Below are 57,671 nucleotides of genomic sequence, written 5' to 3' on the forward strand. Positions count from 1 at the left end.
ATTCATAAATTCCATCTTTATATTTCTTTTTGTTTCCGCTTCCTTTTCTCATTGCAAAACAAAAATGGATTTAGGAAACGAAACCGCTCTTCCTGTTCTATCTACGCTTTTTAATAATCGAATGTTATTATTATTGAAAGGAACCTATTCCACTGACTCCCCTCTGGATTGGAGCGAACTGAATAACGGAACCGGTCAACTTTACGTAGATGCCCAAGGCGACGGGGGAGATCCCACGATGAATCTTGTGAGCGTCCCCGAGGCGAAAGATCTTCCTATCTTTCTTGATATAGGAGAGGTTCGAATCTCAAGTAAGTATACAAAAGGTATCAATGATTTAACACAGATTAGAGATACAATGGATTCGAACAAGTTTTGGGATTTCATCGCTCCCACAAGACAGGTGTTCTGTACCATTCCTTACTCTTTTGACAACGACACTTGTCGTTCCACAAACGGAGTGCTGAAGGCTTATGATTTTTTCAACGGAATAGGCGCACAGTATCCTTCCAATGATCCTTCCGCAAAGACGGAAGGCGACAGCGCATGGACCATCAGCGCAGGAAAATCCTTTCTGGGACGCCAATACTACTACACTGGAATTTATTTCCGTTCTTTAGTGACCGGTTATGCTAATAATGCAGGAGTTCCGATCACTACGACTCGTTTCGACAACAGACCTGTTTACGGACTCAATATCGTTCCTAGAAACAATTACGTTCCAGGCACTACGACCGTTTCCAAAAGTGAAATCGTTCCCAAAATGTTCCCTTCTCTTTATTCCCAAAAACCGACTCAGGCGGATATGGAAATCAGGGAAGGAATCGATCCTTACATTTTGGAAGTAAGAGTGAATCTGAAAGAAAACCTGATGTTGCATTCGTATCTAACCACGAACCTCACTACGATCACTTATGTAGGAGTGAGCGACATCATCTACGACCATAAAGGGGAAGGAGATGCCGGTGGAAATTTAATGACAAGAGCCAGGATCATCTACCCGGAAACTGCCTCCTCTCTCGAAATTACGGGAGGGAAAAATTCACTACGTCATCATTATGGAATATTCAGGATTGATGAAACGGAATATACAACAAGCCTTCCTTTGGCGGCTACACCAGCTAAGGCGGGAGCTAAAATTCGTTATCTCAACCCGGGACTTTATAAAGTGGTGTGTATGGGCGACGTTTCTAAAATAGATGGCTTTCCTGACACAGTTGTAGGAGAAACGACATTTTCTATTCCTGAATATCCCTTCCGGCAGACTTACTCCGTAGATCTAAGTTGTCCATAAAACCGGTACAATTTTTAAGCAGTTTATAATAAATTATTTTCTAACTTTTTTTTATCTTTTTTTGTGCTCATTGAATTTCTAAATTTGGTCATAAGACCAAAACCTATATGAAATCATTGATCCAAACCCTAGAAAGACTCTTTCTAAAAAAAGAAACGGATACTCTCACCTCCCAATTTCCTATCCGATTCAAACTGCTTCTTATCATATCCTTCGTACTCCTGTTATCGATGGCGGGAGTTATCTTTCTTGCTTCCTACTTTTTCAGAAAAGACAGTGAGGTTCGAGTTAAAGAAAACAACATTAAGATCAACGAAATCCTTTCTTTAAAAGTAAAATCGGATCTTCACTCCATCAGACAAGACGTTCATATCACTGCATCGGGAATTCTTAAAAACCCGAAACAATCCTCTTCTTTCGCCAAAGAACTGTTTACCGGTGACCCGAGTTTCATCCTTATAGGGGCCTACGGCCCGGGAATGAAACCCCAATTCGAAGCCTATAACGAAGAGTTTTTACAAAATTACGATTATCAGAAATCCGAAATTCACAATCTAATGGCGACGATCAAAGAGAAGGTGAAAAAAGCATACACAGGTTCTACGGTCATCTGGAATGCAAGCCCCTACTTCCGCCATCCGATTTTATGTTTGGCATTTCCTCTTTCTGAATCGAAAGATACGAATACGATTCTTCTCACCTTAGTAAAGTTAGATCGTCTTTTGGATGCCTTCCAAACATCAGGAACTGTAGAAACTTTCCTAGTAGGAGAAGACGGAAGTGTTTTGGCCCATCCGGATGCGAAAATCGTTTTATCCGGTTCCAAACTCAATGATCTTCCCATTGTGGAGAAAATGAAAAAATCCACTGTGGACAACGGGCAGTATCGTTATGAAAACAAAGATTCCATCTTTTATCTAGGTTCTTTCAAAAAACTGGGAATCGGAGGCGTAGGAGTTATCTCTCAGGTTCAGGAAGACAAAATTTTCGAAGAAGTAAACAATATCCAAAAAAGAAACGTATATCTTCTTATCATTTCACTCGCACTCGCCTTTATCGTAGTTTATATTTTTGCGAAGTCCCTTTCCACTCCCATCTTACAACTGGTAAGTGCCGCCAGGGAAATCGAAGCGGGCCAATACCATTTGGAACTGACTGCAACAACAAGAGATGAAATCGGAGTTCTTACTAGTTCTTTCGTTTCCATGAGCAAAGGTTTGGAAGAAAGAGAAAAACTGAAAGATTCCTTCGGAAGATTCGTAAACAAAGACATCGCCGAAATGGCAGCAAGAGGAAACCTCTCCATCGGTGGAGAAAGAAAAAATTGCGCAGTGTTCTTTTCGGATATCAGAAGTTTCACCGCCATCTCCGAAAAATTAGAACCGGAAGATGTAGTCGAATTTTTAAACCAATATATGAGCGAGATGGTTTCCTGTGTGAAAGAAACGGGAGGCACCGTAGATAAATTCATCGGAGACGCCATTATGGCGACTTGGGGTGCACTTCGTTCCACCGGGAACGATTCAGAAAGCGCAGTGGAAGCTTCCATCCGAATGAGAGAACGACTGTTAATCTTCAACAAAGGAAGAGGAAGCGTCAAAAAACCGATCATACGCATCGGATGCGGAATCAATACGGGAAACGTAATTGCAGGGCAAATCGGATCTTCCGACAAAATGGAATACACTGTGATCGGAGATACGGTAAACCTTGCTTCCAGAGTGGAATCCTTAAATAAGGATTCCGGTACGGACATTCTAATATCCGAAAATACTTATGAAGACGTGAAAAATAAGTTCAATACTGTCAGCATGGGTGAAATCAAGGTCAAAGGGAAAATCAAACCGCAAAAGGTTTATGCTGTATTAGGAAGAAAAGGAGATCCTAAATGCCCTAAGAATCTCCAAGAATTACGAAAGTTAGTGGGAATTCCCACTCCCGAAACTAAAAAAACGAAGTAACAAATATGAAATTAGATAAACGGGATTTTCGCATTCTTATTCTTCTGACTCTGATTGCGGTGGGATTCACCGCTCTCTTTTACTACGATCTAAATAAAAAAATCGATATCGGAGACAGGGAAGTCATAGGAACGATTCATTTCAAAAACAATATCGTACAAAGAAAACTGGAAGACCAAGTGATTTGGGAAAGGCTGGAAAACAACAGTCCTCTTACCAACAAAGACACAATTCGTTCGGAAGCTTTTTCCGATGCGATCATACGTCTTAAGGACGGAACAGAAATCAATATCGATGAAAACAGTATGTTCCATTTGGATCTAACGGGAGAAAAACCTAGTTTGGAATTTTCCCAAGGATCCTTGCAGGTGAAAAAAGGAAGTTCAAAGGAAGCGAATATAGTCATTAAGTCCCAAGGAAGTGAAATCGACGTCACTTCCGGCGATGTCAAAATCGAAAAAGAAGGACAAAAAGATCTTAGCCTTTTCGTAGAAAAAGGAACTTCCAAACTCAAACATAATGGCCAAGAAATCGATGTAGAGAGCGGCCGTAAGGCGGAACTTTTAGAGGGAAGCGAAGTAACCGTAAAAAAGATTCCCGTAAAACTATTGTCTCCCGGTTCTCAAAAACTTTTTTTGATTTCGAATCAGGATGCAAATGTGAATTTCGAGTGGGCTCTGGATCCGGGTTTTTCGGAATCTTTGATCGAAGTCTCCCGCTCTCCTCAATTCAAACTGCAACTCATTCATACGAATCTAAGCGCCACCAAATTCAAATCACCTTTGAAAGAAGGGACCTATTACTGGCGGGTCAAAACAAAAGATCCTAAAACCGCAAAATGGGAATCGAGTGATACCGGTAAATTTTTCGTAGCAAAAGACGAACCTCTTCGTTTGGATTCGCCTGCAAACAATGCGGACTTCCGTTACGTAACTTCCCCTCCTTTGGTAGGATTCAGCTGGAGCAAGATCAACACGGCTCGTTCTTATAAATTCGAACTCTCCGAATCTTCTCAATTTTCTAATATTCTAAAATCTTTTGATACGGAAGCGAATACTGTTTCTTTGGATGATCTAAAAGAAGGAACTTATTATTGGAGAGTGACAGCACAGTCCTCCTTTTCCGGAACTCCCGATAAAAGAGTGGGACCGAACCAATTTACGATCAAAAAAGACGATTCGTATCCTGCTCCGAACATCCTTCGCCCTGCAAACGGAACGGAAATCACCACCGATGAGGTCGAAAAAGGCCAAGCCATTATGATTTGGGAAGGAAATCCCGAATTGGCAAAATACAAAGTAGAAATTTCCAAAGATTCAAAATTCGGTTCGATTGCGGTATCGAAAGAACTGGCAACTAACTTCTATCAACCGAACTGGAAAGATTTAGGAACAGGGAGTTTGTATGCCAGAGTCAAAGGAATCGCAACCGACGGAAAAGAAGGAGAATTTTCTCCCGTTTCCAAGTTCAGCATCGTAGAGAAAAAAACTCAGGAAGAAGAACCGAAGAAAGAAGAGCTCAAAAAAGAGGAAAAACCGAAACCTCCCGCTATAGAACTCATCTCTCCGGTGAATTCCGTCGTGGAAATGAAAGGTAAATCCAGTTTGGACTTTCAATGGAAAGGAGGACCTGGTTTCGACAAATACGAATTCGTCCTTTATCAAATCCAGTCCGGCCGCAGAACAGCAATTTATCGAACACAAACGAAATCGAATTCCTTATCGATTAAGGATCTTACGATTTTAGACGAAGGAACTTTCTCCTGGGAACTTTTGGAACACAGAGACGGAAATCCGTCACAGTCCAGAAAAGGAAATTTTATAATCGCATTGAACCAACTCAAAACACTGAAGCCGAACGATATAGAATTCATATCTCCGAAACGTCTTTACAAAGAAGGAAAACATAAATGATCAAATCTTCCCAAGCGAAATTTTTACTCTTTCCCTTATTCATTTTCATCTCTTACTCTCTCTTTGCGAGCGAGTTATATAAATTCGTAGCTTGGAAACCGATCGAAGATGCCAGCGGATACCAAATCCAAATCAAAGACAAACAAGGCAAAATCATAATCGATAAAAAAATAGAAAAAAATTATTTCTCAGTACAGGATCTCGCCGTAGGCGATTACTTCGTAAGATCCGCCCCTTTGAATCTTTTCAAAAAACCTGTTGTTTGGTCCGAGTGGAAAGAGATGGAAATTCTAATCTCAGAAATCCCTACCGTGGAAAAAAAGGAAAATGACAAACCTGCTATCTCTCTTAAAAAACCGGAACCATCCGTAGAAAATAAATCCACAGTTTCCGAATTGGAAATCGAAGGAGATAATTTCCTGGATGTTACCGAAGTGGAAATCAAACAACAGGAAACCAAACTCCCCATTCTTGAAAAACAATTCAAAAACGAAAGACGAATCGATGTTAAAGTAGATACTGCGAAGGCGAGTCCGGGAGATTATGATTTAACAATAGTTAATCCGTTTCAAAAACCGCAAGTCGTTTCGAAGTTTCTGAAAATCGAAGAGACGCCTCCGGCAAAAACGGTAGTAGAAGTACCGAAAGGAAAACAGCTTCATCAGTTTACTTACGAAGAATATATGTCGTATCTGGAAGAGAATAAAGTGAAAGATTGCGATATGACTAAAATCCCCGGCCCTACCTTGGGAGGTTGTTACAAATCGTACGTTACCATCAACCAAAGCACGAAAGAAACTAGGGATATGTACGCATTTTTTAGATTGATCAGCGAAAATCAAAACGATCGCTTTTTCGGTTATTCTTATTTTGAAACGAAATGCAAACCCGTCTTTCTCCCTGCAAAACAAAGAATGACGGATTTACTAAATAAAAAACGCAGTTCACTGGATTCGGAAGAAACTGCAAAATTAGAGAAAGCTGTAAAAAAATTAGCTACTTGCTCAGAATAAATTGCCAATCTGATCGTCATCTGAAAGAGTTCTTGTAAGTCCAATGGTAGTAATGAAGAAAAACTCTTTCGCTGTTCTCATTTTATTCCTTTTAATGATTTCCCTTGCCTTAAGCGCAGAACCTTCCGTGCTCAGCGCTAACGTGAAAGAAATTACCGCCAGACTTCAGGATCTCGCTCTTTATCCCAATCTTTCGAAAAAAAGAATGTATGGAGCCCTTCATAAAGGAGGAGCGATTCGGTTTGATTTGAAAGCTACCGAACCGGCACCTCAGTCTTTGGGCATAGGGATCGCAGGAGACGGAACCTTAAAAGAATGGCAGCTAACTGTCTATAGTGGAACAGGTTCAGAAGAGACGGCTCCCATTTTGAGAAAAGAAAAGGTAGTGGGAGAAAACCAATGGGTTTTCGAAATTTTGGCTCCTCCTGACGACGTCATCATAGAAATTAGAAATATATCTTCCAGTGGCGCTGTGGCAGTTGTGGAAGTGGTGCACGGTTTTTATTTCGGATACTCCGTAGATAAAGAGAACAACACCAAACCTACAATCAACAATCCCGGACAAAAAGTGAATCCGACGGAGCCTGAAAAATTATCTCCTACGGATGTTCAAAACAGAGTGGAATTCATCAGAGTTCCTTTGTCGAACGACTGACCCTGTCCATAATATAATTCGTATAATCGTTGTAACAAGAAGGGGACATGTGCCCCGCATCGCTGAACTCATCACAATGATAGTCCGCATCGTCGTTCATGTTCCATAAAGGAACAGACTTACTCTTATTATATTCCGAAATTTTAGGCAGCCATTCCGCATAAACGGTATTCATCCTTCCTTCTTCCACACTTACCTGTTTGTTTCGGATATGATCCATATACGGCAGAGAAAGTCTCACCCAAATCACTGCGGAAGGAACACCCAAACGTTTCGAAAGATCAATCGACTGATCTAAAAAACTAAGTGCATTTTCTGAAAATCGAAAAGGAACAAGATAAGAATGAAAATCACCTAACGCGGATTTTTTGAGAAGTTCCAAAGGCAAAACCGCCTGATGAGTACCTGGAGTGATCGCAGAACCCTTCCCCTTGTCCAAACGTTCCATTAAATTATTTCTCAGCTCTCGATAGGGATATAGAAAACTTTCTTTCTTTTTGGAACGGGCAAGAATCGTCTCCAACTTAGGGCGGTATTGATATGTGCGGAACATTCTTTTCGCAATCAAAGTGGAGATTTCGTCCGTGGAAAAAAGGTTGAAGTGCTTCAGTACGAACAATACATCCAGACCGTTGGTCAATGTTTCATCCACCTTCAAAGTGGCAGAGGAATTATAAAGTTCCACGGAATGATCGAATAGGATAAAATCGGGCTTCACTCCGTCTTTTGCGAATTTTTCCATCCACTGCAGAGTGTAGTCCGACTTTCCTCCTGGAACGGAAAAATTAAACATCACCCAACCAGGATATTTTTTTTGGATATATTCATTATCAAAAAGCAAGGCCCTGGAGTTTCCGAAATAAACAAGCACCTTATCTCGATTAGGTTGAGACAGATATTCTTTCAAATCGGAGAAAAGTTTGTTCTTTTGAATATAATTGATATCGGAAAGGGATTTGGAAAAATAGGTGTGGACATTCTCCAATAAAATCAATTTGTCCAAACAGAAACTGATCAAAATCACAAAAAGAGGAAGAAGCAAAAACTTATGTTTGATTAAATCCATATTCGATCGTCCTTCAAAAACGGTAGTAAATGAAATCGCCGCCGTCTTGCGACAATGTAGCCAAAAGAAAGATCGTAAGCATTCCGCAAATAGGTGCTAAATACGGATCGTATTTTCTGAATTTCATCCAATACTCGGGAAAGTATTGAAAATGATGGAAGAGAAAAAGAACTACCGCCATATAAGAAACTCTTTCCAAGTTTTCTATATGAGCGAAAGAGAAGGACGAACCTGATCCGAAAAGTGAAGTCGCCCCGATCAGCCAGGAATTGGAATCTCCGGAAAGAAAAGATTCCAAACGAGAAGGAAAATGAGTGAAAATTCCGTGAAAAAGATCGACCATTAAACTTGCGTTATTGGAACGAAACATAAGTCCTGAAACGGAAAATAAAAAGAAAACGATAAAGGCTTTGATTACGATCAAAAACTTATTTTTTGTGGGAGTGAGTTTCCATCCCAAACCGTCCTCCAAATACCTTTCCGCAGCCAAAATCACTCCCCAATAGAAACCCCAACAGATGAAGGTATAATCAGCTCCGTGCCAAAAGCCTCCTAGAGTCATGATGATGATTAAATTGAGATAGGTGCGTATTTCTCCCAAACGAGAACCGCCTAACGGAAAGTAAATATAATCTCTCAGCCAAAGAGATAGAGTGATGTGCCAGCGTTTCCATAGTTCTCTTCCCGAAGTAGAGAAAAACGGACCTGTAAAGTTTTCGGGAATTTCAAACCCCAAATACAAGGCGACGGATCTTGCCATGTCGGTCAGACCAGAAAAATCGCAATACACTTGAATGGAATAACAGATACCTGCCATCACCAAAGAAAAAGAATCGTAAGAAGAGGGATTGGAAAAGATAGGAGAGATGGTAGTCGACATAGGATCGGCAACTAACACCTTTTTTACAAGACCGGACATCAATAGATAGGATGCTCGGTACATCTTTTCCTTATCCGGATTTAACTTGTCCAAATTGGGAAGAAAATCTCCCAAACGCATGATCGGTCCCGCAATCAAAACCGGAAAAAAGGCAACGAATAGAAAATAATCGAAAACGCTCACCAAAGGTTTGGAATTATCTCTGTAGGTGTCAATCGCAGCGGCAATCACTTGAAAGGAATAAAAACTGATCGCAAGAGGGAGTACAATGTGTACTAAACCGGGAACCTTTTCGAAAAAAGGGTAATGAGTCAAGTCGGCAAGTACCTTATTGAAAAAATAGAAATATTTAAAAAACCCTAGATTGATTAAATTAAAACTTACCGTAAAACGAATCCAGAATTTACCCTTTGTTTCGTGTAACTTACGATAAAGTAAGTAGTTGATTGCGATGATTGCCAAAAAATGAAAGGTGAAGGCTAAGGAAAAATAGGCGTAAAAAGAAAGCCCGGAAAACAGAAGGAACGGCTTTCTATACGATCGGGGTAGCCCCCAGTAAAAGAGATAAACGACGGAAAGGAAAATGAGGAAAGGAATGGAGTTAAACAACATATAATTTTATGTTAGAAATTGTTTCTCCCAGTAATCTTGTTCATTTACGTCTGTCAACCCTTCTTTCATTTCGTCGAACTCGGACTCTTCTTTCTTCTCCGTAAAACTCAGCCAATCCTTATAAAATTCTTCGGAGGTCTTTCGTTTGGCACGGATCCTTCTTGCAAAATTTACGATTTCTTTATCGGATGTGATCACCAAACAATGAGAAGGTATGGGAGTTTGTTTCAGATAACCGATGATTAAATCGTCCGCCTTTTGCTCATGGCTGTAATGAACGGACATTCCCTCGTAATCTTCCGAATAACAATCGGAAAGCGGGTCTTTTTTTCCGTCGAAAAAAACAAGTACCTCTGCCTTTTTCCAGCCTTGAAAAAACTGCCAAAGGTAGGCTAAAAGCCCTTCTCTTGCGTCTTTTAAGCGGTAATCGACCAGATAAAAGGCCAAATCGGGAAATTTATAGATTAAATTCATCCCGTCGACCAAGATTCGCTGCACCGAGGACACTTCCCCTATTGAATCGACTTGCCATATTCCATTAAACCAAAAAATGGGAAGCATGGGGAAAAAAATAATCGTCGTCGGAGCCTCTAGCGGGATCGGAAAAGCCATCGCAGAGTTGGAATTGAAAAACGGATCGGAAGTGGTTCTGATCGCAAGAAGGGAAAAAGAACTGAAAGCCATCGTTTCGCAATGGAACGCAAAAGGAAAATCGAAACCGGCATTTGCCGTTCCGTTCGATGTGACCAATTTTTCTCAAGCGGAGAAAACCTTTGAAAAAGCCGTGAAAGAATTGGGCGGATTGGATGAAATTTATTTCGCATCCGGACTCATGCCGGAAGTTTCACCAAACGAGTACAATACGGCTAAAGATATTTCCATGCTGAACGTCAATACTTTGGGCGCAGTCGCTATTTTGAATCCTGCCGCAACATTCTTCACCAAACAAAAATCGGGAAAAATCATCGGAATCTCTTCCATCGCGGGAGAAAGAGGCAGAAAAGGAAACCCTGTCTACAACACTTCGAAAGCTGCACTGAATACCTATTTGGAAGCTTTGAGAAACAGACTTTCGGAAAGCAACATCCAAGTAACAACAATTAAACCTGGTTTCGTAAAAACGGAAATGACGAAGGGGCTCCCTCTTCCCGAAAAAGGTCTTTTGAAAGCGATCTCTGCGGAAGAAGCCGCGGAAAAAATCGTAAAAGCGGTGGCGCAAGGAAAACAGGAAACCTTCGTTCCCGGAATTTGGGCTCTTGTAGGACTGATCATCAGAAACATTCCTAGTTTTATATTTAAGAAATTGAGCATCTAACAATGGTTTCTAAAAAAGCAAAAAATACTCCATCCATCAAATTGGGAAAACCGGAAAAAGTAGAAGCATGGGGAATGAATACTTTCTCCCTAAGCCCGGTATTAAGACCTGAATCGGAAGAAGAGATCAAAGAGATCTTCGAATGGGCCAACGCAACAGGAACCAAGATCGCCTTACGCGGTGGAGGTTGCAGTTACGGAGACGCAGCCACAAACAAGGAAGGAATCGTTTTAGATCTGACCGAGTTCAATCAAATTCTCGACTTCAATGAAAAAACGGGAGTTATGACGGTGCAGTCGGGCGCCAGAATCAAAGATCTCTGGGAATTGGGAATTGAAAACGGTTTTTGGCCGCCTGTAGTTTCCGGGACCATGATGCCTACATTAGGCGGTGCTCTTTCCATGAACATCCACGGGAAAAATAATTTCCAAGTGGGAACGATCGGAGAGCACATCAAAGAATTCACATTCCTTACCGCTGCGGGAAAAATCCTTACATGTTCTCCGAAAACGAATTCGGATCTTTTTTATTCCGCTATTTCCGGCTTTGGAATGTTAGGTTGCTTTCTAACGGTTCAAATCAAAATGAAAAAGATTTATTCCGGAAAAATGAAAGTGGATCCGGTCTACGTCCGTAACTTCGACGAGTTATTCGACTACTTCGAAGCGAATTACAAAACCTCAGACTATCTGGTAGGATGGATCGATGCATTCGCTTCCGGTAAATCCTTAGGACGAGGACAAATCCACAAAGCGACCAACCTAAAAGAAGGGGAAGATCCTGAATTTCCTGGCAACTGCCTTTTGGAAAGACAACATCTTCCTTCCCATCTGTTCTGGGTGATTCCCAAAAAATGGATGTGGATTTTGATGAGACCTTTCAGTTTTTCTTTGGGAATGAGACTTGTCAATTTTGCCAAATGCATCGCCAGCATCTTGGTCAATCATAAATCGTATTACCAAGGTCATGCGGAGTATGCGTTTCTTTTGGACTATGTTCCGAACTGGAAATACATTTACAAACCCGGCTCTATGATTCAATATCAGGTTTTTATTCCGAAAGAAACCGCGAAAGAGGCGATGAAGGAATTGTTCACGATCTGCCAAGAGAAAGGAATCGTAAATTATCTTTCCGTTTTCAAAAAGCACAAACCGGATCCTTTTTTACTCACACATGCTGTGGACGGTTTTTCTATGGCGATGGACTTTCCCGTAACGAAATCGAACAAAGAAAAACTTTGGGAGCTATGTTATGCGATGGATGAAATCGTTCTGAAAGCAAAAGGAAGATTCTACTTCGCAAAAGATTCCACTCTTCGCAAAAGAGTGATGGAATCTTATTTTCCTAAGGCGAATTTGAAAAAATTCCTCAGCTTAAAAAAGAAATACGATCCGAAAGGAATTTTGCAAACAGACCTTTACAATCGAGTGTTTTTGCAAGACTGATCACAAGCCCGGATGTATCTGCCTTTATCTAGGGCAGATACTTTCCTTCTTCCCAAGTCCTAAGAAAGGCAACCATATATTCCCTGAGTTCCACTTTCAATTGAAATGTTTCCGAAGGGGTTTTTCCCGATGCTGTGATTTGTACTGTGATATGATCGGGGCTTGTCTCGGTTACCTGAACACCGAAACTTGTTTTACTGAATAACGGATGTTTGAGCACGAAACCGGACGCTTCCTCTTTCAGTCGTTCCAAGGGAGTTTGATAACTTACGTAGAGAAGAACAACTCCTATGGTTTCAGGATCGATTTTAGACCAGTTCTCGAAAGGTTTTTCCAAAAAATAAGAGATAGGAATGATCAAACGGCGAAGATCCCAAGTGCGGATCACTATATAAGTAAAACGGATCTCTTCGACTAACCCGTATTCTTTTTCGATCACAACACTGTCTCCGATACGGACTGGCTGGGTGAGAATGAGTTGGATTCCCGCAAAGATAGTTCCCAAGGTTTTCTGTGCTGCAAGTCCCAAGGCAAGTCCCGCCAAACCGGCAGAGGCGAGAAGAGACATTCCTATTTTTTTGGCAGCATCGAATTGCATAAACAAAACGGACATTCCGATCAAGATAAGAATGATCTTTAACGTTCTTCTTAAAACGATGGAACTGGTTTTGAATTCCTGACTGAAGATAATATCTCCATCTTCCGAATGTCCTCCGCTTAACTTTCTTTCGATGAAAGAAGAGAACAAATCCAAGGATTTGTAAAAAAACCAAAGAAAACTGAAGATCAAAACTCCATTGAGCAGGGATTGCAAAAATTGACCGGGAGAATACGCAAGATCCAATCCTTGTTTGAGAACCATAGCAATGACGGCGAACCAGAACAATCTTGCAGGCTTTCGAATCAAAAGAAGGAATTCCTTTCCTCCGAAAGAACTTCTCATCAATAAATTCTTTCCGAAAAAATAAAACACCGCTTCGAAGACTAAAGAGAATAAGGAAGCGATCAAAAACACCGCCGCTAACCCGATCCACTGCCAGGACTGTAATCCCAAAAACCCTAACTCGGAAATGGATTCGGGAATCCATCGTTTCCAAGTAGGAGGATGGTATTCCTGGTATAAAATCTCAATCGCATTGACGCTTGCTTTGGAGATCTTCCAAACTCTTTCCTCACCTTTTACTTGCGAATGTAAGGTGATCGGAACGGATCTTTCTCCCAAAGGAATGGCACCCAATCGAACGGGGACATTCGTCCCTTCCGTTGATTTGGGCAAGGAATCCCAATCGATCCAAAGGAAACGATCCAAAAGATATTTTAATTTTTCCGCATCGGACTCTTGTTCTTCCTCGGATACGGAAGAGGGAAATTCCATCGCTTCTTTAGCTTTGGAATAATTTCTAAGTTTTGTTTGCTGATAGAAAAAATCGAGAGAATGATAAGGGGAACGAAGAGGCCCTTCCGTCTCGAGAGCCTCTGAAAAAAGAAAGGAGTGCGAAAGAAAAAGCAGAACCCAAAAGGAAAAAAATTTCACAAGTCATCTACTCCGTTATATATTCATTTTTTTATATAAAACGTAAGCTGCGGTGATAAAAAGAAAAGGAGTGATCCAAATTCCCAGCCAAATAGGAAGCCCTCCGTTTTCCGCCAAAGTTTTCGCAGTCGAATAAAGAATATAATAAAGAAGAACCACGGCGATAGTCAGACCCAAAGAGGCAACACCGGCGGATCGTTTGGTGATCGCTCCTGCAAGTGCTCCTAACGCCACAACGATAAAAGACATGAGTGGCATGGCAAACGTCACATGTCTCTGCACAAGCACATCTCTATAAGGAATTCCTTTTCCGATTCTGGACTCTATCTCTTCAGCTAACTCGAAGAAGTTCATCTGCTCCGGGTTTCTGGTGGGTCTGGAAAAATACTTTATGTCCTCAGGAAAAGGATAGTTTTTTTCTGGAATTTTTTCCCTGGAAACCACTTCCAGATCGGAATTGAAACGAATCTCTTCCACATCATACAGAATCCAATGATGAGGATTTTCTACGAACTTAGCTTTTTGAGAAGAAACCGTATAATTCGGCAGACCGTCCTCTCCGATATCGACGTAATTGAATCCCCCTTTGACGGTGTTTTCTTTTTCATCGATCCAATATACGTAATAAAAACCGTTTTTACCTTTTACGTGGAATTGATAGACAAAGTCGATGAGTCGGTTGGCACCTTTGGCCATGTAACTGTATTCGATTTGCGCCTGTTTGTTGGCAGGAATCACAACAAATTGACTGAAAAAAGTCATAAACATCCAAACGAAAAAACCGAAAAACAAAATAGGAGTGATGATGCGAAGGAAGGAAACTCCCGCCACCATAATGGCAACCAATTCCTTGTTCACACTGTACTGCCCTACCACGAAACAAACGGAAAACATCAGCGCGGGAGAAGCCACTTGTACGATCATTCCCGGAACGGAGTAGAGAATATAAAAATAAACATGAGATTGCTGGACTTTGGAAGAGACAAGATACTTCATATTATTCGTAAATTCGTAAATTACGATCATGGAAGTAAGAAGGATCAAGGTTCCTGCAAAGTTCTTCAAAAAGTCAAAGAACAAATAACGATCCAGAATGCGGAAAGGGATAAATTCTCTTTTGAACCAGCGAAAGGGTGTTAATAAAATACTAAGTGTCATTCAAACTCGATTAAAAGCATACTCATATCATCGGAAAATTTCTGATCGGAAAAACGAATCACATCTTCGAAGAGGGAATTCAAAAAATCAATTCCCGTTCGGGAACGGTATTTGGTGACCGTATCGATTAGATTTTCATCTCCGAACAATTCCCCTTCCGCATCATTCACTTCGACAATCCCATCGGAATAAAACAATAGTTTATCGCCTGACTCCAATACTTTGGAATTATTTTTCAATCGGGGTTCCAGCATGGAAACGATCAAAGTCCCGCTTCCTTCTAAAAACTGATTGGTCTGGTTCGACTTCATCAAAAGCAAAAGAGGATGTCCCGCATAGGAATAAGCGATGGTTTTTGTCGTAGGAGAATAATAAACGATTACCGCGCTGATATGATTGTTGGGGACTAAATTTTTTAAATCCTCGTGCATCGCAAGAAGACAAGAAGCAGGTTCATTCTCCGCCACCGCATGGATATTGAAAGCTAACACAGCCATTGCGGAAACCATTGCGGACGCAATCCCATGACCGGAAACATCCGCAAAAAAAATGGCAACCGTCCCGTCCGGTCTGATCTTATAACTGATCGCATCTCCTCCTACTTGATCGAAGGAACGAAAGAAACTAGTGAATTTGCAACCTTCGATTTTAGGCCAATCCGTTGTGACTAAATTGTTCTGAGTGTCCCTCGCCATGTCCAAGTCGCTGGAGATGCGGTCATGAAAATGTTTCAGCTGCGATTCGGACTCTCTGAGTTTTTCGACAGAACCCAAACGAACATTCAACGTAAGATAAGAAATAATAGCAGGCGTTAGTATGGCAGATAAATACAAGGAAAGATCCATCATAGGTTCTTTCGTATAGATCCCGATCAGAATTCCTACGGAAGTGACGGAACCTAAATAATGCACGAGCCATTTTCTTTCCACAAAACTGACTCCGATACAAGAAAGAACCAAAATCATACCGATCAGATAACCGACATAAAGTGAATTCCAATAGAGAAGAATTAGAGAATGGGCGCTCATCGTATAAAAAAAGACAAGCATGATCGGCTGGATGCGATGGCGAACCCAGGAAGAAAAAAAGGTAAGCAGGAAAAATAGAAAGGTGATCCCTGAATGAACGGCTCTCATCCATTTGGGATCATACATCCCCAGTTCGTTCACCGGTGCGAAGATTCCGAAGCCGATGAACGTCGTGAATACCGCCAGGCAGATACGAGAAATTTTGAGGACTTCTTCGTCTAGTTTGAACTGATCCGATTTTCTGCGGTTGAAATCCATAAACTATTCCAATTTCTACCGGTTAATTTGTTTTTGAACCAAATTTTTCCCTGAAAACATCGGGAATTTGAGACGGTTTTTGCAATTCGAAATCGAACCAAATGAAGCTGGCATGTCCCGTAAGAACACATTCCTCGTCTTGGTTCCACATGGAGCAGACGACAGTAAACGCCCTGGAAGAAATGGAATCGACTTCCAAAGAAACTTCCAAGGTGGCAGGAAACACCACTTGTTTTCTATAGTCCATATCCAAATGAGTGAGCACAGGGCCGAACCTAACCGGCTTTAAAGGGGAATCCCAAAGACCTTCCACGGTGAAATAGTCGGCTCTTGCCGTCTCAAAATACCTAACATAGGTTACGTTGTTTACGTGCCCGAAAGCATCCATTTCTCCCCAGGCGACTTTTTGGAAGTAACTATGTTTGTATTTTACCGGTTTTCCCATAAACGCTCCCTAACGAACTTCGAACGATACTTCATCGAATACCTTTCCCGTTTGATCCGCAATCTGCAATTGAAAAATGCCTTTCTGCAGATCCCAGAAAAAGGGAGAATTTGCTTCCGAAATTTTTTTTCCGTTCAAATACCAGAAATACCCCGGCTGATAACGATTCAATAAGAAGAAGACTTTCTGTTTTCCTACAGGAATGTCCGGATCGACTGCAAATATCGTCTGATGGGAAGGGGAAGTGATTTTAGGAAGAGTTTTTTGTTTGGAAACAATTTCTCCTGCATCGGAAACATCTTCGGTTCCTCTCTCGAAATAGGCTCGTTTGGCGGGAACATACACTACGGATTCGGGAACGGAAGGTTCTTTGGAAGGAGTTTCTTCGTGCAGAAGATCCATCACTTCCCTCCAAACAGGACCGGCACCGGAAACTCCGCTCACATCCTTCATAGGAGTACCTGTAGGATTTCCCACCCAAACACCTACGGTATATTCTTCCGAATAACCCAAACACCAGTTATCTCGCATATCCTGACTGGTTCCTGTTTTAACTGCAGAGAAATATCTGGTGGATAAATTATTTTCCCAACCGAAACTGAGAGATCTGGCTTCTCTGTCAGAAAGAATGCGGGTGATCAGATAAGAAACGGATTCCCGAAAAATACGTTTGTTTGTTTTATCCGCAGATACGTCCCCCTTTCCTGAGGAAGGAGAAACGAGAAAGGAAGGTTCCGTATAAACACCTCCGTTCGCCAAAACTCGATAAGCGTTTGTTAGATCCCATAAACTTACGTCCGCTGTCCCGAGCGCCAAAGAAGGCCCGTAAAATTCAGGATAACTCAGATTTTTTAACCCTAAAGAAGATAGAGTGTGTATGAATTTTCCCATATCCAAATAAGACAAAGTTCTGACTGCAGGAATATTCAAGGAGGAACCCAAACTCTGAGTCACAGTCACTTTTCCTTGGAACGATTTATCATAATTTAACGGTCTGTAGATTCCCCGAAACACCGGAATATCGACAGGGGAATCGTTCAGGACGGAAACAGAAGTTAACTTTCGTTCTTCGAAGCTCTGCGCATATACGAACGGCTTTAAAGTGGAACCCGCCTGTCTTCTGGCTTGGATCAGATCCAAAGAAGAAACTTCGCTTCGATTCCCCGCATTGGCCACATAAACCAATACTTCTCCCGTAGAATTATGAAGTACTAATACGGCTCCGTCTTTTACGTTTTGAGAAGCCAAAGGGATCAGATTCGATTTCAGAATGGATTCCACTTTCTCCTGCAAGGAACGAGAAAGAGAAGATTTGGATTCGGAAGAAATCCCTTCCGCAAATGCTTTGGAGGCAAACTGAGGAGCAAAATTAGGTTTTGCAGGATAATCGAAACTTCTCAGTAATGATTGTTTCACGATCGTATCCAATCCGTCGCAAGTTTCCCTGTTTTCCATTTGTTGTTTGAGAACACAAGCTCTCTCTACGATCTTTTCCACACGGGATTCAGGAGAGCGAATGAGAACGGCAAGCAGATAAGATTCGTTTGGTGTAAGCGTAGAAGGAGGTTTTCGAAACAAACCCCAGCTTGCGGAACGAATCCCTCTCAGTTCTCCCCTAAAATAAACCAAGTTTAAATAAGCAGTGAGGATTTGTTCCTTGGTCCATACATCCTCCCAATCGGAAGCCCTTTGTATCTGTTTGAGTTTTTGTGTGAAACTCCGTCTTCCCCCTTCGGGCTTTAGATCTTTTTCCCATAAGGAAACCAATTGCATAGTGATTGTGGAACCGCCTCTCAAAGGAAGCCCCCATAACTTTCCCCAAACGGATCCTAAAAAAGCGAGAGAATCGATTCCCTTATGTTCGAAGAATTTTTTATCTTCACTGAAAAGAATTGCGTTTAATGTATGTTCGGGGATTTCATTTGTTTCCGTCCATCTCTCCGAACGATAACGAGGATGAATGCGGACTGATTGAAGTTCCTCTCCCTGTCTGTCGTACAACAAAAGGTCGGATGGAAGATAATTGTTTTTTACTTCTTCAAAAAGAGGGACAGATTGTATCGGAAAAGCGAAAAATAGAAAAACAAACAGAATCCCTTTTGTACATCGTTTTCCCATCTTACCTTTCTCAAGATCACTCTACATTTTCTGCCGGAGAAGGAAGAGTGTTTGCGAACGAAGCAGGTACCACAATGGTTTCGATCAGTGAATGACTGCCGTATTCCCTCTCTTTAAAAGGAACCTCCGCCCAAATCGAATCCGCTTTCTGATGTTCCGGAATTTGGCAAAGAATGACGGAAGGAACGGAAAGAGTTTGGCAGTGGGCGTAAAGTTCTTCCAACATCTTTCTCATCCTAACAGGCGTTACCGACCAATACGTATAAGGCGGATCCAAATAGAACACTTGTGCTTGTTCCGTGCCTGGTTCCCATTTTAAAAAATGTTTGGTGGCGTCCTTGCGAAACAATTTGATGTTTTCCAATCCTTTGAACAGTTTCAAAAGACGGGAAAAACGCTCCTGATCCAATTCGTAAATTAGAATTCTCTTATAACCTAAGCTGTACGCCTCGGCGGCGATCTGTCCGCTTCCTGAAAAATAATCGCAGAACAAAGCAGATTCTAAATTTAGATTCCATCCAGCAAGTTTGGAGTCGATGAGTGAAAAAATCGCTTTTTTGATGAGACTGTTCGTAAAATTTTGATGCCCCGAAATTTCTTCCGGCGCGGGAATTTCTTTCCCTTTCCATTTACCGCTTGCTACACGAAGAGACTTCATAACTTATTCGTTCTTCATTTCGGCACGCAAGGCCGATACCTGAGTCGTCAGTTTGGGAGAAAGTTCACCTGTTTCCAATTCATCCAAAATCTTCATAGCTTCTTTAGTATTTTTCAACTCCGCCATTCCGAAAGCCAATAAAAAAAGGGAATCCGCATAACGTGCGTTTCCTTTCCCTTCTTTCTGAAACACCCTGCCCCATTTTACGAGCAAATCGTTTTCTCCCAGAACCAAGGCTCTCTCCATAAATAGATAAATTCCATTCCAATAATGGCTACTTGTTTTCCAGGGAGAGGGAGGAGCCACGGCAACGACTGATTTCAACTTCTCCCAATCTTTTTCCGTAGAAACATAGAGAAAGAAAAATCGAGGATCCAAGTTGGGATCCGGCTTCGTTAAAAATTTGGAGGAGAGTCGGGAAACAGTATCATAGTTTCCCTTTTTGTATTCGTCATACAGAAATTTGAAAGAGACATCCTCGGAAAAGAGGGGGAGGGAAATGCTAAGAAAAAAGCAGAAATAAAAGTAACGTATCAATCTATAATTCGGTAATGTTTGCAGATCCGCACATAGGGCAGATCAATTCCCAAGAATCGAGGTATTCATCCTCTCCTTCCGCTTCCCACCTGTGGTCGCAATCTTCACAAGCATACGTGACTCCGTCCTCATTCAGGCTCTCGGCGTCAAATTCATCGTCGTCAAAAAATTCGTCTTCCATACACCTGACACTAAATCACAAAGAAAAAGCCGTGTCAAGAGGGGCCATAAAAAAAAAATGGGAACAGTCTATGGCGATTTATTCCCGTTACGAACCTCATAGAAAAAAGAAGGCCAAAACTCCATGGCTTCTTTTAGTGATTTTGATAGGAATTTCTGGGCTCGGTTATGTGTACCGAAAAGAAATTTTTTTCCTTTTTGCCCGTGACCAGAGTGTGCGTGCGGAAAAATCCAAAGAAAAAACGATCGAACTTTGGAAATCAGGAAACCTGAAAGAACAGGATGTGGAAGACTTCCAAAATCTTGCGGTCACTTATTCCGAAAAGGATCCGATGGAACCGCAAGCGTTCCACCTAATCGCTCGTAGTTTATATTGGAATCTTCCCAGACTGGGAATTCATTTCGACTCATCCAGTTTGGTATTGAATTTAGGTTCTAATTTTTCCGAATTCATCGGCAAAACGCAATTGGCCCAGTCCACCTTGGATCAAATTTTTTGGAATGCCAGAACTGCGGAATCTTTGTCCTCTTCTTCCTTTCAGGATTGGGAAAACAACAGGCTGCTTTTGTTTCTTACGGAAACGAACCGCCAGGTGAAAAAACCGGGCACTCTCACTAAAGAATACGGAAGTATTGACAGTTCTAAATTGTCTCCTGAATTTCAAGCCCCATTCATCTGGCTACTTACATTTAACACAATGCAGGCGGGAGATGCTGCAGGATTAGAAAAAATCATTGAAACAACGAAACTTCCCGATTACAAAGGGGGAATTCGTTTTTCTCCCAGAGAAGAAAACTTCCTAAAAGGAATGGGGAAATATTATAAAAAAGATTATGTAGGTGCCCTGGCTCTTTTAAGAAGCACCAAAACCGACAATCCAGATAAAATCACGGAAACTTCCGTGATCACGGAAGCCACTATCTTTCACATGCAGAACTTAACCCAAAAAGGGATCGATCTTCTGGAAGATTATTACGGTCGTTCCGGAAAAAACAATCCTGAGATCATTCAAATCGTAAGAAAGATGGTTTTGGAAAGACCGACTGCAAAAACAAAACTGGAGATAGGTTCCTTAAAATGAAAACCAAATCCGCAAAACAAACGTTATTTCTTATTTCGACTACAGCCGCTCTGTTTTTTTCCCAATGCGGGCTGTTCGAAAAGAAATTTCCCCCAAAAGGAGAGTTTTGCGACGTTTTGGTAAAACCTCCCGTTTGTTTGGAAGCGGATTTTGAAAAAGGAAAATTAAAATGGAAAGATGAAGAATTCGATCTGAATTCTCAAACCAGGGTGGAATACCATTTTCTATACCAAGGAGAAAGAGCGGAACTTCTGGTCACTACTGAGAACCGTTTGGATATGAAAATCCCTGGAGAAACCACTCCTTCTAAATTTTACATGAGAAAAAAAGAAAAAGGTTCTCTTGGAAAAAAAATCAAACAGTTGTTCAACGAAAAATGAAGAAGTCCATCGAAGAAATCCAAAAAGAAATCATTTCCGAATTTTCGGATCTAACGGATTGGGAAGAAAAATTTCAATATCTCATTGAACTGGGAGAAGAGCTCCCCGCATATCCTGAGGAAAAAAGGACGGAAAGTTATTTGGTTCCCGGTTGTCAGTCCAGAGTTTGGGTCTGCCCTAGTTTGGAAAACGGAGAACTTCAATTTTATGCGGACAGCGATACTGCATTGACCAAAGGTCTCATCGCCATTCTTATTCGTGTTTTTTCCGGCCACAGCCCTAAGGAGATCGCAAACGCTTCCTTAGAATTTATCGATGCGATCGGACTTTCTAAATTCCTTTCCATCTCCAGAAGGAACGGCCTTTCCTCTATGGTAAATATGCTACAAAATTTTGCTAAAAATTCAGGATCGGAAATTTAGCTTAGAGAAACGAAAGTTTTTCCTTTATTTCTTTCTTTTTTGGTATATCATGACTTTACTCTGAAACTTAGGTCATGCATATGCGCAAGTTAGTAGTCGGTTTGTTTTGTCTTCTTTTCCTTCAATGCGGAAAAGATTTGTCCCCGTTCGGCGGCCCTCCTGAAATCTCACCTCTTCCTCCCAGAATCAAACCCGAATGGCCTACTGCCGAATGGAAAGTAGCCAAACCGGAGTCAGTCGGGATCTCTGGTGAAAAACTAAAATTGGTCTCCGATTATGCATTTCTCAGAACGGGAGATGAAACGGATCGAAAAGGAAGAAGAACGGACGCACTCGTCGTCATCCGCAACGGAAAAATCATCTTAGAACAATATGCACGCAATTTCGACCAAAACAGTCTGCATCTGACTTGGTCCGTTTCCAAGAGCATCATCCAAGCTCTTTACGGTATCACAGTAAAAAACGGATTAGTCAAGTTAGACGATCCGGGTTATTACCATTTCGAACCTCTCGCAAAAGATGAGGCTCATAAAAAAATCACAATCCGACATCTTCTGAACATGTCTTCCGGATTGGATGCGGAAGAAGGTTATGAAAGCGGGCCTTTAAAATCCTCGGTCATCGCAATGCTTTATACGAGAGGAAGAAAAGATATGGGTCAGTTCTGCAGCGAACTTCCCCTAAGAGCAGAACCTGGAACCAGAGTCTATTACTCCAGCTGCGATACGAACATTCTGTCCGCCATTCTCAAGAAGGTTTACGGCAAAGAAGCTTACGAAGAACTCCCTTATACGAAGTTATTCGCTCCTCTTGGAATCAAAGAAGCTACTTTCGAACAAGACGGCTCCGGAACTTTCGTAGGTTCTTCTTATCTTTATCTTACTGCGAGAGATTTGGCAAAAATCGGTTATCTATATCTGAACGACGGAGTTTGGGAAGGAAACAGACTTCTTCCTGAGGGTTGGGTCGATTTCACAAGAACCCCCGCTCCCGGATACAAAACCACTCCTTACAGCGAAGACCTTCCTCAAGACAATTACACTTCTCATTGGTATGCAAACACGGGAGTTCCCGAAAGAGGAGTTCCTGAGCCTTGGCCGGATGCGCCTAAGGATACTTTTGCGGGACTAGGGCACTGGGGGCAGATGCTTTATGTAATCCCCAGTTTGGATATAATCATCGTTCGTTACGGAGATGATCGGGAAAAAACGTTTATTAAAAACGATTTTCTCAAACTTGTTAAGGAATCTGTAGTTAGGTAGTTCTATGAAAAAAAATATACTCGGAACATTACTCGCTGTCTTAATTTTGATCTTATTTTGGGTACAATGGAATTGGAAACATCTGGCGGCGTTTCCTTCCATCATCTCCAGTTTTTATTCCAAGGAATATTGTTCCTGTTTTTATGTGATGAAACAGTCGGAGGAACAATGTCATCATTTCGCCAGACAATGGGTTCCTATCAGTGATTTCAAAAACGACCAGGAAAACAAAGAAGTCATAGTGTCAGGATTGGGAAGAACGAATAAAGCGAAATTTATAGATTCGAAGAGGGGTTGCGTTTTACAAAACGACTAAATTCTATTTATCGACGAAAGTAGTCTGGAAAAATAAAATTGATTCCGAAGATGAGTCCCTTGGCCTTAATTTCATCGGGAACCGCACCGAAATTTTGGCCTCGGATGGAATCTAAACAAGACTGATCCACCACTACTTGTCCTTGCGAAGAAACAAGTCTCACATCAATCACCTGTCCGTTATCGTTCAACATAAATAAAACCTTAGTCATACCCGGTTTGATTCCTTCTCGAACGACAGTTCCTGCGATATCTCTGTAAGCGAAGTTTCCTCCTCCCGGAGGAGCGAAAGATTCTTCGATTCTTTTCAGCATGTTTTTGAAGTAATAATAACCTGCGAATTGTTTGGTGGGAACCGTTAAAGCTTTGGCACCGTCCCAGCGAAATAGAAAGTCTTGTTGGAACCTATAATTGAAAGGAATCTTCAGCATTTTTCCTGCCGAAGCGGATTGGTTCGGAGATTCTTCCTGATTTTGGGTGGTTTTAGGATCGGCTTTATAGATTCCTATTTCATATACGTCGTCTTCTTTGCTTTGTTCCGCCTTAGGCTGCGCAGTCGAAGGATTAGAAGCCGCACTTCCGTAAATGAATTCACGAAAAGGAGACAATGTATGGAATCCCTGTTGTTCCGTGATTCCTCCTCCTCCCGCAGAATCCTGGTTAGATAAAGCTTTGTATTCGTCCTTTTTTTCCGGGTTGATGAATTGTTGTTCCACCAATATATCGTAAATTTTTTCTTTTTCTTCCTGAGAAGCCAGTTCGGAAGCCTGCTCTTCACCTAACATCTTCCAAAGCATATTGCGTGTGATCAGATGCCCCAAAAGCAAGGAAGATATCAAAACGACAAAAGCGGCGGAGAAAAAAAGCCTTCTCTGCCCTTCTTCCGTTTCCGGCAAAAGGATATTAAAAAAGTGTGGGGTCATCTTTCTGAATGTCCTTCGTAGGAACTGGGGCGGGAAGCCCCAAATGTTCGTATGCTTTTCTAGTAGCGACTCTTCCTGCCGGAGTCCTGTCCACAAGCCCTACTCTGACTAAAAACGGTTCGTATGTATCTTCGATGGTTCTTTCTTCTTCACCTAAAACGACTGCGATCGGTTTGATGCCTACTGGACCGCCTCCGTATCTATTGATGAGGATGTCTAGGATTTGCCTGTCTACAGAATCGAGTCCCAGATGATCGACTCCCATTCTGTCGAAGGCATATTTACAAGTATCGATATGAATGCTGGTTTCGTTGCGAACCTCTCCGAAGTCACGCACTCTCTTTAACAAGTGATTGGCGATTCTGGGGGTTTTACGGCTTCTTTTCCCGATCTCCAATGCAACTCCTTCATCCAAGGAAACGGAAAGAAGGTTTGCGGAACGATCGACTATGATTGCCATTTCCTCATCCGAATAAAAATCCAATTTCAAATGGATTCCGAAACGGGATTTCAACGGATCACTCACCAGTCCCGATCTTGTGGTAGCTCCAACAAGAGTGAAAGGCTGCAATTGAAGTTGGAGCGCATTTGCGGTAACTCCTTCCCCGACCACTAGATCCACAAAATAATTTTCCATAGCAGGATACAAAAGCTCTTCCTGTTTTTTCACAAATCCGTGGATTTCATCAACGAAAAACACTTCGTTCGTTTTCAACAATGTGAGAAATCGAACCAGATCCGCACCTTTGGAAATGGCAGGAGCAGATGTGGGAGTGAACGCTACGGAAAGTTCATTGGCTATGATATTTGCCAAAGTGGTTTTTCCCAAACCGGGAGGCCCCGAGATCAGAACGTGATCCAAAGGAGTTTTTCTTTTTTTAGCGGCCTCTATATATACGGAAAGATTGGCCAGAACTTCCTTCTGGCCGATAAACTCGGATAGTTTCGTGGGGCGAAGCTGTGGTTCATCTTCGCCCGGCTGATTGATCTCTTCTCTAAAACTCACCTCATTTTGGTATCTGCATTGGAGTGATCGAAGTCAAGATTTCCTTTCTATTTCGGATGATTTTTATCTGAATTCCTTTCCCTACTTTAGAGGAGGAGATGATGGATTTCACATCATCCGGACCGGAAACCGGTTTTCCATCCAATTCGATGATGAAATCGAGAGGACGTAGTCCCGCCTTATGTGCAGGAGAATTCGCTAAGATTTGTGCGATCAAAGCTCCTTTGAGAGAAGTCAATCCCAATCGTTTGTCTTCGTTGATCTCTTCCGTAACAGCCACCATGCTGATTCCGATCCAAGGACGATTCACTTTCCCATGAAGTTTTAACTGTTCGGCGACCTTCTTCGCTTCGTTGATGGGGATGGTAAGACCGATCCCTTCCGATCCTCCTGACTGAGAGAAGATCATACGATTGATTCCGATCACTTCTCCTTTGATGTTCAAAAGAGGACCACCACTGTTTCCTTGGTTGATGGCTGCATCGGTTTGGATATAAGAAAGCCCTGAATTGTCGATGGCTCTTTCCACTGCGGAGATAACCCCTACGGTAAAGGAGTAGTCTAGTCCGAGAGGAGCTCCGATAGCGATGGCCCAGTTTCCTACTTTTACTTTTTCAGAATCTCCGATGGATGCCGCTTTCAATTCCTCTTTAGGAGCGTCAATTTTAAGTAAGGCGATGTCCAAAACGGAATCGGATCCGATCACAACCGCTTCGAACTTCTTTTTGTTTTTGAGTCGAACTGTGAACTTGTCCATACCGCCTATCACGTGATGGTTGGTTAAAACATAACCTTCTTCATTCAATATGATTCCTGAACCAAGACCCGAACGAGATCTGCCTTGATTTTGCAGCCCGAAAAAATGGTCCACATAAGGATCACCAGTAATACTTCTACTCAACGTTTGTTCCGTTTGGATCAACACTACACTGGGAGATGCCTTCTCAAATACTTCACGGAAAGCGTCTTCCAAAGCGACTGCTTGCACTTGTGCCGGTGAAGCTTTGTCGTTCGAATCCGCTTTTAACTGAAGGGGGTTTTGCGGTTGAGAATCTCCGCAAGTGAGGATAGGGGATAAAAAAGTCCCTATCAATAATGATGTAGCCGCAACGGCAACGAATTTGAATGGATTTGGTTTTTTTGGGCTCATAGATACGTTACAGTACTCTCCTATAAAATTAGACCTGAGTTTTTTCAAGAAGTTTCCAGTGCATCCTTTCCTCTCATCGATTTTTGAGGAAAATACTTGAATGCCATCCTTGAAAATAGAACAGTTTCCCTATGTCCTCTCATGTGCTGATCCCTTTTGCAAACGGTTTCGAAGAGATGGAAGGAATCATTCTCGCGGATGTATTTCGCAGAGGGAATGTAAAAGTGACAGTCGCTTCTTTGGAAAAAGGCCCGGTCACAGCTTCCCGAAAAACGGTTCATATTGCCGACCAAACATTGGAAGAGGCTGCGAAAGAAGATTTCGATATGATCGTCCTTCCCGGCGGTTTAGAGGGAACCAAAAATCTGCAGTCCTCCTCCCTTTTGAAAGAAATATTAGAAAATCATAATAAACAGGGAAAACAGATCGCTGCCATCTGCGCCGCCCCCAATGTTCTCAGAAACTGGGGTTTTCTTTCCGGAGACGATCCGTTCACTGCGTTCCCTTCCAGTTTAAGTTTGGGAACGGGAGGAAACTACAAGGAAGAAAGAATCGTATCACATAACAATATATATACGAGTTTAGGACCTGGTTCTGCGTTTGAGTTTGCTTTGTTTCTTCTGGAAAGATTAGAAGGAAGGGAAATCAAAGAGCAAGTGGAGAAAAATCTTTACTTGCCCTGAAAATCTTAAGTTTCTCTCTCTGCGATCAGAGAGTCTACCGCTGTTTGTTCCGATTGATACACTTCCAGATGGCTTTCCATACCGGTAAGTTTAAAGACCTTGGCAACAGATCCATGAACGCTGCAAACTTTCAAATTCCCATGATATTTTTTCAATTTGTACATGGCGGTCACAAGAGTCCCGATGCCGGACGAATCCATAAAAGGGACTTTTTCTAAGTTCACTACGATTTCATACTGTTGGTTGCGAATTTTCTTATCAAGAACGTCTTTCAATTCTTTGGCGTTATAAAGGTCCACCTCTCCTTCCAGGGAGATAATGGCGATTGTATCGACTGTCTTTTCGTGAATCAACATTTGGTTTGAGTTTTCATACTAAAAGGAAATGGAAAAGAAAAAAATTTTACATTCTGAATACACCGAACGGCTTTCTTTCCTCTTCCCTTCGGGAAACGATGGAAAGCGCTCTCCCCAGTGTAACTCTGGTTTCACTCGGATCCAAAATTCCATCGTCCCAAATCCGGGCGGAACTGTAAACCGAAGACGATTTTTTTTCATAATCATCCAAAATCGGTTTTTTGAATTTGATTTCTTCCTCTTCCGAGAAACTTTTTCCCTCTTTCTCCGCCTGGTCTTTTTTTACCGTCCAAAGAACGTTGGAAGCCTGTTCTCCCCCCATCACTGAGATTTTAGCGTTGGGCCACATCCATAAAAAATCGGGAGAAAAAGCTCTACCGCACATTCCGTAATTTCCTGCGCCATAGGAGCCACCTGTAACAACGGTTAATTTGGGAACTGTGGTGGTGGAAACCGCATTGACCATTTTAGCACCGTCTCTTGCGATTCCCGCATTTTCGAATTTTTTACCTACCATAAAGCCTGTGATGTTTTGCAAAAACAAAAGAGGAGTTCTTCTTTGGTCGCATAATTCGATAAAGTGAGCCGCCTTCAAAGCGCTTTCCGAAAACAATACCCCGTTGTTGGCGATGATCCCCACGGGATATCCGTAAATTTCCGCAAAACCGCAGATCAATGTAGTTCCGTATAATTTTTTGAATTCATGAAATCGGGAACCGTCCACAATGCGAGTGATGATCTCTTTCACATCGTAAGATTTACGGGAATCTTTTTGGATCACTCCGTAAATTTCTTCCGCAGCATACAAAGGCTCTTGCGTAGGAAGAACGGGGGTTTTCTTTTTATAATTCAAATTTTTTACGATCGAACGGGTGATTTCTATGGCATGAAAATCGTCTTCCGCATAATGATCCGTCACTCCGGAAATGCGACAGTGTACATCCGCACCACCTAACTCTTCCGGTGTTACGACTTCTCCCGTAGCAGCTTTCACCAAAGGAGGACCTCCGAGAAAGATGGTCCCGTTTCCTTTTACGATGACCGATTCGTCGGACATAGCCGGAATATATGCTCCTCCGGCAGTGCAAGATCCCATAACAACTGCTATTTGAGAAATTCCTTTGGCGCTCATATTCGCCTGATTGAAAAAGATCCTTCCGAAATGTTCCTTATCCGGAAACACTTCATCCTGCATGGGAAGGAATGCTCCTCCTGAATCGACCAGATAAATACAAGGAAGGGAATTTTTCTCGGCTATCTCTTGGGCACGGATGTGTTTTTTAACGGTAAGAGGATAATAAGTTCCTCCTTTGACGGTCGCATCGTTTGCGACGATCATACACTCCACTCCTTCAATCCTTCCGATTCCTGTGATGATTCCCGCAGAAGGAACAGTGTCTGGATACACTTCGTGAGCCGCCAAAGTGGAAAGTTCCAAAAAACCGGAACCTTCGTCTAACAAATGATGGATTCTTTCCCTTGCTGTGAGTTTTCCCCTGGACTTATGACGTTCTACCGCCTTTTCTCCACCACCTAACTTCACTTGTTTGGTAAGATTTCGAATCGGAACAAGATGTTCTAAAAATGCGGAGCGATTCTCCTGAAATTCGGCGGAACTTGTACGAATGTGGGAAAGGATGGTTTCCATTTTTATTCTTCCTCAGAATTGGATTTGGATCTGGAGAAATGAAACGTTTTGGTTTTCTTTTTTGCGAAAGAACCGATGAAGTAATCGATTTTTTCCGCAAGTTCTTCGGGACATTCTTCCATAGGAAGATGTTTGGATGGAAGAGAAATAAGAGCACTGGTTCTTAAGGTTTCTTTGATGAATTCGGTCTGTGCAGGAGAGATTCTGAAATCGAAATCGCCTATGATGATTTGGCGAAGACCCACGAGAGACTTCACTCCGTCTTCCACATCTCTCAATGCATGAGAAGACCTGTCTACGTTCTTCAAAAATTCCAAACTGTTCTTTCTGTTTTTCCCGGTAAATAAAAGTTCGAACTGATCCTTCTCCCATTGCGCATCAAAGACAAAATCTTTTTTCGTAAGGAAAGCCTGGTAGATAAAACGAAGAAGAGGAGGACGGAACAAAAAGGAAAGAAGAGCACCAAACAAAGGAATACGAAGCAAGTTGACAGGAAGATAAAACCTGAATTTGGGAAGATTAAGAAAACCGTTCAAAATAGTAAGAGACTTTACAACTTCAGGATGTTCTTTCAAAAGAAAAGCGAGTATAGGAAGAGCATAGTCGTGGGCCACGATATGCACTTTTTTTTCGGAAGCGATTTGATCCAAAAAACGATAGAGGTAATAGGCCTGCATTCTATGCGAAAGAGGAGAAGATGGTCTGTCGCTAAGTCCGATTCCTAAAAAATCGGGAGCGATCACCTTATATTTCCCTTCTAAGAAAGGAAATAGTTTTCTATAATTATAGGAAGTAGTGAGAAATCCGTGCAAAAGCACTATGATTTCGGTTCCTTTTCCCGATTCCTTGTAGAAGAAACGAATTCCTTCCACTTCCGCATATTTTCCCGAATTGATATGATCTTGTAAAGAAGGGCTCAAATTTTTATGTCCACCAAACTAACATAGAGAGAACGAAGGTATTCCTCCTCGAAAGGAAGCAGATTGATACTTCGCCTAGCCATTATTTTGCGAGTATCGTTGATAAAATCTTCCAGACGGTAATGCCCTCCGGAACGGATCCATGTGAAAGGAGACTGATATCCCGAAACACGACTGTCCAAAAGATTACATCCGATGTCAGTCACAGAACCTGTGTTCAACATCACTCCGATTGCAATCTTAGAAAAAGGTCCGAGCATAGATCCGAATTTGATCGTTCCTGTATTCGTTTCCACATCGCCTGTTTTGAGTTTAACGATTCCGTAATTATTTTTGAGATCGCTCGTAGTGGAAAGTGCACCCAGATTGACCCAGCTAGAAACGAAAGAATGACCTAAAAACCCTTCGTGATGTTTATTCGAATAATCCAAAATGATCGAATTCTCTACTTCTCCGCCGATACGGCAATTGTTTCCGATAAGAGTTCCGCCCGTGATTCTGGCATTGTCGATTTGGGAAGATTTTCCGATGTAAAGAGGGCCTTCTAAAAAACTGAAGGAGGAAATTTTCACACCTTCATCCACAAGGATCGGACCGCCGGAAGTATCGAAAACCACTCCCGGATAAACGACCGCATTCGGATGGACGTAAAGATGTTTGTCTTTTCCTACTACGTGAAATCCGGAAGACTTCACTTTGTACTTTTGTCTGAACTTTTTCCAATCCTTATTGAAGTTCAAACTGTCCTCTATTAAGGAAGTGACGACTCTTTGCAATTCCCAAGGAAAATGATTTTCAGGAAGAATCGTTTCATCATAAGCCATTTCCTTGAAAGGAAGAATTTCAGGATGTCTTTGCAGAATCAATCTTTGGAATTCTACATCCTTTCCCGCATAATAGATCTTTGTGGAAGGATGTTTCATCTTCATTTTATCAAGAAGACTGTATCCTCCCAGATTCCATTCGAAAAAAGAATGAAACCGAGAAATCGGGTCTAATACCTTAGGCCGATTCCTTTCGTCGATAAGTATGGTCTTGGAAACGGACACTATTCCACCGTTACCGATTTAGCAAGGTTTCTAGGTTGATCCACATTACATCCCCTAAGAATTGCTATATGGTAAGATAATAACTGCAAAGGAACCACAGCCAAAAGAGGAACCAACGCATCGGAAATGCTAGGAATCTCAAAAGTGAAATCGGCCATCGATTTGATTTCCGTATCCCCTTCCGTAACGATCGCAATGACCTTTCCTTTTCTTGCCTTCACTTCCTGAATGTTGGAAATCACTTTTTCGTAAGAACTATCTTTGGTTGCGATAAATACGACAGGCATATCTTCGTCGATAAGTGCGATCGGACCGTGTTTCATTTCCGCAGCAGGATAACCTTCCGCATGGATATAGGAAATTTCTTTCAATTTCAAAGCGCCTTCCAAGGCCACAGGGAAATTGAAACCCCTTCCCAAATATAAGAAATTTCTAGCTTGGTAGAACGATTTGGAAATGGTAAGGATCTCGTCCGCTTTAGAAAGTATTTTAGTTACCTTATCCGGTATGGAATCCAAACCTAACAATAGTTCTTGGTATTGACTCATGGATATGGTGCCTTTTTTCAGTCCCAGATACATTGCCATCATCGCCAAAATCGTAACTTGAGAAGTAAATGCTTTTGTGGAAGCTACACCTATCTCAGGACCTGCATGCAGATAAGCGCCTGCGTCCGCTATACGAGCGATGGAAGATCCCACCACATTGCAGACTCCGAAAATCAAAGCGCCTTTCGACTTCGCAAGTTCGATGGCGGCCAGAGTGTCCGCAGTTTCGCCGGATTGAGAGACTGCGATCACGATATCTTGTTCTCTCACTACCGGGTTTCTATAACGAAACTCGGAAGCATATTCCACTTCTACGGGAACTCTGGAAAGTTCTTCGAATAGATACTCTCCGATCAGGCCTGCATGCCAAGAAGTACCGCAGCCGATCAATATAAGTCTGTCCGCATTGATGAAACGATTCAGATACTGATCCATTCCGCTCATGAACAGATGATGTTCTCTGGAAACGAGTCTTCCTCTCATCGCATCCCGAACGGATTTAGGCTGCTCAAAGATTTCTTTGAGCATAAAATGAGGATAACCGCCCTTTTCGATATCTTCCAAATCCAATTCCAGTTTTTGAATGAAAGGAGTTTTGGTGACATTCTCCAAGTTCTTAACAGTAAGGCTTCCGTCTTTTATGACTGCCATTTCTCTGTCGTTCAAATACGTTACGTTGTTCGTATATTCGATGATAGGTGTTGCATCGGAAGCCACGAAAAATTCGCCTTCTCCAATCCCTATTACGAGAGGAGAACCTTTTCTAGCGGCGATCATCATACGGTCATCGTCTTTGGATAAAACCACGATGGCATAAGCGCCTACAACTTCGTTCAATGCGAGTCTCACCGCTTCGTCGATAGAACATTGATTTTGGCGTTTGATTTCCTCGATCAAATGAATTAGCACTTCGGAATCTGTGTCCGATTTGAACACATGACCGCTTAACTCCAATTCTTTCTTGATGGATGAGTAGTTTTCGATGATTCCGTTGTGAATGATGGCAAGTTTTCCGTCTGCACTGGAATGAGGGTGAGCGTTTTTATCGTTCGGCTCTCCGTGAGTCGCCCAACGAGTGTGTCCGATTCCCAAAGTAGCATCCAGTTTTTTAGTACCGATTTCAGCTTCCAAATCGGAAACTTTTCCTTTCTTTTTGACGATTTCCAAATTACCGTTTAACATCGCCACACCGGCGCTGTCATAACCACGGTATTCCAGTCTTTTCAAACCTTTGATAATTACGGGAAGGGCTTCTCTTTTGCCCAAATAACCTACGATTCCACACATGTTTGCACCCTCTTTAAGGTTTCTTTTAATTTCGCTTCTGATTTGGCTTCCGCTATGACTCTGAATATCGGTTCAGTGTTAGATGGTCGAATATGAATCCACGTATCCCCTTCCGACAGCCAAAGGCCGTCCTTTTTGGAGATGGTTGCCCTTCCGAATCCGCTTACGAATTTATCGTACAAATCGTTCAGGGAATATTCTTTGGACAAAGGAAAGGATTGTTTGTCCATGTGGATGGATGGAAGTTCGGAAACGAGTTCATCGATCGTTTTTTTCTCTTCCGCCATCAAATTTAAAATATGTGCGATTCCAGACAAAGTGTCCCTTCCGAAAGAAGGAATTTTCGGATCAATCACTCCTCCGTTTCCTTCTCCGCCAAACACTGCCTTTTCGGCAATCATCTCTTCCACTACGTTGGCTTCCCCTACTTTGGAACGGATCACCTTCGCACCGAAAGTTTCCGCAACATGTTCGTTCAGAAAGCTGGTAGATAAATTTACGACCACCTTACTTCCCTTTTTCGAATCGGAAAGAACGTTCTTAAGCACCAAAGGAAGAGTCAATTCTTCAGAGATCGCTCCTCTTTTAGGAGTGAATAAAACTAGTCGGTCCGCATCCGGATCCAAAGCGAAACCGATTTCCGCTTTCGACTTTTTGAAATGTTTTTCCACGGATTTGAGTGCGGCAGGAGTCGGCTCCGGAGGTCTAGGAAAAGTTCCGTCCGGTTTGCAGTTGTGTTCGATCACCTGGCAACCTAACGTGCGCAATAAGGCAGGAATTACGTAAGAACCCGCTCCGCCCACAGCATCTACGAAGACTTTGAATTTTTTCTTTTTTATTTTAGGTACATTGACTCGAGACAGAACGGACTTAATATGAAGATCGATATAATCTTCTCCCGATTCCACATACGACTTAGGATGAATGATCTCGGGAGCGAATTGGGAATGTTTCAATAGATTGAGCAAGGTTTCGTTTTCTTTCGCATTGAAGAAAAATCCTCCTTTGGAAATGAACTTAAATGCATTCCATTCCATAGGATTATGAGATGCGGAAATCATAATTCCGCCTCTCGCCTTTGCCAAGTTTACGACAGCCTTTGTGGTAGGTGTGGGAACCAAACCTAAATTTAAAATGGAAGATCCGTTCGCAAGTAATGCGGAAGTCAAAAGATGTTCCAGATAAGGCCCGCTCGGTCGAGAATCCCTTCCAATAACAACCGTTCCTTGCTCCATCATCGTTGCGAAGGACTGAGAGAACAAAAGCGCCTCTCCTAAACCCAAACCGTTGGCAATCTTTCCCCTCACTCCCGAAATGGAAATCATCAGGCGGGAAAGGTCGTATTCTCTGGAAATTCTCATAGATTCCTATCCAAATTGGTGGTTCTGGGGGGAAAGTCTATCCTTTTCAAAGGAGGGGGAGTGCGGTAGGTACCACAGAAATGGAGAAAAGAACAACAATTGCGCTGAAGTTTATTTTGAAAAAAAGTGATAAGAAGGAAAAACGGGCGGGATACCCGGATGGAAAGATAAAAAAAGAAAAACGGATTGGGCGATGACAGGATTGAACTGCCGACCCGCTGCTTGTAAGGCAGCTGCTCTCCCAGCTGAGCTAATCGCCCGTTCTGTAATGCCATTAAAATCGGCAAGGGATTGCTGTCTAGAAATTTTAAAGATTTAGAACAAATGGAAAAATCTGTAACGAAAAAGTAGGAGAAACAAAAAAGGCCGCAGAAAGCGGCCTCTCATTCTTTAGCTAAGCAGTGAGTTTAGTTAGGCGGCAGGTTGAGCAAGAGAGTTGATTCTTGCAGCCATTCTAGCTTTCTTTCTATCAGCGTTTTTTTTGTGAATGAGATTGATTTTTGCAGCACGATCCAATCGAGAAGAATACTTAGAGAAGAAACCAAGAGCTTCCTCTTTGTTTCCGGATTTAATAGCTTTTAGTAAATTACGAGCATAAGTACGAATTTCAGTTCTGTCTTCTGCGTTACGTGCTTTGCGGCGCTCTGTGCGTCGGATGTCTTTTTTGGAGGATCTTAAATTAGCCAAGGAATGTCCCCTTCGAGGAATTTTTACTAATCTTTTGAGTACCTGTCGTAGGGTCAAGGCGAATCATTAAAAAAATCGTTCCATTTCCTTTCTTTTCCTCCTCTTTTTCCAGGAGAGGCCTATGTTTTACTGTCTGCTGGAAATCGACCGGGAATTGGCACAAATTCTTTCGGAAAAACATCTGGATTTAGGGTTAATCTTAAGATTGGCCCTATGGGGATTGAGACTTCCTAAACAAAGTCATTGGCAAAGAAGCGAATCTTCTCCATTGCATCATGAAAGAGTCTCTCTTTCTCGTTTTGATTTTTTCACATTATACAGTAGGTCATTCGAGAACGAAGTTGACCCAAATTTACTTCTTTCTTATGCTTTTACAGAAGCGTTGCTGGATATACTACGACTGTGACACCGGAAAAAGGAAAACATAATTATATTCGCATTGGATCGATCACAGAAATCGATCCGAATAAACTTTCCATTTCTCAAATCAATCAACGATACGTCGATAGCGATAACAATCGTTATGCCCTCAGATTCAATAAAGAAACCAGAAGAATCGAAATCATCAAAATCATCTCTAACCAAAGCTATGAGATCGTAAATCAAAACCAGGAATCCTCCTCTCCCAAACAGGAAAATAAGGAAACAACCCCGATTCCTAAGCAAGAAAGCAAAGTTTTACCTAAGGATGTGACGGAGGTACCACAAAATCCTTCTTCCCCTCCCCTCGAACAGACACTTTTGGAAGGAGACATCGATCTCAATATCATGACGGATGAGGATCTAGCGGCTCAATCCTCCATATCCGAACCCTCAGGAAAAGCAAATCCTCTGGAAGAAGATGTGGTACTTACCAACTTAGCCCCTTCCTCAAAGACAGAATACCGTTCTCCTCATGTTTTGGTGGAGCATTTCATCAAGGTTTTGGGGACCTATAAAGAGAGAGCGAACGCAATCATCAAAAACCTGCAATCTTCCCGTATTTTCGAAATCACAGGGGACCCTTCCGAAAACAAAAACATAGTAGGAAACCTAGCCAGGGAAATGGAAGCCCAGGTTTTCGAGGTCATCGATAAAATGATCGATTTGCATAAAGAAATGACCTCTTATCCTCGTCCTATTACATATTACATCTCTAAAGCTCCTGCAGACAAAAGGGAAGAAATGAAAACCATCGACTCCGATAAGGAAAAATTGGACAACCTTCATCTCTTCGAAATGCAGAGGTTCACGGAAATCATCGTGAGGGATTTAAAAAAACTAAGTTTACAATTAATGAATATTCTAAACTTAAAATCTGACAGCCAAGTAAAACAATTGCAATACCCCAACCAACTAATGTATGTCGATGCGAAGAACGCTTCTTTGTATTTCTCTCAAGATTTGGACAAAACCATTATGGAGGTTGATAACTGGAAAAAACAAAAATGAATAAAGAACTCTCAGAAGCAGAAACAAAAGCGATTCTCGAAAAAATCAGAAACGAATACAAAGAGCACGGCAAACTCAATCCGAAGGCATTCGACTCAATAGCATTCGAAAAACGTTATCTTCAAATTTTACAGATGCGCGGAAACATCGGAAAATTTTTATCCGAAGAAGTGGTTTTCCTGGAGCAACTCAAAGGCAAGTTCCAAGAAATCGTCGCAAAGAAAGAAGCCCAAAAAGCGCAGACACTCAACCGCATCATGGATGAATCCATAGAGAAGCTGGCCAATTATAAAAAGATAGACTTTCATCCTATGGCAAAAACGGAGCTTCGTTATTTTTACGGAGCGATGGCCGACTTTGCGGAAACGGAACTTCCCGTTTTGATTCTAATCTTTAAGGGAACACCTGAATATTCCTTTTTGCAGGATGCGGTTCTACAAATAGAAAGAATCGGAGTGATTCGAAGAGGTCTTCCTTCTTTGAAAATTCAAGAACTCATTAAAAGTATGTTAGATGCCAATGGAAATGCGATCCTAGTGGAAAAGGCTTCTCAAAATCTTTTGAAAGAAGGTTGTTTGGCTTTAAAAAACATATACACCTCCATCCAAGATCTTGTCTCAAAAAACAGAATCAATCCCGATCTAATGGCGAACATCAACGAAAGGGATTATCCGAAAGCGTATGCCACCTACGGAAGCAGAAGGTTCGAAGTATGTTTGAATCGCATTTCTGAACAATGCAAACAAATCATACAAGATTTTAGAATGAATGCCTTGATGAGTATGGACAATTGATTTTCCTTTGGAAAAATGACCCCTATTCTTCTCGGCGCTGCCGATACAATTGAATCCGAATTCGATGCGGAAGAATACAAAGCCGCATCTTCTTTAGAAAAGTATTATAAAATTCTATTTCGTTCCGTAGACAAACTGTTCGGTTTTCTGGGAACAGATCGCAGCAAAATCGCACCCTTTCTGACCGATTTCGTTTCCATCGAAGCCCAATCCTTAGGCAGGGAAGGGTACGGTTATTCCGTAAGAGATGCGAACGATTTGGGTTTCTCGGGAATCGCTTGTCATACGGTGGATCTGGGAGGAGCCAGCGTAGGGGGAGCCTTACAACAGGCCTATACGATCGTTTCAGCTAACCCTGATTCGGTGGTTTTGGTTGCAGCGGCGGACATTCCTAAATCCGTTTTCAAACAAGTTTCCGATCTAAAAAGACTCACTGCGACCGTCTGCCATAAAGATTGGGAAATCCCTTACGGTTCCACACTCATCGGTCTCTATGCCCTTCTTGCGGAAAGAATGATGAAAGACTCGGGAGTCAATTCCGAAGACTTCGAGGAAATCACAAAAGTATTCCGCAGTTATGCGGTCAAAAACAAGAGAGCTTTTCAATACGAAAAGGAACTTACTGACAAACAATTAAAGAAACATTTGGCAGGCCCCTACTCCACACCAATGATCGCCATCGTTACCGATCACGGTTTTGCGACTTTGATCACTACGGAAGCAAAAAAACAAGAGTTAATCGAAAAAGGGGCAATTAGAAAAGATGCGGACCATGTGTATCTTACCGGTGCGGGACACAGTATTCATGCGGAATATTTCACCCAAAAGAAAGATCTTGCCAGCCCTTCAGGAATCGCAGCAGAAAGAGCTTTTTCCATCTCAGGATGGGAAAGAGAAGATCTGGACTACGCATGGATTTACGACTGTTTTACGGGGATGATCGTTACGGAAACAAGCCATTACTTCGGAAAATCTCCCAAAGAAGTGGCCGCTTCTCTTAGGAAGGGCAAAGTTCCCGTCGGCAACAAAGAAATCCCCATCAACTTAGGAGGAGGAATCCTCAACTATCAAGCGGCAATGTCTCTTTCCGGCGCTGCGGGACTCATAGACGTAACAAGCCAATACGGCCTTGCGGCAGATCCCATTCCTAACCGCCTCGAAAAAACACCTAACGTAAGTTTACTTGGAGGAAACGGGGGAATCGACAGCATCAATTCGGTGATTATCTTCTCAAAAGAACTTCCAAGGAAACCAAAAAGAAAGGCAAACATCACAAGAACGATCTCCGTCAATGTTCCCCAAGGAAAAGAGGGAGAAGAAGGATTCATTCTTTCCGCAACGACTGTGAATTTTAATCCGGGAGGAGAAAAAAAGCCTCCCTATCTTTTATGCGCTGTTCAAACAAAGGGAGGTTCTATGATACTCACCAATCTTTACGATTCCCAAGGGAAAGAAATTATATCCGCGGAAGGGATCAGATTGGGAGAAACCAAAGTGAAACTGCAGAATAAAAATTCGATTCTGCAGTCCGTTTTAGTTTAGAACTGATTCAAAAATCTCAGGTTTCCGGATTGGAAATAGCGGATGTCGTTGATCCCGTAACGCATCATTACAAGACGATCCAGTCCCAATCCGAATGCGAAGCCTGACCATTTTTTAGAATCCAACTTTGCATGTTCTAATACATTAGGATGTACTAATCCACAAGGAAGAAGTTCCAACCAGCCGGATTGTTTACATACGGAACAACCTTTTCCTTCACAAACAAGACAGTTGATGTCCAATTCGAATCCAGGTTCAACGAAAGGAAAGTATCCTGGGCGAAGTCTTGTTTTTACTTCTCTACGGAAGATACGAGACAACAAAGTTTCCATCGTGTAAATCAAATGAGCGATGGAAATCCCTTCTCCTACAACCATACCTTCCACTTGATAGAAAGTATTTTCGTGAGAAGCATCCACTTCTTCGTAACGAAACACTCTTCCCGGTGCGATGATTCGGAAAGGAGGTTTTAAATTACGAAGCGCCCGAACTTGAATGGCGGATGTATGAGTACGAAGAAGATTTCCGTCTTTAGTATAAAACGTATCCTGCATATCTCTCGCAGGATGATCTTCCGTAAAATTCAAAGCTCCGAAATTGTTTTCATCGGTTTCCACTTCCGGTCCGTCCATAATGGAGAAACCCATAGATGTGAATATATCTTCTATTTCGTATTGAATTTGAGAGATAGGGTGAAGAGTGCCTCTTTCCAAAGGAGGAAGGGATTTTAAAGAATCGAAAAATTCGTTCTTCAGTTTTACTTCGTAAAACTCTTCTTTGATTTTTTTTCTTTGTGCTTCTACGAAAGACTCTATCTTTACTTGAGCCTCGTTAGCAAGTTTCCCTGTCGTTTTTTTCTCTTCAACACTTAAGGAAGCAAGTCCCTTAAGAACAGATGTTAGTTTTCCTTTTTTACCGATAAAATTGTTTTTATTCTGATCCAATTCTTCATCGGATTTCGATGCGATTACGGCAGCTTCCGCTTCTTTGATTAGGTTTTCTATTTCTTGGGTCAGGCTCATTTGATTTCTCTTTCTAAAACGAGTTTGGACAACTCGGGATAAATTCCTCCGAAAGCTCCGTTGGACATGGCAAGAACGATCAATTTGGATTTATCGAACTTACTGATTTCTTTCGTCACTAACGAGAGCAGATCTTTCGGATCTTTGCAATACAATGCGGGCTTTTTGGTTTTCCCGGAAGTATCCTTCACTAACTTTTTCACGTTTAATTTAAGTTTAGCGGACACTTTGTTTACTTGATATACTTCCGTAATCAAAGTCAAATCGGAGCCTTTAAAGGAAGCGGCAAAATCGTCCTGAAACACATTTCTATGGGAAGTGGCACTTCTCGGTTCGAAAAGGGAGATGATTTTGTATCCCGGATATGCTTCCTTATGGGCACGAATGGTTTCCTGAATGGCGACAGGATGATGTGCAAAATCCTCAACAAGAAGGCTATTTTCATTTTGTATCAAAATCTCTTGTCTTCTTTTTACTCCAGGGAAGGTCAGAAAAGCATCGATGATTTCCTTTCTTTTTTCGGGAGCGATTGCCAGACAGATTCGAACCGCAGCTTCCGCATTTCTATAGTTATGTGCACCGATCAAAGAAGGTTTTAACTTCAATTTGGTTTTTAAATCGGTCAATATCCCTTTTTCGTATTTGAATACAGAGTTTTTGTCGCTCAATTCGAATGCTTCCGTAGGTGCATGTTTGTAAGATTCCAAAATGGAATTTAGGTTTTTGGATCCTTTCCAAAACAAAACCTTTCCTGCACTGGGAACCAAATTTAAAAGTCTTTTGAACATGACTTTAATCGCATCCAAATCGGCGAAGATATCGGCATGATCGAAATCCAAAGCGTTTAACACTAGATAGAAGGGTCTGTAATGTAAAAACTTGGAACTTTTGTCGAAGAAGGCGGAATCGTATTCGTCCCCTTCGATCACGAAATATTCCCCTTTCCCCAGAGCGAATCCAGGGTGACCGTCTTTACGAATCCCTCCCACGAACAAACCGGGTTCCATTCCGATTTGGGAAAGAATCCAGTGAGTTAAAAATGTGGTGGTGGTTTTTCCGTGAGTTCCTGCGATCACGATCGGCTTTTTGCCTTTCAGAAAAAAATGCCCTATCGCCTGGGCCATACTCATATATTCTTTTCCCGAGTTGAGAACCTCTTCCACTTCCGGATTTCCTCTCGAAATCGCATTTCCGATGATCACTAAATCGGCATCTTTTACGTTTTCCTTCATATAACCGGATTTAGGTGCAAGACCCCATTCCACAAGTTTATCGGACATGGGAGGATACAGATTCTGATCGGAGCCGGATACGTCATGGCCGATTTCTTTCAACATATAAGCAAGATTGCCCATGGCGATCCCGCCGATTCCAACGAGGAAAATTTTCAAAAGACTACCGTCCTAATTATATTGTAAACGAGAAGTGGAAAGGCCGCTAAAAATAGAAAGAAGAGAAGAGCCTTCATGAAAAAGAATAGAAAATCGAAAGATGTCCATCCTCTCATCATGGATAAAAACATATAGGAGAGTTGGAGGGAATAAAGACCGCCTAACGCAATAAACAACAAAGGAAACGGTGCGGGAAGAAACCAAAATACAGCAGTCGTTGAAAAAGGAATAAAAGAGATCGCAAACACATGAGGTTCCGGGCCCTGCCAATCCTTCAAACGGTCTCTCATTTTATGGTAGATGCGGAAACTATCTAGTAATCGAAGTAATACGATCACCGCAAAATAAAATACGAATACCGCGAACACACCTTGCAATAAAGTGATTTTAGTGTCTTCATCGTCCGTCGTGACTTTTAGAACGAAGATCTGAATCAAGTTCCCGACAAACTTGGATATAATTCCAAGTGCCGCCAATTGAATGTGGATTAAGAATAAGTCTCTTCCTCCTAAATCCTGCTTTTGGAAAAAGGATTCAAAAGCGGACTTGGGAGAGAAAAAAACGTCCCGGACCAAGTCCATACGGGAAGAAAATGAATTCGAATTTTGCACCTTATTGGATTTTCTGATTGGGGCGTTCAAAGCGGGAAGCATTTTTCACACCTAAGGTCGCTTGGATGAAATTTTGAAAGGTCTCTTCCTTCACAAAACTAGGGCTTTCTTCGAAATAAGGAGAAAGTTCTCTCAGAACAGGACGATAGATCTGCCCGTTCCATTCCGCTTTAGGATAAAACTTCACCTTCCAACGATACCCTGTGGAATGTTCCGCAACGAATACTGCTTCCGGCTCCGATTCGGTGGATGTTTTAGCGAAAGCAAAACCGGGACCGGATTCATCGTCCGGATAAAGATCGGCTCTGAGATTTTTACTTTGGGTTTCCCAATTGTTTCCTACATCGGGAGAAAGCACGATTCTTTCCTGAGTGGGGCGACTCCATTGGTTCACATAAGTATCGTATTGATTTTTTTTCGCTCGGTTCTCCGCACGAATCTTCATCCCTTGCCCTGAAAATTCCAAAGAAGTCAAATAACCGCCGCTAAATTGTATATATTGCCTTTCCCGAAAGGCAACAGATTTCGTTCTGAATTTATCCGCCAAATAGGAGTAAGGAGATAAAATCTCTTCTTCAACTCTGGCAGAAACTCTGGAAGAATCGGAAGCGATTTTTTTACCGAAATAAATGATTTTTCCTTCTTTAGGTGAGAAGGATACATCGGAAAGGTCTTCAGATAAATTGAGATTAGGCGCATCTTCCTTCAAACAATAAGATTCCAAAACCGATTCGGTTGATTTTTCTATGAACTTCGTTTTGAGAACGCTTAGATCCGAGAAAGTATTCTTTACGTTGAAGTTACCTTCGTAAGTGATGAGGGTTTTTGTTGCAGGATCTTCTTGAGATACGGAAAAAACGGGAGGTTTTTTCCAGCCTCTTTCGAAAAGACGAAACAACAAAGGATTCTCTGCAAAACCCGGTTCTTTTTCTCCGCACCAAGTTTCTTTAGGTGGAGAATACAACGCAGTTTTCCAATTTGTTTTCCAAAAATTAACTTCTGTTAAGTTTTCATCTTTCTCTTCCAAAAAGAAAAAGAGAAAAAATAGAAATACGAAAGCAGTAACGACTAGGATAAGTTTATTTTTCATACTTCCACTGATGATTTTTTTCTTCTGGAATGAACGTAATAAGAACCGAGTCCCAAGATGAGTCCCGGATAAAGAAACACTCCTATGGCCCAAACGATTAACTTCTGATTGTCGGAGAGACTGATGGTCTGGATTTCATCCTTCTTGGGAGGAATCTCGGCAATCCCCGTATCTTGAAATAATCCGGTCACTGCGGCATTCGCAAAATGTCCGTTCATCGCATATACTATGAATTGATCGGTGATCCAGGAAGTTCCGGAATGCAGGATGATCTTTCCTGTTTTTTCTCCCGTCAAAGATACGGGAGTGAGAAGGACGGAAAGAAGCAGGTTCTCCTTTTTTTCGTCTCCATCCATCTTTGAATTTCCGTTCCCATCTGCAAAAATTTCAAACCCTGTTTCCAACAGATTTTCGGACTTAAATTGAAAAGGTGCGGTTCCTGAAGATTCAGTCACCAAATATCCGCTATAGGGAAATAAGACTCCTAGATCTTTTTTGGGAAGAAGGTCAGTGAGTTTGTTTTCGGAAAATTTTCTAGCAAGGATGAATCCCGGTTTTTCGGATCTTTCCACCAAAACTTCGTTTTTGTATTTCAGCCCGGAAATTCCCAAAAGCCAGGAGAAATCTTCTTTTCCTTTAGGTTCCACAGTGATAAAGATTTTTCCGTTCTGTTTCAATACATAGTTTTTGATTTCTTCCCTGGCTTCCTCGGAGAAAGGAATGGTCGGTCCTAAAATCACGACCAAATCGGCATCTTTAGGAAAACCGGAAGGCCAGCCTTGTGCAAAACCCCATTCGGATATGTTAAAGTTCAAAAATTGTAAATTAGTTGTGAAGCGGTTCACTTGTTCGTTCGGAAGGGATTTGAATCCCAATCCGAATCTTTCCCCGTTGGAGGAAGTGAAATAGATTTTTTTCTGTTCCGTAGAAACGTTGAAGATCGCCGCCATCAATTTTCGTTCCAGATCTTCCAAGTCTGCAGGATCTTTCGCAAAAACCTTTTCTTCAGCAAACGGTGTGAGACTGTCCAAAAGAGATGCTTTTTTAGAACGAACTAAGATCGTTCCGTTGGATGCCTGCCCGAAATCTTTCAATAAATCGGTTTCCACATCCGCATTGATAAAGGTAACCGTGAGCAGAGGATTTTCCGCCTTGATCTGATCCAGAAGGATTTCTATATCAGGACGAACACGAGTGAGTGCCAAGGAACTCGACTTATCTCCGTTCGCCGGTCCATCCGCTTCCAAAGGTCTGGGATAAAATGCGGTTATGGTGGTTTCTTTTTTGATTTGTTTCAGTAAATTTCTGGAAATAGGAGAAAGGGAAAATTTTCCTTTCGAACTGAGATCGAAATTATAATTCCTTTTGATCGCAAAATAATTGAACGCTACGATCAGAGGGAGAACGAAGAGAAAACCCAATACGGCATTTTGCAACAAAGAACTTTTCGCTTTCGAAAGATTGCTCTGCGCTTCCAAAGAAGACTTTCCGATTTCAATCAGTACAATCTGTAACAAAAACGCTAAAGAGAACACAACCGTCAAAAGAAGAAGAAATTCCCTGATTTTGGGAATGGAACTGGCTTGTGAGTTAACTCCTGCAACACTTGCAGAATCCAGATAATCTCTCAGCAAGGAAAAAACGAATGCAAGAACGCCCAAAGCCGTTCCTAAGTATCGATTTTGGTCTTCTTTGCGAATGCGATGTACGATGAGTCTGTAAAGAAAATCGGATACCAAAAAAACGAAAACGATAAAAAGCCAAGCCATTCGTTTGGCAGGATCGGTCACCATTCCATCCAATAGAAAAAATAAGAATAAGGAAATTACGCTTAAAAAAGGGAAAATTCTATCCAAAGAAACTAACATTGATTATCCTCTCCATCTTCTGGATTCGAGTACTTTCACGGTAAGATATAAAAACAAAAAGGAACCTGTAAGAAAAAATACGATTCCAGTCAAAGGAAGAACTCCCTTCGAGAAATTAAAGAAATGGGAGAAGATATGAAGATGAAACAATATCTTTCTTGTCGTTGCCTGAAATAGATGGGAAAAATACCCCACAACCCAAAGAGTGAGTATGATGAGTACGGAAATCAAAAGAGAGATCATTTGATTTTTCCCCAGACTGGATCCGAAAAGCCCCACACTGTATGTGAAGATCCCCAAAAGAAAGACTCCTACTGTGCCGGATGCAACAATATAGAAAGGAGCCTGCCAATAGGAATAAAGTATAATAGGAAACAAACCGTTTACGAAAACAGTGATGACCGCACAGATAGTAACACCGAATAGAAATTTACCGAGCACGATGTCTACGTCCGTGATAGGGCTTGTAAACAACAATTCAAGAGTTCCCTTATTTCTTTCCTCTACGATCGATCCCATAGAGATGATGATCATGGAGATAAGAATTGTCGTCATAAAGGAAAGGAATGTGACTACGGTCGCTTCTTCGTAATTGGCTCTTCCGCTGAAGTTTAAAATCATCACAAAAAGAGCATTGAGAAAAGCTGTGCCTCCCAAAACAAGAGGACCCATATATGTTCCGAAAAATAACTTTAATTCTTTTTTATATATCCAAACAGCGATTTGCCAGTTCATATTTTCTCCATAAAGATTTGTTCCAAAGAAACTTCCTGTTTTTTCAGAGATTCGATTTGAATTCCGGAAGGAATGGCAGTCGTAAAAAGTTTTTCCTTAAAAGCCTTAGGATCGGAAGTTTTCACTAAGAATATATGTTCTTCTGAAAACAATCCGTTGTAGGCCAGACTATCAGAACCACCTAATTGTGATTTGAGATAATCTTCCAGTTCTTGTTTGGTTTTTCCGGAAAGACCGATCTCCCATCCTGCTAATTTTCCCATTTCTTCTTCCAGTTTTTTCAAACTTAACTCTTGTTTAAGGGCGCCCTTATGGATGAAGAGGAATTTATCGCAGGTTTTATAGATTTCGGAAAGGATGTGACTGGAAATAAGAACCGTATGATCTCCTGCAAGGCTGCGGATTAAGTTTCTGATTTCTACGATTTGTTTCGGATCCAATCCTGAGATCGGTTCGTCCATAATCACAACTTCAGGATTTCCTAATATGGCTTGAGCGATGCCCACTCTTTTTCTGTAACCGAGAGACAACGTTACGATCAGTCTGTCTTTGACCTCGGTAAGATTCGTTTTTTCCAAAACCTTTCGGATTTCTTCGGTTAATACGGACTCTTCGATTTTCTTCAAACGACCGACAAACTGCAAATAGTCGAATATGGTCAAATCCTCATAAAGAGGAGGAGATTCGGGAAGATATCCTATTTTTTGTTTTGCTTCTAAGGGATGTTCAAAGATGGATTTTCCGTCGATCTGAGCATCACCTGCACTGGGAATGAGAAATCCCGCAAGAATTCGGATGGTTGTGGTTTTTCCGGCTCCGTTCAGGCCGAGGAGGCCAACAACTTCCCCTTTTTCCAATTTGAAATTTAGGCCGGTGATGGCTCGTTTTTCGCCGTAAAATTTAGATAAATTGCTGACTTGTATCATAACTCTGGTTTTACTTTAGCTATATTTGCACCTATGAACGAATTTTTCGAAAAAATCAAAGGCTTTTTCAAAGATGAGCCAAGCTTTGTAGAAGCAAAGCAACTTCTTTTAAAAAATTGGGAGAAAATCACCCCTCCCTATCTGTACGGAATTTTGGAAACCGTTAGAGATTCCGTTTTCATTTTAGATACAAATTGGACTTATCTTTATCTCAACTCTCGTGCTTTGGAAATGGTCGGCATGGAAAGTTCTCAAATCATCGGAAAAGAAATTTGGGAATTATTTCCACAGGTCAAAGACAGTGAAATCGGCAAAAAAATACTAATCGCAGTTAACGAAAAGAGAGGGATGCAGTTCGAAGAAGTGCATCAGGATACGGAACGATGGTACGATTTATCCGTTCACCCTTCCGAAAAATATATTTTCATTTTGGGTAAAGAGGTCACTTCTCAGAAAAAAGTGGAAAAAGGCTACGAAAGTGCCGTTTCCAAAAACAGAGCGATCCTCAATTCCATTCCTGACAAACTCTATCGAATCCATAAGGACGGGACAGTCATCGACTATAAGATGTTCCCCGATTTTGCGGATTGGGAAACGCCTGCACAAAATACGGACGGAATGTTCAATACAATGGAATCGTTGTTTCCGGAAGACCGGTTGGATTCCATTCGAAGCATGATCTTTCAAGTATTGACTTTAGATCTTACACAAACGGTAGAATATTCTAAAGAAGAGTACGACGGAACCAAGTTTTACGAAGCAAGGATCGCAAAAAGCGGGAACGATGAAGTTCTTGCCATCATCCGAAACATTACGGAAAGAAAAAGAACGGAACAACTCAAAAACGAATTCATCAGTTTGGTCAGCCATGAATTAAGAACTCCTTTGACTTCGGTGAAAGGAGCCATTGAACTTTTAATAGGTGGTGTCGCAGGAGAGCTTTCCAATCAGGCAAAGTCTCTTCTCAATATTTGCAGAAAAAACACTCTCAGATTGGTTCGCTTCGTTACGGATCTTCTCGACATTGAGGCCTTGGATTCAGGAAACATCAATTTCAAATATAAATCTTATTTTTTAGAAGAGATCGTACAAACTTCCATCGACGGAATGAGGACGTTTGCGGAACAATATCATGTTCTTTTGAACTATGTGAAGGAAGCCGAGTCCATTACCGTGTTTGTGGATGAGGACAGATTGAACCACTGCATCACGAATTTGATTTCGAATGCGGTGAAATACACTCCTAAGTATTCGGAAGTGATGATCCTGGTAGGAAGAGGAGATTCCGAAGCTTATATCAAAGTCTCGGACAAGGGTCCGGGGATTGATCCTGTTTTTCAGCCGAGACTCTTTCATCGTTTTACGCAAGGAGCTCCTCCTAAGGATAAATTGGTGGGAGGAACAGGGCTCGGACTCTCTATCACAAAAGGTTTTGTGGAAGCGATGAAAGGAACGATTGATTTCGAAACAGGTTCGGATGGTTCCACATTCATCATCAAACTTCCTTTATATGAAACAAATCATTTCGGAAATTTTGCCCAAGGGATGGGTGCCAATCAATGAGTTCCATCAATCGCAAGTTAAAGACAGTTCTCATCGTGGAAGATGAGGAAGATATCATCGAGATCCTCAGGATCGCGATCGAATTCAATTCCGATTTCAGTCTTCATTTCGCAAAAACAGGGCCGGAAGGATTACAAAAAGCGATCATCCTGCAACCTGATTTGATTCTTTTGGATGTTTTGATGCCTGGTATGAACGGATTAGAACTCATCGAAGAACTGAAGATTTTTCCTGAAACGGAAGGGATTCCCGTCGCATTCATCACTTCCAGAGTTCAGAAGAATGAAATTCAAGAATATCAGAAAAGAGGTGCGATCGGTGTGATCGAAAAACCGTTTGCTCCCTTGGAAATCACCGCAAAGATTCATTCTCTTTGGGAGCAAACATACCAAAGTTAGGTTGATATAGACACCTAACTTTGATTATCAAAAATTAATCTTTAAAACCTTGTAGAATTTCGTCTTGTCTTCCCATCAAGCGGACGGATAGCCTTGGACCGACTTCTTGCACGATTCGAGAAGCAACGTAGTTTCCCCATCTGGCAGCTTTCTTTGGAGAAAATCCGTGTGTGAGCCCGTATAGAACTCCTGCGGCGAACGCATCTCCCGCTCCTGTCGTATCGATCGGCTTTACAGGAAAGCCCGGAACCAATTCGACTTTTCCGTTTTCCACCACATAAGCGCCTTCTTTTCCTGCAGTCATAAATACCATCGGAGAGAGTGTTCCTATATAGGCGACTGCTTCGGCAGGATCTTTTTTTCCGCTGAGAGCAAGTCCTTCTTCCGTATTGCAAAATACTACGTCTACGTAATCTTTTGTGAGTCGGATGAATTCGTCTCTGGATCGGTTCACACAGAAAGGATCACTGTAGGTAAATGCCACCTTTACATTGTTTGCTTTCGCAGAATTCATAGTGAGTTCGCTTGCTTTTTTTGTAGAATCTCCGTCCCACAAATATCCTTCTACATATACGTATTGAGATGCTTTTAGTCTTTCGATGTCTATGTCTTCCGGTGTTAAGGAAGTGGATATTCCCAAGGATGTGAGCATAGTTCTTTCCGCATCCGGCGTTGTAAGCACCACGCATGTTCCCGTATGCCCGTTTGCGTCGGGCGTGGTTTCAAAAAACACTCCCGCTTCTTCCATATCTTTTTTATAGAACTCGCCGTATGTGTCTTTTGTCACTTTTCCTGTGTAACAACATGTTCCTCCGGAATTTGCGATCGCAATCATTGTGTTAGCGGCACTTCCTCCGGAGCGGAGTTCTTTTTTCACTTCACTTAAATCTGCAAGTATTCTGCCTTGTCTGGTTTCATCGACTAACGTCATGATCCCCTTATCGATCTTTTGCTTTGTTAGAAAATTGGGATCTATAAAAGCGATTATATCTACGAGTGCGTTACCCACTCCGAAAACATCATATTTCTTCATTGGTGCAAAAATGAAATAAACGGATCGCAAGTCCTCTATTTTTTAGGCCCATTTACTGGTTTTATACTCTTTCTAAATCGAGTCATGGAGTCTTTTGTTTGGGAATTCGAAGAAGATACAAGCCGCTACCGCACTGCCGTTTCTACTTTGCTTTTATCTCCCGCCTCGGCTCATTTCCTTCGCAGGAATTTACTGAGAAATCGCAAACAATTCCAAGGACTATTGCACCATCTGATCGAAAAACATAAATCTTCCTTAATGGACTATCTTAGCAATTTAAAGCAAAAAAAGAATTTGAGGATTCACTATCAAGAGTACAGAAATAAGCGGAAAGGTTATAGGCGGGTTCATTGCCGGCCTAGTGACCGAGAGTGGGCGCAGATAGGGTTGATTGCAAATGGGTTTAGGGTCTCTAGAACTTTTATTATAAGTCTTCTATTGGAGTGGGAGCGATTTGCAAGGAAGAAGAAAGTAGTAAGAGTTCCGACAACTTACTCACCCATCTCCTATCATATAAGATTCCATCTATTCAAACAAAAACGAAGCTTTCATTTTCGCTTATAAATCAAAATTGACATCGGAAAAACCGCTACCAATCTGCCATTATCCCTTTTAGTAAAGCCTCAAGGCTTTGCTTTATCATGAAATTTGCGAAAAATCAGTTTGTTCATGCTCTAACAGTCATTCTCGCAGGATACTTAGCCGCAAATAGCTTATTTGCGCAGGAGCCTAGCAAAGATAAACAAATCGAAGTTAGGGGTGAAGTCGAAAACACAACAGAAAACGAAAACTTTAAAAAAAACCCAACCTCCTTTCAGAAAGAGATCAAACTAGAGGCATCTCAAAATAGATACAGTTCCTTACCGGAAATATTGGAAAGGGAAGCAGGAGTCCGCATCCGCCAATACGGAGGATTAGGATCCTATTCCACCCTATCCATTCGAGGCACGAACCCGAACCAAACAAGGGTCTATTGGAACGGAATTCCGTTGAATAATTCGCAAGGAGGGGAAATCAATCTAGCCGATTTGCCTTTCGACAATTTGGATAAAATCGAAATATATAAATCTTCCACGCCTGCAGGGTTTTCCGGATCGAGCATCGGAGGTTCCATCAACCTGGTCTCCAAAGCGAAGATCACAAAGCCTGCGACCAGGGTAACATTACAAGGCGGTTCATTTCGTACGGTAAAATCAACAGTTACACATATGGATTCTTTTTCCAACGGATCTTACTTCATACAGGCGCTAGGTGAAAAGTCGGACCAAAACTTCAGTTACTTCAACAACAAAGGCACATTGCTCTACAATACCTATGATGATAGCATAGACAGAAGAAGAAACGCACAATACGAAAAAGGAGGGTTCACAGGAAATCTCAACCTAGAACTAGGCAAAACCACATTAGCCATATTCAACGATTACTTATATAGAAGACAAGGACTGCCAGGGCCTGGAAACAGACAAACGGAATCCGTAGAAAGAAAATTCACGAAACTATCCACAGCAGTTTCCACAAATACGAAAGAATTTCTTTTCAATAATATCAATCTCGAATCGAAAGCATTTTACAATCACTCCAAAGACGATCTCTACGACCCTAAAAGCGAGTTCACATCCGGCCAACCTGATTCGGAAACAAAGATCAACCAATACGGTGCGCAAATCACCCCCACCGTATATTTGTTAGATTACTATCAAGTTTTAAGATTTTCTGCAAATGCAGAACAAGAGTTTTTTACAAGACTCAGGAAAACACCGGACCACCAAACGGAATCGAAAGAACCTTCCAAAAGAAGAGATTACCAAAGTTTTCAATTCCAGGACGAAATCAGACTGTTTAAAAATAGATTTTTCCTAGTCCCTCAGATTCGTTGGGACTCCTATCAGGATCGTTTCGGTAAAGATTTAACATCGATTCGTAATCAAATCAACGACCCTCTTGTCGATCAGTTCGAGGCCAAAAAAAAATTCACAAACCCTAGTTTGGGAGCCAAGTGGATTCTGGAACAAAAAGAAAACCGAGAATGGGGAATCCAAGGAAACATCAGCAAAGAATTCAGAATTCCCAGCTTCTTAGAGTTATTCGGAGAAAGAGGAACGATCGTAGGAAACGCTTCCTTAAAACCGGAGATGAGCCGCAACGGAGACATAGGACTTTACTTAAAAGCTAGACTTTTTTCGGAATGGAAGATCGATTCGGAAATCGCATACTTTAGAAAAAGAATTTACGATATGATTCTATTCCTCCCGAATTCTCAATTCACATTGCGACCGGAAAACGTAGACTCCGCATACATCAGAGGAGTGGAAACAAGCAATACCATCATTTGGTCGAAAGGTTGGAAATTCAATTTACAATATACATTCCAAGATGCAAAAAATACATCCGAAGCCCCTTCCCTCAACGGCAAATACCTCCCTCTTCGCTCCAGAAGCCAAGGAAGTTTTTTGGTTTCATATTTTAAAAATTGGGGGGAAATAGGATTGGAATATCTTTATATCGGAGCCAATTTCAGAGACAGAACCAACGAATATTTCGGATACCTTCCTGCCAGACAAATATACAATTGTTATGTGACATGGATCCCATACAAAGATCCGGAAACAAATCGGGAATTTCTGATCACTTTCGAAGTCAGAAATATATTGAATAAACAAGTGGAAGATTTCGTAGGATATCCTCTGCCGGGAAGAAGTTTGTATTTAACGGGAAGTTATAGATTCTAATGAAAGCAAATCTTCAAAGACAAAATCCATATTCTAAAACTACAAGTCTTTCCCAAAGAATCATCGGTTTTCTCTGCTTCTGTCTTTGTATCGCAAACTGCAGTCGATTGGAAATCCAAAAGCCCGATTTTCTGCAATTTCTAATGCTTCTTGCCTCTCCCACTTCGATCGGAGTCATCACAACCGATTTCAGCAGCGGCGGAAGATTCAAATCCTTCGAACCGAATTCTCTCACTACTTTTCCAACATCCGTCTCCATCCACTCGGACGCAGTAGGAAGATTCATAAACAACAAAGTTTATGTAGTCAATAGACTCAACAGAGATACCATTCAAGTTTTAAATCCTGCACTCAACTTTATCACCGAACAAGACTTCAGCGTAGGTCAGGGAAAAAATCCGCAAGATGTATCCGTATGGAATAATAAATATTACGTGAGTCTTTACAATTCGGATGCGCTTCCCATCTATAATGCAAACACAGGACTTCTGCAAAATCAAATTTCACTTGCACCTTACAAAGAAACTTATTCTTCCTCTGGAACTCCGGACGCTTATGTGGAAGCAACACAAATGATCCAACATGAATCCAGTCTTTTCCTAACACTGCAAAGGTTGGATCGAAACGACGTAAGCGGATACTTCCCACCTAACTCTGATTCTTATTTATTGGAAATAGATATGAACTTGGATCAGGTCATCAGAGTTTATACTCTTCCTTATAGAAACCCTTCCGCAAAGATCGTGAAAAAAACAATCTTCGGAGAACCATATCTCATCATATCCTGTGTGGGATATGTGGGATTTTTATCCAGAATCGACGCAGGGATCGTAGCCTTTCACCTTCCTTCCCGCACATTCCGCCCCAATTTACTTTATTCGGAAGCTGCCGCAGACGGAGACATCTTAGCGTTTCAAATCAAAGATGAATCGATAGGATACGCTGCCGTTTTAGATGCAGGATTCAAAAAAACAGTCCAAGCATTCAACCCCAGTACAGGACAAAGACTAGGAACTCTCCTAGAAATTCCCGGAAATGTAGGAGTCAGTCTCAACGGACTTCTTCTTACCGATTCAGGCAAACTCATCGTAGGGAATACGGATTTTAAAAATCCGGGCCTGAATATATTCGATACGAACCAAGGCAACTTACTTTTGAACCCCTTGCCTATCTCTGTCGAACTCACACCTTTTGACATCTTCCAGTTGCAAAATCAGGAATGAAGGATAAAATGGAGAAAATAGAGGAATCTAATCTATGTTATCTCTTAATAAAAATCCCCAAGGCCCTCTTGCCAAACAAGTCCTGCTGATCGTTCTCGACGGTGTCGGTTTCACCAAACAAGGAATAAAAGATGGCAACGCAGTAGAAGCTGCAAATATGCCCCTCCTCAAAAATCTTTGGACGACCAGGCCGACCCTCCATCTCAAAGCACACGGAACTGCCGTTGGAATGCCCAGCGACGAGGACATGGGAAACTCGGAAGTAGGTCATAATGTTTTGGGTTCCGGGAGAATTTTCGATCAGGGAGCCAAACTTGTCAGTGCGTCCATCGAAGCGAAGGAAATGTTCCAAGGTCCTATCTGGAAAAAATTAATTGATAACGTAAAATCGAAATCCTCCACCTTACATTTTTTAGGTCTTTTTTCCGATGGAAACGTCCACAGTCATATCGATCATCTCAGGGCCATGATCGACGCTGCAAAATCCGAATCCGTAAAAAAAATCCGCCTTCATATCCTTTTGGATGGAAGAGACGTTCCCGAAAAATCAGCGTTAAACTATCTAACCCCTTTCGAAACCTATATCAAAGAACTCAACGACAGCGGTTTGGATATTTCCATCGCCTCGGGAGGAGGGAGAATGGAAATCACTATGGATCGTTATGAAGCGGATTGGTCCATGGTGGAAAGAGGATGGAAGACTCATGTTTTAGGAGAAGGAAGAAAATTCCAATCCGCTCGTGAAGCTTTGGAAACTCTTTATCAGGAAGATCCTAAAGTCATCGACCAATACTTGCCAGCATTCGTCATTGCTGATGAAAAAGGAAATCCTATAGGAACTATAGAAGACGGAGACTCCGTTATATTTTTCAACTTCAGAGGAGACCGATCGATTGAAATCTCCCGCGCCTTTACGGAAGAATCATTTTCTCCTTTTCCAAGAGGCAGATTTCCTAAAACGGAATATGCAGGGATGATGCAATATGACGGTGATTTGTTTATCCCCAAACAATACTTAGTTTCTCCTCCTGCCATAGACAGAACAATGGGAGAATATCTGGCCAATCAAAAAATAGCTCAGTATGCAATCTCAGAAACTCAGAAATACGGCCACGTCACTTTTTTCTGGAACGGGAACAAATCCGGATACTTCAACGAATCTTTGGAAACTTATGAAGAAATCAAATCCGACGTCATTCCTTTCGATCAAAAGCCGGAAATGAAAGCGAAAGAGATCACGGACACTTTGATCCAAGCCGTTCAAAGTCATAAATACCCTTTCCTCAGAGTGAACTATGCAAACGGAGATATGGTGGGCCATACGGGAAATATGAACGCCACAATAAAAGGTTTGGAATATCTCGACAAATGTTTGGAGCGTTTGAAAAAAGCCTGCGACGATTCGAACACGGTTATGCTCATCACTGCCGATCACGGAAATGCGGACGAAATGTACCAATTGGATAAAAAAGGGAACGCTCAAAATTCCAAAGACGGCATTCCGATTCCTAAAACAAGTCACACTCTCAACCCGGTTCATTTCGTAGTTTATGACCCTCAGTCAAAAATCAAATTCAACGAATCTCTTACCAGTTACGGCCTCGCAAACGTAGCGGCAACCGTTTTAGATTTGTTAGGTTTTGAAGCTCCGGAAGGATACCATCCTAGTTTGATCCAAAGATAACCGGAAATGAAGAAGTTCCCCGTTCTATTTTCCCGTTTGGGTGTTGTTTTGTTCTTTTGTTTTGTAATTTTATCCTGCGGAGAAGACTCTATCGGTTCTCTCTCCGAAGAGATGAAGCAAGAGATTCGAACCAGACTCAAACAGGAAAATTTTCAAGGGGTTGTGCTGATTTCAAAAGGATCGGAAATTTTATTCCGGGAAACGATTTATCATAAACGAGGGAGCCTTCCCAAACAACTCTATAGAAAACACAATTTTCCGTTAGGTGAAGTTTCAAAACCGTTCACTGCTTATGCGATCAAACTGCTCCTAAAAGAAAAAAAGATCAAAGAAACCGATGCGGTAAAAAACCATCTTCCTTGGTTTCCTTATCCTAATATTTCCATAGAAAATCTGCTCAGACATACAAGCGGCCTTCCCAAATATATAGAAATCGATCCCGATTTTGATGTTCGTAAGGAAATTCCCAAACGAGATCAAATCAAAGCCAATTTTTTGAATTCTCCCAGACCGGCTGCCTTTCCTCCGGGAGAATATTGGAAATACACTAGGATCGACTATCTTATATTAGGTTATTTAATCGAAGAGTTATCCGGCAAATCCTATGCAAGTTTCATTAAGGAAAAAATTTTCCTTCCTCTTGAAATGAAACATTCCTCCGTCGATTCCTCGGATTCTCTTTTAGGCAACAGCGGCATTTTATCCAACCCCGAAGATTTGGTTCTCTGGAAGGAAGAACTCAGTCATCCGAAACTACTGAATGCGAAAGAGATACAATCCTTGTTTCAAAAAACGGTTCTTTCCGATCCGATCGCATCCGATTCCATTTATTTCGGAGAAGGAATGTATTTGGGAGAATACTTCCATTGGGCTTACGGAAAAGAAAGAGCGCTTGCGAATCTGTTTTACCAAGATCGAAAAAGTGATGTATTCATCTGTCTGGTAAGTCCTTGGGGAGGAAGTAAAGGAGATCTTTCCTCCTACAAATCCATATTAACAGAAGTTATTTTTGGAGGGAAAAAACTCCGATTCAAAAATCAAACCGCCATTAAAGATAAGAATGAAATCGGAATCGATGCATTAATGAAAGATTTGAAAGTCCCCGGCCTGGGGATCGCAGTTTATAAAAACTTCGGCCTCTCTTGGAAAAAGAACTTCGGAATCAAAAATGCGAAAACGGGTGAAAAAATCACGGACAAAACACTTTTCCGTGCAGGCTCCCTTTCCAAAACGGTGACTGCAGTCACAGCAGTTAAGTTAGCCGAAGAAGGCAAACTCAATCTGTATTCCAATTGGAACAAAAAATTAAAGACATACCATATCGATCTGATGCAGAGAAAAAAAGGGGAATATGTAAATTTAGACAGTCTCCTTTCTCACACGAGCGGACTTACTGAGAAAGGAAATTGGGACGACCCTATCAACGAGAACAAAAAACATCTCATAGAACTGCAAGATACATTTTCTTCCAAAACGGGGAACGGATTAAAACTTTATTATACTCCAGGATCTAAGTCCCGTTATTCGGGAGGAGGATACAGCGTCATCCAGGAAGCGATCACTGATATCACCAAACATTCGTTCTCCAGAGTCATTCGTGACTATGTGGGACAGCCGCTGCATTGGACCAGATCCACATTTCGCCAAAACCTGACAGAAGATGACGATTACAATGAAGGTCACGATCCTGAAAGCCAAATCCTGCCTTTGAAAAATTTCGTGACTCCGGAATTGGGCGCAGGGGGACTTTGGACCACCCCCGAAGAAATCGGAAATTTATTTTTGCAGGTCGCTTTGGCCACAAAAGGAGAGTCCGAATTCGTAAGCGAATCCTCCGCCCATTATCTTCTTTCCCCAAAAATGAGTGCTGCCAACCTCACCGTCCATGCTTTGGTAGGTAGAGGATTTTTCCTGAACCGAACGGGAAGTTCGGAATATTTTTTCCACGGCGGGCACACAAAGGGACATAAGTCGCTCGCCTTTTTCAACGCCAAAAAGGGATATGGGATCGTGATTATGACCAATTCCGAGAACGGCTCTAATTTGATCTGGCGCATCCTGAGAACCGTTTCCCTTCAGGAAAAATGGGATAAATTTGTAAATTAAACTGATTGACCAAACCAAAATAATATATATTCTTCTAAGCGGTTGTGAATGGAATACACAGAGTCAAAGACCGATGATATCATTATCCTGAAACTTTTCGGCAACTTGGACATGTTAAATGCTGGAATTCTCAAGGAAAGGATCAAAGAATCCTCCTCTCAGAATGAGTTTAAATTCATTTTTGATTTAGCAGGCGTTCATTTTATAGATTCTTCGGGATTCGGGCTCATCATGTCTTTGAACGATAAGTTAGCCGAATGCGGAGGAGGACTCAGAATCGTGAACGTCTCTAAGACCATTCGCCAAATCTTTCGTATTTCCAAAATCTCTTCCGTGATCCAAATCTTCGAAAGCACGGAAGAAGCTCTCTCTTCTT

54 protein-coding genes and 1 tRNA gene (2 of these 55 cut by a window edge) are annotated in these 57,671 nt (G+C 41.7%); 25 read left to right on the forward strand and 30 right to left on the reverse strand.

The window, feature by feature from the left end; genetic code table 11:
* From EHS15_RS08880 to EHS15_RS08900, 5 genes are all read left to right on the forward strand, one after another.
* Positions 1–1,294, forward strand: the 3' portion of a protein-coding gene (locus tag EHS15_RS08880) for an LIC11270 family surface protein (RefSeq protein WP_425460636.1). The gene continues 20 nt to the left of window position 1, outside the view; the window shows 1,294 of its 1,314 coding nt (coding positions 21–1,314); its start codon lies beyond the left edge, outside the window; the stop codon is at positions 1,292–1,294.
* A gap of 107 nt (positions 1,295–1,401) precedes the next feature.
* Positions 1,402–3,255 (forward strand): adenylate/guanylate cyclase domain-containing protein, encoded by a 1,854-nt coding sequence (locus EHS15_RS08885; protein WP_135760205.1) that lies wholly within the window; start codon positions 1,402–1,404, stop codon positions 3,253–3,255.
* Between the two features lie 5 nt (positions 3,256–3,260).
* Positions 3,261–5,168, forward strand: coding sequence for a FecR family protein (locus EHS15_RS08890; RefSeq protein ID WP_135760206.1), 1,908 nt, complete (start codon positions 3,261–3,263; stop codon positions 5,166–5,168).
* A complete protein-coding gene (locus EHS15_RS08895) occupies positions 5,165–6,181 on the forward strand; it encodes a hypothetical protein (RefSeq protein ID WP_135760207.1) in 1,017 nt (338 codons plus the stop codon). The genes EHS15_RS08890 and EHS15_RS08895 overlap by 4 nt, the downstream gene beginning before the upstream one ends.
* A 43-nt stretch (positions 6,182–6,224) precedes the next feature.
* On the forward strand, positions 6,225–6,836 hold the full coding sequence (locus EHS15_RS08900; protein ID WP_246052000.1) for a hypothetical protein: 612 nt from the start codon (positions 6,225–6,227) through the stop codon (positions 6,834–6,836).
* On the opposite strand, the gene EHS15_RS08905 is transcribed toward EHS15_RS08900, so the two are convergent.
* From EHS15_RS08905 to EHS15_RS08915, 3 genes are read right to left on the reverse strand one after another with little or no spacing between them, the layout of a single operon-like run.
* Positions 6,811–7,902, reverse strand: a complete 1,092-nt coding sequence (locus EHS15_RS08905) for a DUF1574 domain-containing protein (protein WP_135760208.1) — start codon at positions 7,900–7,902, stop codon at positions 6,811–6,813. The genes EHS15_RS08900 and EHS15_RS08905 overlap by 26 nt on opposite strands.
* Before the next feature lie 13 nt (positions 7,903–7,915).
* Positions 7,916–9,394 (reverse strand): MBOAT family O-acyltransferase, encoded by a 1,479-nt coding sequence (locus EHS15_RS08910; RefSeq protein WP_135760209.1) that lies wholly within the window; start codon positions 9,392–9,394, stop codon positions 7,916–7,918.
* A 6-nt stretch (positions 9,395–9,400) separates the two neighbouring features.
* Positions 9,401–9,892, reverse strand: a complete 492-nt coding sequence (locus EHS15_RS08915; protein ID WP_246052002.1) for an NYN domain-containing protein — start codon at positions 9,890–9,892, stop codon at positions 9,401–9,403.
* 61 nt (positions 9,893–9,953) lie between these two features.
* Here EHS15_RS08915 and EHS15_RS08920 point away from each other — a divergent pair, with 61 nt between their 5' ends.
* Together EHS15_RS08920 and EHS15_RS08925 are read left to right on the forward strand one after the other, a co-directional pair.
* Positions 9,954–10,709, forward strand: a complete 756-nt coding sequence (locus tag EHS15_RS08920; RefSeq protein ID WP_135760210.1) for an SDR family NAD(P)-dependent oxidoreductase — start codon at positions 9,954–9,956, stop codon at positions 10,707–10,709.
* 2 nt (positions 10,710–10,711) lie between these two features.
* Positions 10,712–12,154: an FAD-binding oxidoreductase gene (locus tag EHS15_RS08925; RefSeq protein WP_135760211.1), complete on the forward strand. Its 1,443-nt coding sequence runs from the start codon at positions 10,712–10,714 to the stop codon at positions 12,152–12,154.
* Between the two features lie 28 nt (positions 12,155–12,182).
* On the opposite strand, the gene EHS15_RS08930 is transcribed toward EHS15_RS08925, so the two are convergent.
* From EHS15_RS08930 to EHS15_RS08965, 8 genes are all read right to left on the reverse strand, one after another.
* Positions 12,183–13,688 (reverse strand): mechanosensitive ion channel family protein, encoded by a 1,506-nt coding sequence (locus EHS15_RS08930; RefSeq protein WP_135760212.1) that lies wholly within the window; start codon positions 13,686–13,688, stop codon positions 12,183–12,185.
* 15 nt (positions 13,689–13,703) lie between these two features.
* Positions 13,704–14,846, reverse strand: coding sequence for an LptF/LptG family permease (locus EHS15_RS08935; protein WP_135760213.1), 1,143 nt, complete (start codon positions 14,844–14,846; stop codon positions 13,704–13,706).
* Positions 14,843–16,132, reverse strand: coding sequence for a PP2C family protein-serine/threonine phosphatase (locus EHS15_RS08940; RefSeq protein WP_135760214.1), 1,290 nt, complete (start codon positions 16,130–16,132; stop codon positions 14,843–14,845). The genes EHS15_RS08935 and EHS15_RS08940 overlap by 4 nt, the downstream gene beginning before the upstream one ends.
* A 22-nt stretch (positions 16,133–16,154) precedes the next feature.
* Positions 16,155–16,577 (reverse strand): acyl-CoA thioesterase, encoded by a 423-nt coding sequence (locus EHS15_RS08945; RefSeq protein WP_135760215.1) that lies wholly within the window; start codon positions 16,575–16,577, stop codon positions 16,155–16,157.
* Positions 16,578–16,586: 9 nt separating this feature from the next.
* Positions 16,587–18,695 carry a penicillin-binding protein 1C gene (gene pbpC / locus EHS15_RS08950; RefSeq protein ID WP_135760216.1) on the reverse strand — a complete coding sequence of 703 codons (2,109 nt, stop codon included), beginning with the start codon at positions 18,693–18,695 and terminating at the stop codon, positions 16,587–16,589.
* A gap of 16 nt (positions 18,696–18,711) precedes the next feature.
* Positions 18,712–19,353 carry an RsmD family RNA methyltransferase gene (locus EHS15_RS08955; RefSeq protein WP_135760217.1) on the reverse strand — a complete coding sequence of 214 codons (642 nt, stop codon included), beginning with the start codon at positions 19,351–19,353 and terminating at the stop codon, positions 18,712–18,714.
* Positions 19,354–19,356: 3 nt separating this feature from the next.
* The gene (locus EHS15_RS08960; protein ID WP_246052004.1) at positions 19,357–19,731 is read right to left on the reverse strand and encodes a tetratricopeptide repeat protein; all 375 of its coding nucleotides are present in this window, start codon (positions 19,729–19,731) and stop codon (positions 19,357–19,359) included.
* 160 nt (positions 19,732–19,891) lie between these two features.
* A complete protein-coding gene (locus EHS15_RS08965; RefSeq protein WP_135760219.1) occupies positions 19,892–20,071 on the reverse strand; it encodes a hypothetical protein in 180 nt (59 codons plus the stop codon).
* Between the two features lie 70 nt (positions 20,072–20,141).
* On the opposite strand from EHS15_RS08965, the gene EHS15_RS08970 reads away from it, so the two are divergent.
* The 5 genes from EHS15_RS08970 (at position 20,142) to EHS15_RS08990 (ending at position 23,532) form a co-directional block, all read left to right on the forward strand.
* On the forward strand, positions 20,142–21,152 hold the full coding sequence (locus EHS15_RS08970; RefSeq protein WP_246052007.1) for a hypothetical protein: 1,011 nt from the start codon (positions 20,142–20,144) through the stop codon (positions 21,150–21,152).
* On the forward strand, positions 21,149–21,532 hold the full coding sequence (locus tag EHS15_RS08975) for an LIC12806 family lipoprotein (RefSeq protein WP_246052009.1): 384 nt from the start codon (positions 21,149–21,151) through the stop codon (positions 21,530–21,532). The genes EHS15_RS08970 and EHS15_RS08975 overlap by 4 nt, the downstream gene beginning before the upstream one ends.
* Positions 21,529–21,954 carry a SufE family protein gene (locus tag EHS15_RS08980; protein ID WP_135760220.1) on the forward strand — a complete coding sequence of 142 codons (426 nt, stop codon included), beginning with the start codon at positions 21,529–21,531 and terminating at the stop codon, positions 21,952–21,954. Before EHS15_RS08975 ends, EHS15_RS08980 begins: the two co-directional genes overlap by 4 nt.
* 80 nt (positions 21,955–22,034) lie before the next feature.
* Positions 22,035–23,216 (forward strand): serine hydrolase domain-containing protein, encoded by a 1,182-nt coding sequence (locus EHS15_RS08985; protein WP_135760221.1) that lies wholly within the window; start codon positions 22,035–22,037, stop codon positions 23,214–23,216.
* 4 nt (positions 23,217–23,220) lie between these two features.
* Positions 23,221–23,532, forward strand: a complete 312-nt coding sequence (locus EHS15_RS08990) for a hypothetical protein (RefSeq protein WP_135760222.1) — start codon at positions 23,221–23,223, stop codon at positions 23,530–23,532.
* Between the two features lie 7 nt (positions 23,533–23,539).
* Here EHS15_RS08990 and EHS15_RS08995 read toward each other — a convergent pair whose 3' ends face one another.
* From EHS15_RS08995 to EHS15_RS09005, 3 genes are read right to left on the reverse strand one after another with little or no spacing between them, the layout of a single operon-like run.
* Complete coding sequence (locus EHS15_RS08995; RefSeq protein ID WP_135760223.1) at positions 23,540–24,454, reverse strand: energy transducer TonB; 915 nt, start codon at positions 24,452–24,454, stop codon at positions 23,540–23,542.
* Positions 24,435–25,460, reverse strand: a complete 1,026-nt coding sequence (gene ruvB / locus EHS15_RS09000) for a Holliday junction branch migration DNA helicase RuvB (RefSeq protein WP_135760224.1) — start codon at positions 25,458–25,460, stop codon at positions 24,435–24,437. The genes EHS15_RS08995 and ruvB overlap by 20 nt, the downstream gene beginning before the upstream one ends.
* 1 nt (position 25,461) lies before the next feature.
* A complete protein-coding gene (locus tag EHS15_RS09005) occupies positions 25,462–26,610 on the reverse strand; it encodes a S1C family serine protease (RefSeq protein ID WP_135760225.1) in 1,149 nt (382 codons plus the stop codon).
* A gap of 131 nt (positions 26,611–26,741) precedes the next feature.
* Between EHS15_RS09005 and EHS15_RS09010 the strand changes: the two genes are divergently transcribed.
* Positions 26,742–27,293, forward strand: a complete 552-nt coding sequence (locus EHS15_RS09010; RefSeq protein WP_135760226.1) for a DJ-1 family glyoxalase III — start codon at positions 26,742–26,744, stop codon at positions 27,291–27,293.
* A gap of 5 nt (positions 27,294–27,298) precedes the next feature.
* On the opposite strand, the gene EHS15_RS09015 is transcribed toward EHS15_RS09010, so the two are convergent.
* From EHS15_RS09015 to rpsT, 8 genes are all read right to left on the reverse strand, one after another.
* On the reverse strand, positions 27,299–27,649 hold the full coding sequence (locus EHS15_RS09015) for an STAS domain-containing protein (RefSeq protein WP_135760227.1): 351 nt from the start codon (positions 27,647–27,649) through the stop codon (positions 27,299–27,301).
* A 46-nt stretch (positions 27,650–27,695) separates the two neighbouring features.
* Positions 27,696–29,297, reverse strand: a complete 1,602-nt coding sequence (locus tag EHS15_RS09020; RefSeq protein WP_135760228.1) for a carboxyl transferase domain-containing protein — start codon at positions 29,295–29,297, stop codon at positions 27,696–27,698.
* 2 nt (positions 29,298–29,299) lie between these two features.
* The gene (locus EHS15_RS09025; RefSeq protein WP_135760229.1) at positions 29,300–30,217 is read right to left on the reverse strand and encodes an alpha/beta fold hydrolase; all 918 of its coding nucleotides are present in this window, start codon (positions 30,215–30,217) and stop codon (positions 29,300–29,302) included.
* Positions 30,214–31,266 (reverse strand): GlmU family protein, encoded by a 1,053-nt coding sequence (locus EHS15_RS09030; protein ID WP_246052012.1) that lies wholly within the window; start codon positions 31,264–31,266, stop codon positions 30,214–30,216. Before EHS15_RS09030 ends, EHS15_RS09025 begins: the two co-directional genes overlap by 4 nt.
* The gene (glmS, locus tag EHS15_RS09035; RefSeq protein WP_135760230.1) at positions 31,266–33,101 is read right to left on the reverse strand and encodes a glutamine--fructose-6-phosphate transaminase (isomerizing); all 1,836 of its coding nucleotides are present in this window, start codon (positions 33,099–33,101) and stop codon (positions 31,266–31,268) included. Before glmS ends, EHS15_RS09030 begins: the two co-directional genes overlap by 1 nt.
* Positions 33,086–34,462, reverse strand: coding sequence for a phosphoglucosamine mutase (gene glmM / locus EHS15_RS09040; protein WP_135760231.1), 1,377 nt, complete (start codon positions 34,460–34,462; stop codon positions 33,086–33,088). Before glmM ends, glmS begins: the two co-directional genes overlap by 16 nt.
* 187 nt (positions 34,463–34,649) lie before the next feature.
* A tRNA-Val gene (locus EHS15_RS09045) sits at positions 34,650–34,722 on the reverse strand.
* A gap of 151 nt (positions 34,723–34,873) precedes the next feature.
* On the reverse strand, positions 34,874–35,149 hold the full coding sequence (gene rpsT, locus EHS15_RS09050) for a 30S ribosomal protein S20 (RefSeq protein WP_135760232.1): 276 nt from the start codon (positions 35,147–35,149) through the stop codon (positions 34,874–34,876).
* 121 nt (positions 35,150–35,270) lie between these two features.
* On the opposite strand from rpsT, the gene EHS15_RS09055 reads away from it, so the two are divergent.
* The 4 genes from EHS15_RS09055 to EHS15_RS09070 are packed head-to-tail and all read left to right on the forward strand — an operon-like array spanning position 35,271 to position 38,916.
* Positions 35,271–35,555, forward strand: coding sequence for a hypothetical protein (locus EHS15_RS09055; protein ID WP_135760233.1), 285 nt, complete (start codon positions 35,271–35,273; stop codon positions 35,553–35,555).
* On the forward strand, positions 35,552–36,580 hold the full coding sequence (locus tag EHS15_RS09060) for an LIC_10450 family protein (RefSeq protein ID WP_135760234.1): 1,029 nt from the start codon (positions 35,552–35,554) through the stop codon (positions 36,578–36,580). Before EHS15_RS09055 ends, EHS15_RS09060 begins: the two co-directional genes overlap by 4 nt.
* On the forward strand, positions 36,577–37,374 hold the full coding sequence (locus EHS15_RS09065) for a hypothetical protein (protein ID WP_135760235.1): 798 nt from the start codon (positions 36,577–36,579) through the stop codon (positions 37,372–37,374). The genes EHS15_RS09060 and EHS15_RS09065 overlap by 4 nt, the downstream gene beginning before the upstream one ends.
* A gap of 15 nt (positions 37,375–37,389) precedes the next feature.
* On the forward strand, positions 37,390–38,916 hold the full coding sequence (locus EHS15_RS09070; RefSeq protein WP_135760236.1) for a thiolase family protein: 1,527 nt from the start codon (positions 37,390–37,392) through the stop codon (positions 38,914–38,916).
* Here the strand turns inward: EHS15_RS09070 and pheS are convergent.
* From pheS to EHS15_RS09105, 7 genes are read right to left on the reverse strand one after another with little or no spacing between them, the layout of a single operon-like run.
* Positions 38,913–39,938, reverse strand: a complete 1,026-nt coding sequence (gene pheS, locus EHS15_RS09075; protein WP_135760237.1) for a phenylalanine--tRNA ligase subunit alpha — start codon at positions 39,936–39,938, stop codon at positions 38,913–38,915. The two genes, EHS15_RS09070 and pheS, sit on opposite strands and share 4 nt — an antisense overlap.
* Complete coding sequence (locus tag EHS15_RS09080; protein ID WP_135760238.1) at positions 39,935–41,329, reverse strand: UDP-N-acetylmuramate--L-alanine ligase; 1,395 nt, start codon at positions 41,327–41,329, stop codon at positions 39,935–39,937. Before EHS15_RS09080 ends, pheS begins: the two co-directional genes overlap by 4 nt.
* Positions 41,326–41,910, reverse strand: a complete 585-nt coding sequence (locus EHS15_RS09085; protein WP_246052013.1) for a hypothetical protein — start codon at positions 41,908–41,910, stop codon at positions 41,326–41,328. Before EHS15_RS09085 ends, EHS15_RS09080 begins: the two co-directional genes overlap by 4 nt.
* 31 nt (positions 41,911–41,941) lie before the next feature.
* The gene (locus EHS15_RS09090; RefSeq protein ID WP_135760239.1) at positions 41,942–43,030 is read right to left on the reverse strand and encodes a hypothetical protein; all 1,089 of its coding nucleotides are present in this window, start codon (positions 43,028–43,030) and stop codon (positions 41,942–41,944) included.
* Positions 43,027–44,898 carry a motility-associated ABC transporter substrate-binding family protein gene (locus EHS15_RS09095; RefSeq protein WP_135760240.1) on the reverse strand — a complete coding sequence of 624 codons (1,872 nt, stop codon included), beginning with the start codon at positions 44,896–44,898 and terminating at the stop codon, positions 43,027–43,029. The genes EHS15_RS09090 and EHS15_RS09095 overlap by 4 nt, the downstream gene beginning before the upstream one ends.
* A 3-nt stretch (positions 44,899–44,901) precedes the next feature.
* Positions 44,902–45,633 carry an ABC transporter permease gene (locus tag EHS15_RS09100; protein WP_135760241.1) on the reverse strand — a complete coding sequence of 244 codons (732 nt, stop codon included), beginning with the start codon at positions 45,631–45,633 and terminating at the stop codon, positions 44,902–44,904.
* Complete coding sequence (locus tag EHS15_RS09105) at positions 45,630–46,559, reverse strand: ABC transporter ATP-binding protein (protein WP_135760242.1); 930 nt, start codon at positions 46,557–46,559, stop codon at positions 45,630–45,632. The genes EHS15_RS09100 and EHS15_RS09105 overlap by 4 nt, the downstream gene beginning before the upstream one ends.
* Positions 46,560–46,592: 33 nt before the next feature.
* Here EHS15_RS09105 and EHS15_RS09110 point away from each other — a divergent pair, with 33 nt between their 5' ends.
* Positions 46,593–48,122 (forward strand): PAS domain-containing sensor histidine kinase, encoded by a 1,530-nt coding sequence (locus EHS15_RS09110; RefSeq protein ID WP_135760243.1) that lies wholly within the window; start codon positions 46,593–46,595, stop codon positions 48,120–48,122.
* Positions 48,119–48,520, forward strand: coding sequence for a response regulator (locus EHS15_RS09115; protein ID WP_135760244.1), 402 nt, complete (start codon positions 48,119–48,121; stop codon positions 48,518–48,520). Before EHS15_RS09110 ends, EHS15_RS09115 begins: the two co-directional genes overlap by 4 nt.
* Positions 48,521–48,554: 34 nt before the next feature.
* Here EHS15_RS09115 and EHS15_RS09120 read toward each other — a convergent pair whose 3' ends face one another.
* Entirely contained in the window at positions 48,555–49,553 is a 999-nt protein-coding gene (locus tag EHS15_RS09120; RefSeq protein ID WP_135760245.1) for an adenosine kinase, read from the reverse strand.
* Between the two features lie 84 nt (positions 49,554–49,637).
* On the opposite strand from EHS15_RS09120, the gene EHS15_RS19505 reads away from it, so the two are divergent.
* The 6 genes from EHS15_RS19505 to EHS15_RS09150 form a co-directional block, all read left to right on the forward strand.
* A complete protein-coding gene (locus EHS15_RS19505) occupies positions 49,638–50,117 on the forward strand; it encodes a DUF1564 family protein (protein WP_135760246.1) in 480 nt (159 codons plus the stop codon).
* Positions 50,118–50,194: 77 nt separating this feature from the next.
* On the forward strand, positions 50,195–52,282 hold the full coding sequence (locus tag EHS15_RS09130; protein WP_135760247.1) for a TonB-dependent receptor plug domain-containing protein: 2,088 nt from the start codon (positions 50,195–50,197) through the stop codon (positions 52,280–52,282).
* Positions 52,282–53,505 (forward strand): hypothetical protein, encoded by a 1,224-nt coding sequence (locus EHS15_RS09135; protein WP_246052015.1) that lies wholly within the window; start codon positions 52,282–52,284, stop codon positions 53,503–53,505. Before EHS15_RS09130 ends, EHS15_RS09135 begins: the two co-directional genes overlap by 1 nt.
* Before the next feature lie 34 nt (positions 53,506–53,539).
* Complete coding sequence (gene gpmI / locus EHS15_RS09140; protein WP_135760248.1) at positions 53,540–55,189, forward strand: 2,3-bisphosphoglycerate-independent phosphoglycerate mutase; 1,650 nt, start codon at positions 53,540–53,542, stop codon at positions 55,187–55,189.
* Positions 55,190–55,195: 6 nt separating this feature from the next.
* A complete protein-coding gene (locus tag EHS15_RS09145; RefSeq protein WP_135760249.1) occupies positions 55,196–57,295 on the forward strand; it encodes a serine hydrolase domain-containing protein in 2,100 nt (699 codons plus the stop codon).
* Between the two features lie 48 nt (positions 57,296–57,343).
* A protein-coding gene (locus EHS15_RS09150; protein ID WP_135760250.1) for an STAS domain-containing protein crosses the window boundary here: on the forward strand, positions 57,344–57,671 show its 5' portion. Its footprint extends 5 nt past the window's final position; the window shows 328 of its 333 coding nt (coding positions 1–328); its start codon is at positions 57,344–57,346; its stop codon lies beyond the right edge, outside the window.

It is taken from the genome of Leptospira idonii, from assembly GCF_004770995.1.
Classification (GTDB): Bacteria; Spirochaetota; Leptospiria; order Leptospirales; family Leptospiraceae; genus Leptospira_A; species Leptospira_A idonii.

What these genes read in the sequence shown, in the direction of transcription:
- EHS15_RS09105 (WP_135760242.1), bottom strand. Translation starts at nt 46,559, where the DNA reads ATGATACAAGTCAGCAATTTATCTAAATTTTACGGCGAAAAACGAGCC.
- EHS15_RS09005 (WP_135760225.1), bottom strand. Translation starts at nt 26,610, where the DNA reads ATGAGCCCAAAAAAACCAAATCCATTCAAATTCGTTGCCGTTGCGGCT.
- EHS15_RS09015 (WP_135760227.1), bottom strand. Translation starts at nt 27,649, where the DNA reads ATGTTGATTCACGAAAAGACAGTCGATACAATCGCCATTATCTCCCTG.
- glmM (WP_135760231.1), bottom strand. Translation starts at nt 34,462, where the DNA reads ATGAGAATTTCCAGAGAATACGACCTTTCCCGCCTGATGATTTCCATT.
- EHS15_RS09065 (WP_135760235.1), top strand. Translation starts at nt 36,577, where the DNA reads ATGAATAAAGAACTCTCAGAAGCAGAAACAAAAGCGATTCTCGAAAAA.
- pbpC (WP_135760216.1), bottom strand. Translation starts at nt 18,695, where the DNA reads ATGGGAAAACGATGTACAAAAGGGATTCTGTTTGTTTTTCTATTTTTC.
- EHS15_RS09145 (WP_135760249.1), top strand. Translation starts at nt 55,196, where the DNA reads ATGAAGAAGTTCCCCGTTCTATTTTCCCGTTTGGGTGTTGTTTTGTTC.
- EHS15_RS09020 (WP_135760228.1), bottom strand. Translation starts at nt 29,297, where the DNA reads ATGGAAACCATCCTTTCCCACATTCGTACAAGTTCCGCCGAATTTCAG.
- EHS15_RS08900 (WP_246052000.1), top strand. Translation starts at nt 6,225, where the DNA reads ATGGTAGTAATGAAGAAAAACTCTTTCGCTGTTCTCATTTTATTCCTT.
- EHS15_RS08990 (WP_135760222.1), top strand. Translation starts at nt 23,221, where the DNA reads ATGAAAAAAAATATACTCGGAACATTACTCGCTGTCTTAATTTTGATC.
- EHS15_RS08925 (WP_135760211.1), top strand. Translation starts at nt 10,712, where the DNA reads ATGGTTTCTAAAAAAGCAAAAAATACTCCATCCATCAAATTGGGAAAA.
- EHS15_RS08945 (WP_135760215.1), bottom strand. Translation starts at nt 16,577, where the DNA reads ATGGGAAAACCGGTAAAATACAAACATAGTTACTTCCAAAAAGTCGCC.
- EHS15_RS09095 (WP_135760240.1), bottom strand. Translation starts at nt 44,898, where the DNA reads ATGTTAGTTTCTTTGGATAGAATTTTCCCTTTTTTAAGCGTAATTTCC.
- EHS15_RS09070 (WP_135760236.1), top strand. Translation starts at nt 37,390, where the DNA reads ATGACCCCTATTCTTCTCGGCGCTGCCGATACAATTGAATCCGAATTC.
- EHS15_RS09115 (WP_135760244.1), top strand. Translation starts at nt 48,119, where the DNA reads ATGAGTTCCATCAATCGCAAGTTAAAGACAGTTCTCATCGTGGAAGAT.
- pheS (WP_135760237.1), bottom strand. Translation starts at nt 39,938, where the DNA reads ATGAGCCTGACCCAAGAAATAGAAAACCTAATCAAAGAAGCGGAAGCT.
- EHS15_RS19505 (WP_135760246.1), top strand. Translation starts at nt 49,638, where the DNA reads ATGGAGTCTTTTGTTTGGGAATTCGAAGAAGATACAAGCCGCTACCGC.
- EHS15_RS08890 (WP_135760206.1), top strand. Translation starts at nt 3,261, where the DNA reads ATGAAATTAGATAAACGGGATTTTCGCATTCTTATTCTTCTGACTCTG.
- EHS15_RS08985 (WP_135760221.1), top strand. Translation starts at nt 22,035, where the DNA reads ATGCGCAAGTTAGTAGTCGGTTTGTTTTGTCTTCTTTTCCTTCAATGC.
- EHS15_RS08920 (WP_135760210.1), top strand. Translation starts at nt 9,954, where the DNA reads ATGGGGAAAAAAATAATCGTCGTCGGAGCCTCTAGCGGGATCGGAAAA.
- glmS (WP_135760230.1), bottom strand. Translation starts at nt 33,101, where the DNA reads ATGTGTGGAATCGTAGGTTATTTGGGCAAAAGAGAAGCCCTTCCCGTA.
- EHS15_RS08965 (WP_135760219.1), bottom strand. Translation starts at nt 20,071, where the DNA reads ATGGAAGACGAATTTTTTGACGACGATGAATTTGACGCCGAGAGCCTG.
- EHS15_RS08980 (WP_135760220.1), top strand. Translation starts at nt 21,529, where the DNA reads ATGAAGAAGTCCATCGAAGAAATCCAAAAAGAAATCATTTCCGAATTT.
- gpmI (WP_135760248.1), top strand. Translation starts at nt 53,540, where the DNA reads ATGTTATCTCTTAATAAAAATCCCCAAGGCCCTCTTGCCAAACAAGTC.
- EHS15_RS08905 (WP_135760208.1), bottom strand. Translation starts at nt 7,902, where the DNA reads ATGGATTTAATCAAACATAAGTTTTTGCTTCTTCCTCTTTTTGTGATT.
- EHS15_RS09085 (WP_246052013.1), bottom strand. Translation starts at nt 41,910, where the DNA reads ATGGACTTGGTCCGGGACGTTTTTTTCTCTCCCAAGTCCGCTTTTGAA.
- EHS15_RS08910 (WP_135760209.1), bottom strand. Translation starts at nt 9,394, where the DNA reads ATGTTGTTTAACTCCATTCCTTTCCTCATTTTCCTTTCCGTCGTTTAT.
- EHS15_RS08935 (WP_135760213.1), bottom strand. Translation starts at nt 14,846, where the DNA reads ATGACACTTAGTATTTTATTAACACCCTTTCGCTGGTTCAAAAGAGAA.
- EHS15_RS09055 (WP_135760233.1), top strand. Translation starts at nt 35,271, where the DNA reads ATGTTTTACTGTCTGCTGGAAATCGACCGGGAATTGGCACAAATTCTT.
- EHS15_RS09090 (WP_135760239.1), bottom strand. Translation starts at nt 43,030, where the DNA reads ATGAAAAATAAACTTATCCTAGTCGTTACTGCTTTCGTATTTCTATTT.
- EHS15_RS09130 (WP_135760247.1), top strand. Translation starts at nt 50,195, where the DNA reads ATGAAATTTGCGAAAAATCAGTTTGTTCATGCTCTAACAGTCATTCTC.
- EHS15_RS08885 (WP_135760205.1), top strand. Translation starts at nt 1,402, where the DNA reads ATGAAATCATTGATCCAAACCCTAGAAAGACTCTTTCTAAAAAAAGAA.
- EHS15_RS09120 (WP_135760245.1), bottom strand. Translation starts at nt 49,553, where the DNA reads ATGAAGAAATATGATGTTTTCGGAGTGGGTAACGCACTCGTAGATATA.
- EHS15_RS09010 (WP_135760226.1), top strand. Translation starts at nt 26,742, where the DNA reads ATGTCCTCTCATGTGCTGATCCCTTTTGCAAACGGTTTCGAAGAGATG.
- EHS15_RS08975 (WP_246052009.1), top strand. Translation starts at nt 21,149, where the DNA reads ATGAAAACCAAATCCGCAAAACAAACGTTATTTCTTATTTCGACTACA.
- EHS15_RS08970 (WP_246052007.1), top strand. Translation starts at nt 20,142, where the DNA reads ATGGCGATTTATTCCCGTTACGAACCTCATAGAAAAAAGAAGGCCAAA.
- EHS15_RS09110 (WP_135760243.1), top strand. Translation starts at nt 46,593, where the DNA reads ATGAACGAATTTTTCGAAAAAATCAAAGGCTTTTTCAAAGATGAGCCA.
- EHS15_RS08995 (WP_135760223.1), bottom strand. Translation starts at nt 24,454, where the DNA reads ATGACCCCACACTTTTTTAATATCCTTTTGCCGGAAACGGAAGAAGGG.
- EHS15_RS09100 (WP_135760241.1), bottom strand. Translation starts at nt 45,633, where the DNA reads ATGAACTGGCAAATCGCTGTTTGGATATATAAAAAAGAATTAAAGTTA.
- EHS15_RS08940 (WP_135760214.1), bottom strand. Translation starts at nt 16,132, where the DNA reads ATGGATTTCAACCGCAGAAAATCGGATCAGTTCAAACTAGACGAAGAA.
- EHS15_RS09135 (WP_246052015.1), top strand. Translation starts at nt 52,282, where the DNA reads ATGAAAGCAAATCTTCAAAGACAAAATCCATATTCTAAAACTACAAGT.
- EHS15_RS08895 (WP_135760207.1), top strand. Translation starts at nt 5,165, where the DNA reads ATGATCAAATCTTCCCAAGCGAAATTTTTACTCTTTCCCTTATTCATT.
- EHS15_RS08955 (WP_135760217.1), bottom strand. Translation starts at nt 19,353, where the DNA reads ATGAAGTCTCTTCGTGTAGCAAGCGGTAAATGGAAAGGGAAAGAAATT.